Here is a 55,184-nt window from a genome sequence, read left to right as displayed (position 1 = left end):
AACGAGTCGTACCAGCAGCCAGCCATGCCGGCCGGTGCCGAAGAAGGCATCAAGAAAGGCATGTACCTGCTTGAAGAAGACACCCGCGAAGCAGCCCACCACGTACAGCTGATGGGCTCCGGCACCATCCTGCGTGAAGTGCGTGAAGCGGCGAAGATCCTGCGTGAAGAGTTCAACATCGGCGCTGACGTATGGAGCGTCACCAGCTTCAACGAACTGCGTCGCGACGGCCTGGCCGTAGAGCGCAGCAACCGTCTGAAACCTGGCCAGAAGCCTAAGCAGAGCTACGTCGAAGAATGCCTGAGCGGCCGTAAAGGTCCGGTCATTGCATCCACCGACTACATGAAGCTGTTCGCCGAGCAGATCCGTCAGTGGGTACCGTCCAAGGAATTCAAAGTCCTGGGCACCGACGGTTTCGGCCGCAGCGACAGCCGCAAGAAACTGCGTCATTTCTTCGAAGTCGACCGTCATTTCGTGGTACTGGCAGCCCTGGAAGCACTGGCTGACCGTGGCGATATCGAACCTAAGGTCGTGGCTGAAGCCATCACCAAGTTCGGCATCGACCCGGAAAAACGCAACCCACTGGACTGCTGAGGAGAAACCCTGTGAGCGAACTCATTCGCGTACCTGACATCGGCAGCGGTGAAGGTGAAGTAATTGAACTGTTTGTGAAGGTCGGCGACCGCATCGAAGCCGACCAGAGCATCCTGACTCTGGAATCGGACAAGGCCAGCATGGAAGTGGCGGCCCCGAAGGCCGGCGTCATCAAAAGCCTGAAAGTGAAGCTGGGCGACCGCCTGAAAGAAGGCGACGAACTGCTTGAGCTGGAAGTCGAGGGCGCTGCGCAAGCGGCCCCTGCGCCTGCCGCCGCGCCGGCCGCCAAAGCCGAAGAAAAACCGGCCGCCGCATCTGCTGCTGCCGCGCCAGCCGCGGCCCCGGCTGCCGCTTCGGTTCAGCAAGTGCACGTGCCGGACATCGGCTCGTCGGGCAAGGCCCAGATCATCGAGATTCAGGTCAAGGTCGGCGACACCGTCGAGGCTGATCAATCGCTGATCACTCTGGAGTCCGACAAGGCGAGCATGGAAATCCCGTCGCCTGCTGCGGGCGTGGTCAAGGCCATCAGCGTCAAGCTCAACGACGAAGTCGGCACGGGCGACCTGATTCTGGACCTGGAAGTGGCAGGTGCTGCGGCGCCGGCTGCAGCCGCTCCGGCTCAGGCTGCTGCGCCAGCCGCTGCTGCACCTGCTCCTGCGGCAGCCCCGGCAGCCCCAGTGGCCGACAGCGTTCAGGACATCCATGTCCCGGACATCGGTTCGGCCGGCAAGGCCAAGATCATCGAAGTGTTGGTCAAGGCTGGTGACACCGTCGAGGCTGACCAATCGCTGATCACCCTGGAATCCGACAAGGCGAGCATGGAAATTCCATCGCCTGCCGCTGGCGTGGTGGAAAGCGTTTCCATCAAGCTGGACGACGAAGTCGGCACCGGCGACCTGATCCTCAAGCTGAAAGTCAAAGGCGCGGCCCCTGCGGCTGCGGCTGCCCCGGCTCCAGCCGCTGCTGCGCCAAGTGCTCCAGCGCCTGCCGCTGCTGCTCCGGCAGTCGCTGCACCTGCTGCCGCCGCGCCGGTTGCGGCGCCGGCCAAACCGGGCGCCAAAGTGCACGCCGGCCCTGCCGTGCGTCAACTGGCCCGTGAGTTCGGTGTTGAACTTAATGCGGTCGGCGCCAGCGGCCCACACGGTCGCATCCTCAAGGAAGACGTTCAGGTTTACGTCAAAGCGATGATGCAGAAGGCCAAGGAAGCACCGGCCGCTGCTGCTGGCGCAACCGGTGGCGCGGGCATCCCGCCGATTCCGGTCGTCGACTTCAGCCGTTTCGGCGAAATCGAAGAAGTGCCGATGACTCGCCTGATGCAGATCGGCGCGTCGAGCCTGCACCGCAGTTGGCTGAACATCCCGCACGTGACTCAGTTCGACTCGGCTGATATCACCGAGCTGGAAGCGTTCCGCGTTGCCCAGAAAGCCGTTGCAGAGAAGGCTGGCGTCAAGCTGACCATCCTGCCGCTGCTGCTCAAGTCGTGCGCGCACATGCTCAAGGAACTGCCGGATTTCAACAGTTCGCTGGCGCCAAGCGGCAAAGCGATCATCCGCAAGAAATACGTGAACATCGGCTTCGCCGTCGACACCCCGGATGGCCTGCTGGTACCGGTCATCAAGAACGTCGACCAGAAGAGCCTGTTGCAACTGGCAGCCGAAGCCGCTGCGCTGGCCGCCAAAGCCCGCGACAAGAAGCTCACCGCTGACGACATGCAAGGCGCCTGCTTCACCATTTCCAGCCTCGGCCACATTGGCGGCACCGGCTTCACGCCGATCGTCAACGCGCCGGAAGTGGCGATTCTCGGTGTTTCCAAGGCAACCATCCAGCCAGTCTGGGACGGCAAAGCCTTCCAGCCGAAACTGATGCTGCCACTGTCGCTGTCCTACGATCACCGAGTGATCAACGGCGCCGCCGCTGCACGCTTCACCCAGCGTCTGGGCAGCCTGCTGGCGGACATCCGCACCATCCTGCTGTAATCCCAAGCGGCCCTCCGGCAATGGAGGGCCGCTTGCGTTTCACGTTTTCGAGCGCCACACGCTCGTACCTCAACCCCGTCAGTTTGACGGGGCTTTTTTTTGTCTCGCGAAAACCAATCTGCGGTTTTTTCCCACAGGTTGTACTGACATCAGCTACGACCACCGTCCACTTCGCGACGATATTTTTATTCCCTACATAACTAGTCTTGACACAGCAAAGTTAACTAAAAATTCTTGCCTTAGTTATTCCCAATCAAACGTTAATTCGAATGGATTCGAACATGTTCAAACCGACTATTGGCCCACTCATAGGTCACATCACAACTAACCATGCGCGAATTCTTATTCGCGGCGATTATCAAAGCAATGCAGCAGTATTTGCTGCAATCCGTTACCGCAGTTCCGGATCACAACACTGGTCAAAAGGTACGTTCGCCAAGTTAAGCGCGCTACGCGACATGACGGAAGTACTGACACTCAACAACTTGAGCACTGATACCGAGTATGAGTACCAGGCAGTATGGTTCAGCCCGATGAATCCCGTGCATACCGTTCACAGTGTGGCGGAGTTGCCGCTGCAGTGGCCGAGGGAGATTTACCGGTTTCGCACCCGCTCCAGCAAAGCCTTGCAACCTCGTGCATACATCGTCGGCTCATGCCGCTACCTGCGCATGACGGCAGGTATCGCGTCGCTGCCCCATTTAGGCGACCGGATCTTTGCATCTATCAACCAGTTGATCGAAGGCGCACAGCCGCCGATCAGTGCAACACTCATGACCGGAGATCAAATCTATGTCGATGACCTGAACCTGATTGCACCGGATCGGGAATATAAAGATATTCTTGCAAAGTACCGCGCAGCGTTTTCACAACCCAACATACAACGACTGATGTCAACGACGTCGACCTACATGATTCTTGATGATCATGAAATCGAAGACAACTGGCCGGCAAACGCCGGTAAATCCGATCATGAGTTGTATCGCAATGCCATGGCCGCGTATGAGTTGTATCAAGTCAGTCACAGCCCGGCACACGCACTGACAACGAGCGGTCAAGTTGATCGTTCAACGCTTAAGCACTATTGGTATCAATTCAGTGACGGCGATATCGAGTGGTTTGTGACCGACAGTCGCACTCGCCGCAACTTGTCAGCCAGTGACCGACGCATTCTCGATGAGGCGCAAGAGCAAGCATTGCTTAAATGGCTGATCAACAGCCCGGCACGGGTCAAGTTCGTGGTCACCAGCGTCATGTTTTACCCGGATCGCAAGTTTCACGGCGATGACGCCTGGAAAGCCTTTCCGGAACAGCGTCTGCGCCTGCTCGAAACCATCCGCACCCGACAGATCAAAAATGTCGTGTTCGTTTCTGGCGACGTACACGGCTCGCTGACGTCGCGCCTGACACACAGCCAGGATCCGGACTTTGAAGTCCACACCATCGTTTCCTCGCCGCTGTGCAACAGCAAACTCTTGCCGTACGCCAAGGCGTCCACCTTCATCCTTGATCAGCCGTTGGTGCGCACGGCGGCGGGCGACTATGTGCATGAATTGACCAGCGAGGTGGTCGGCGAGGACAACTTCGCCCACCTTGTGGTCGAGACTGATCAAATCTTGGTCAATTACCACGATCAGAACGGGAAAAAGCTGCAAACCATCAGCCTGAAATTGCGCTGAAACGCAAAAAATCGCAGTCTTCGGCGGCGCCTGCATAGGTTGCAACCCCCCGCAGGCACTGCCGCAAGCTGCGATCTTTGGCTCTTTTATCGCCCCCACTGCAGAAATGCTCCGAGCAGCCGACACATTCTTATAGCACTTGGCCTTCATCACTCTTGTCAGTCAGTGCCGCAATGATGCAACCTTGCCGCAGGCAACAGTAAAGAGGGCGAGAGCCCGGCGCGTTCAGCATATTTCCAAGCGAGTTTCCTTCATGAAGAGCCAACCCGATGCCGCCAGCCGTACGGCGGCCGAGGTAGTGACGCAGTTGCCTGTGCCCTCGCGGCTCGGCATGCTGCGTTTCGAGCGCTTGAATGAAGCCAGCTGGGCGATGCTGTTTCTTGATCCCAACTGCGAACGCCAGTTCGGTCAACCGGCCGTCGAGCTCTGCGCGCTGGTCGGCTCGCCTTACGCCAGCCTGATGGAACCCGAAGCGCGTTATCAACTGCACGACGCGATCCAGCAGCAGCTCAGCGTGGGCCCGTACTATCTGGTGCGCTATACGTTGCACACCATGGCAGGCATGTTGAGTATCCTCGAACTCGGCGAGGCGTATAAACAGCACAACCGCCATCTGCTGCGCGGCTATCTGCTGGCGGTTGACAAGGTCTTTGACGATGCGCAAGCACTGCCCTCCGTTGACCTCGAAACCCAGAATTCCCGACTGCAAATCGCCCTTGAACTGAACCAGCGCGCCCAGCAGGAACAACTGCAACACCTCGAACGCGTGCGTGCCCAGCAAGATTTGATTCTGCTGCTCGCCCGTCAGCGCTACAGCACGCACAACTCGCTGCAAGAAGCCGCCGAACTGATCACCCGCAGTGCCTGCGACATCTACGAAATCGACTGCGCCAGCCTGTGGAACCTCGACGGCCAGCAACTGGTGCCGATCTCGGCTTACCACCGCGCAACGCAGGAGTACATCCTGCCCGACGTGATCGACGTGAGCAGCTTCCCCGACTATATGGAGGCGCTGCACAGTAGCCGCGCCATTGACGCCCACAACGCGATGCGTGACCCGCGTACCCGCGAAATGGCCGAGGCCCTGCGCCCACGTGACGTCAATGCCATGCTCGACGCCAGCATCCGCGTCGACGGCCACGTAGTCGGCGTGTTGTGCCTGGAACAGACCGGCGTCACCCGCGCCTGGCAGTCCGATGAAATCGCCTTTGCCGGCGAACTGGCCGACCAGTTCGCACAAGTGATCAACAACCACAATCGCCGCACCGCCACCAGCGCCCTGCATCTGTTCCAGCGTGCGGTCGAGCAAAGTGCCAACGCGTTTTTGCTGGTCAACTGCGACGGCGTGGTCGAGTACGTCAACCCCAGCTTCACCGCCATCACCCAGTACACCACCGAGGAAGTCCACGGCCAGCGCCTGTCGGAACTGCCGGCCCTGGAAAACCTCAGCGAACTGCTGTTCGACGCGCCCTCGGCGCTGGCCAAGAGCAACAGTTGGCAGGGCGAATTCAAGAGCCGCCGCAAAAACCTCGAACCGTACTGGGGCCAGTTGTCGATCTCCAAGGTGTACGGCGACAACCGTGAGCTGACGCATTACATCGGCATCTACGAAGACATCACCCAGACCAAACTGGCGCAACAACGCATCGAGCGTTTGGCGTACACCGACAACCTGACCAACCTCGGCAACCGGCCTGCATTTATCCGCAATCTGGACGAACGCTTCGCCCGGGATAGCGATACCCCGATCAGCCTGCTGCTGGTGGACATCGACAATTTCAAACGGATCAACGACAGCCTCGGCCATCAGACCGGCGACAAACTGTTGATCAGCCTCGCCCGCCGTCTGCGCAACAGCCTGAGCCCGAGCGGCAGCCTCGCCCGTTTCGCCAGTAACGAATTCGCTGTGTTGCTCGACAACACCGACCTTGAGGCCGGCCAACAGATCGCCAGCCAGTTGCTGATGACCCTCGACAAACCGATGTTCGTCGACAACCAACTGATCAGCGTCACCGGCTCCGTAGGCCTGGCCTGCGCGCCGCTGCACGGCCGTGATCCACAAACCCTGATGCGTAACGCCGGTTTGGCCCTGCACAAGGCCAAGGCCAACGGCAAACATCAGGTGCAAGTCTTTACCGAAGCGCTGAATGCCGAGGCCAGTTACAAACTGTTCGTTGAGAACAACCTGCGCCGCGCCCTGACCCAGAATGAACTGGACGTGTTCTACCAGCCAAAACTATGCCTGCGCAGCGGTCGCCTGCTGGGCATGGAAGCACTTTTGCGCTGGAATCATCCGGAACGCGGGATGATTCGCCCGGACCAGTTCATCAGCGTCGCCGAAGAAACCGGTCTGATCATTCCGATCGGTAAGTGGATCGCCCGTCAGGCCTGCCGCATGAGCAAAGCCCTGACCGCCGCCGGGATGGGCAATCTGCAAGTAGCGATCAACCTGTCGCCCAAGCAATTCTCCGATCCGGACCTGGTCTCCTCCATCGCCAACATCCTCAAGGAAGAAGCGTTGCCGGCCAATCTGCTCGAACTGGAACTGACCGAAGGCCTGCTGCTCGAAGCCACCGAAGACACGCACCTGCAGCTCGATCAGCTCAAGCGCCTGGGCCTGACCCTGGCCATGGACGACTTCGGCACCGGTTATTCATCGCTCAGCTACCTGAAAAAATTCCCGATCGACGTCATCAAGATCGATCGCAGTTTCATCCACGAAATCCCCGACAACCAGGACGACATGGAAATCACCTCCGCGGTGATCGCCATGGCCCACAACCTGAAACTCAAAGTCGTGGCCGAAGGTATCGAGACTGCCGAGCAACTGGCGTTCCTGCGTCGTCATCGCTGCGATGTCGGCCAAGGCTACCTGTTCGATCGGCCAATCCCGGGCGCCGAGCTGATCCAGGCCCTCAAACGCTACCCACGCGGCCCGCTCTGCCTCTGAGCACCACAGATCTCCCCTGTCGATGAATTTCCCCTGTGGAATCGTCGCACCGTCGCTCCCACATTTGAATAGTGCGAAATCGGGCATCATTGGGCACACTGGCGGTCTGATTTTTTACATCCCATCCTGACTGAGAGGAACGATCATGGTTCTGCGCTCGGAAATTCTGGTGAACAAAAACGTGCTCCCCACTAAAGATCAAGCTCTGCCCGGCCGCGAAACTGCGATGACCCTGCCGGAAAAACACTTCGTCTTCGAAGAAACCCCGCTGCTTGGCCCGTTTTTCCAGGACGTCGATTTTGCGATTTTCGGTCTGGGCTGTTTTTGGGGCGCCGAACGCCGCTTCTGGCAGCGTGAAGGCGTGGTCAGCACCGTGGTCGGTTACGCCGGCGGTTTCACACCGAACCCGACTTACGAAGAAGTCTGCTCAGGCCTGACCGGCCACGCTGAAGTGGTGCTGGTGGTGTATGACAAAGCGCAAGTCAGCTACGAAGCACTGCTCGCGATGTTCTGGGAACTGCATAACCCGACACAAGGCATGCGCCAGGGTAACGATATCGGCACCCAGTACCGCTCGGTGATCTACGCGACCACACCTGAACAACTGGACGCGGCGCTGAAGAGCAAAGCGACCTACCAGGCCGAGTTGTCGAAGGCGGGCCTGGGTGAGATCAGCACCGAGATCGAGCAGGCACCAACCGTGTACTTCGCCGAGGCGTATCACCAGCAGTATCTGGCGAAGAACCCTGAGGGTTATTGCGGGATTGGCGGCACCGGCGTGTGCATGCCACCGAGCCTGGCGGGTAACTGACCCTTTAAAGCAAAAGATCGCAGCCTTCGGCAGCCCCTACAGGAGATCAAAGGTCGTACGCACATTGCGTGGACGACGCCGAACTGGGTAGGAGTTGCCGAAGGCTGCGATCTTTTAATCTTGCCGTTGATCAACTCTCGGCAATCAACCAGTCCATCTGCCACCCGCCCCGGGTCTGCCCCAGCTTCTTCGACAACCACGGCAGCAGCTCACGTAATTCTTCCTCCAGCCCCCACGGCGGATTGGCGATCGCCATGCCCGAACCGTTCAGGCTGTTCGGCGTGTCCAGCGGATGCACCAGCAGTTCTACGCGCAACAACTTCGGCGCACCGGTGCCAGCCAAGTCCTGATAGAAACGCCGCAATGCACGCTGATCCTTCACCGGATACCAGATCGCCGCCACGGTTTGGCGCATCCGGCCAATCGCCTCTTTCAACGACGCTGCGCAACGCTGCATCTCGTCGAGCTGTTCGAACGGCGGGTCAATCAACATCACCGCACGCTTCTCCTGCACAGGCAACATCGCCCGCGCAACGTGCCAGCCCTCGCCCAGATGCACTTTTACCCGGCGATCACCGGCCATGTTGTCCTTGAGCAGCACGCCGTCTTCCGGGTGTTTCTCGTTGAGCATCACCCGGTCCTGCGGCCGGGTCAGGCGCCGCGCCAGCTCCGGCGAACCCGGGTAGTAGCGCAGTTGGCCATCCGGGTTCATCTCGTGCAGCACCTTCATATAGTCGGCGGTCAGCGCCGGCAGATCCGGCTGATCCCATAAGCGCGCGATGCCTTCCAGGTACTCACCGGTACGGTTGGCCTGATCGCCCTGCAAGTCATACAGACCGATGCCGGCGTGCGTGTCGAGATAGGCAAACGGCTGCTCCTTGCGCGACATCAAGGCGATGAGGCGGGTCAAGGTCAGGTGTTTGAACACATCGGCGTGATTGCCGGCATGGAAGGCGTGACGATAATTCATGGCTGCTCCTGCGAAGGGCGCAAAGTTTACCTTTTACCGGGCGGCAAGTCAGGGGTTGGCAGCCGAGAGGGCCTCAACGTCAAAAGATCGCAGCCTTCGACACTACAGATGATCCCGAGCAGTCTGTATCAAGGCTGCGATTTTTCGTGGAGAGTACGACCGACTCAGACAAACGGTCATTATTCCGTCAACTACCTGTCAGGTCTGACAGTAGCGCCGCCAGCAATGCTGACTGATAGTTACCAAGGCACGAATGAATCGATTGCCGAGTATTTTTTATTGATGGAAGGAGGCTGGAAATGGCAAAGGATATTGTAGTTACACCGGGCAAGGGCACCGTCAGCGGAACCTATACCGTAGATCCGAACGGAGTTTATCCAACGTATTCTGTGTCTGTTCAGCCCGATGACAACAGCGGAGAGCTTAGCGTAACAACTCCAGCCAACCCGAATCTGAAAAAGGGCGATAAGGTCAGCTTTACCGTATCTGACGGCCCGGCGGGAAGACTCCTGGGGAATGTGGAAAAGATCTAACAGCAAAAATAACCATGCCAACAAACATGCTTGCAAATGTGACGCCCAAAAGATCGCAGCCTTCGGCAGCTCCTACAGATGATCCCGTGTAGGAGCCGCCGAAGGCTGCGATCTTTTGATCTCGCGGTATCAGGAAGGCGTGGCGCCCAAGCGTCGACCGATGACGCCGAGCAAATCACAGCCGTCGCGCAAGGGAATGGCGCAGAGTTTGGCGAAGTCGCTAAGGATGAGGGAATCGCATTCGATCGAGCCGCGCATGCACAGGTTTTCCAGCACCTGGACGACCGTGCGTATGCGGTAGTTGGCGGCGACCGTCCACGCCACATCGCGACAAAAGCAACATAAAGAAACATCTTCCTACTGAATTCACGTCGTTCCAATCGCAGAGGGAATGCGAAGATCCGTCTCACTTAAAACCTGTAAAGAGGGAAATTTACATGGGTAGAAAGGTGATCGGAATCGGTGCTCCAACTTCAACAGGAGGCTCGGTACTGGAAGGAAACGTCGGAATTAACATTGATTACGCCGTGAGCACTTCGTCCATCGGCCACATAGCCAGTTGCCCTGTATGCCCTCCTGGCAAAGGCCCCATCGTCGCTGTCGGACCAAGACAGTCACTCTACCTGCAGGGCCGGTTGCGCTAGAGGGCGATTATGTAGCGTGTGGTTGTCCACCGAAATCCAACACTGTTCTCTCTGGTCAATCATCCGTCTTTGGCGGCGGCGAACACAGCGCTGCGAGCTTCTCAGCCATCATCCCTTTGATACCCAAACCAAAGAGTATTCAACGCATTACGCTTTCATATGGGGAGAGCCAGATTCCGGTCGACTCGGTTTCTCGCTTCTACACCGACCTGAATATTCATGTAAAAACTTCGGGTTACTCACCCGGCGAGATCGTTAGTGTGACGATCACGGGTGCAGCAGAAAAAACTCTGTCCGGCACCGTGGGGGCGAAAGGTATAGCGATTATTCCAAACGCTTTTCAAGGTGAAGTCTTCGACATGGAAGGTGAGGTCTAATGGCTCAGCTCAATATCAGCTCAGGTGGCGTAAACACTAACATCGTCGTAAAGCGTCCAAAATTCAGCACTCTGTGGACTGCTTACGCAGAAGTTGGCCTGAAAAGCTCGATTGATGTTTATGCGCTTGTTGGGGGTAACGTTGAGGCAGCCCGAGCAGAAAAGCCTGACGCTTACGCGAACGCTTGCGCACTGAGGATAAGCAGGGGATTTAATTATGGTGGATACAAAATTCCGAAAGGAACGATCATTCCGAGCAAGTCCATTTATCGTCTGGCCGGCGCAGACCAACTCCCCTACATCATGAAAGTCGCAGATTTTTTGACGTTCCTGAAACACAACTGGGGCGCTCCGGATCGCGAGCTAAAAATGAGTGAGGCGGATTTCATCAATGGCAAGAAAGGCGTGATTATCATGGAGATCACCGGATGGCTCGATGCTACAGGTCATGCGACTTTGTGGAATGGCAGCACAACCGGAGACAACAGTGACTACCATCGTCCAGATAGCCACACTTACGACCGGGCAGGCGTAACGCTGGAAAAGATCAACTTTTGGGAGTTAAAGGGATGAAGTTCCAGCTAATCATCGCATTCAGCATTTTGGGTGCATCTGGCAATGCCCTGGCAAGCGAAGTAGACGTGAACAGTGCGAGGACATCACTGAAAAATTACGGTCTCGCCAACTGCATATCGAATCAGTTCAAAAATCAGTCCGACATCAAGTCGGATATCGGACTAGCTATTGGCGCCTACTCCGCAATGGGTAAAGGGCAACACGCAATATCGCAGAATGAAGATACGCTTGAAGTCATCCATGACCCTTATGCGGAAACCGAAAAATTCATGACTGACGCATATGCGAAGGCTTCTTCTACCAGCAAGCAATCGGGCAAAAATGTTGTGTTTTATTCTTGCCTCGAAATTTACAACTCACCTGCCTTCGAAGCATTTATCAAGTCGCAGGATGCGTATATCTCAGACTGATTACGCGCTCAGCGTTGCCTCAACGTCAAAAGATCGCAGCCTTCGCGCAACGGGATCACGCAGAGCTGGGCGAAGTCGCTGAGGATCATCGAGTCGCACTCGATCGAGCCGCGCATGCACAGGTTTTCCAGCACCTGGACGACGGTTCGGATGCGGTGGTTGGCAGCGTCCATCAGGATGTCGGAGGGGACGTGGGTGTCGATGAACAGGGTGGGCATGTCGCTGCAGTTGCCGGTGAGGGCCATGAAGCGGTTGTCGGGATGGGGGATGATTTTTTCGTAGGGTGGATCGGGGTGCATGTTCGTCATTTTGTTATCTCCATGATTGATAAACGTTAGCCGCCAACGCACCTTCCTACAGGTTTGGGTGGCAGCTGTGCGCAAGAGTAGGAACCGAGCAATCATGGACCTCGGTCACGCCGAAGCGTGTCCCACGCACAGCCGCCGTGAACGATCTTACGGACTTGAATCAAGTGCCGCAAAAATCCAACGAGCTGTAACGTCATGAAAGCGAGGGTTCCTACACCCTGTCACCACTCTCGCAGTGACAACGAAAAGACTATCCCTGCAACCCGCCGCCCACCAGTTCATGAAAACCGCCGCAACTCGAAGGAAACGTCCGAAGCCTTCGCCCGGAAATGTCACTCCAGCTCTGCCAGCAAATACGCCAACAACGCCGATTGCGACGATTCTTCCGACATTGAAACCTGAAAAAACCGCCTGACCTTGCAACGCAAAACCGCCTCGGGAAACGCCTCGAACAATGCGGGATGCTCCTCGCTCAGCCATTGCACCGCGTTGCCTACGCGGACTTCATCCCCCGCCGAAGCCAACACCGAGTCAGGCACCGTCCACCAAGGAAACACACGCCCCGAAACCTGCGCCCGCCCCCCGATTTCCACGGTCTGACCATTGATCAGTCCGCATGAAATCATCGGCAAAAGCTGCGCCGCATCCACTGCATCGGACTTCAAGATCGGCAACAAAAACCGCCCATCCCAAAACCGAAAAAACACCGTTTTACCGCTCGGCATCAGCACCTGAGTCAGGCTGCGAAAATGCTCGACCACCACTTCCAGGCTCGCCGAAGACACCGCCAACCAGCCCCAGTCACGGGACTCGGTAGTCGCCACCCAATCCAGAAACTCACTGTCCGCCGCGACAATTCCCACATAGGGCATCACCGCGTCCCACTCGGCGTAAATCGTGTCCGCCCAGACCGGATTCGACCTCACCAGGGGCGGTTTGGCATCGCTGGCGTTACTGAAGATCGCGAACAACTGCTCCGACGGCTTCAGCAACTGATGCGCCAGCCATGCGCGGGGCTCAAGAAAGTCAAGCTGCACAGGCACCGTCCTTGCAGCGCTCGCACTCTTCGCAGAACGGCGCATCGCCTTTAAAACTCATGATTTGCGCGGCCGTCAGCATTGCCGCCGGCGCCGCCGCCAATGTATCCGGCAACCCCGGCACACTCGGCGCCGCGCTCATCGCCGCCATTGGCGCCCCACCCACAACAATCGGCACGCTGCTGAAGATCCCGCCGGGGCCGATGTTGATCCACTGCCCGCCCGCCTGAATCGTCGCGCTCGCGCCGCCGTCGATCACCACTTGCTGGCCGGCGCTGACGTGGAATTGCGCGCTGGCGCTGGTCGCCTGATTGCTCACGCGGATATGCCGATCGCCGACAACCGTCAGATGATCGTCCTGCTTCACTTCGGCCTTGCGCTGGCCGTGGGTGATGCGTTGTTCGTCGGCCTTCAATTCATGTTTGGCGGTGCCGGTGACGACGATGCTGCGCTGGTTGTCGACCTGCACCTGTTGATCGTGCAGCACATGCTGCGTCCAGTTGCGCTGGGCGCGCAGGTAGATCTCCTCGGCGCCTTTTTTATCCTCGATGCGCAGTTCGTTGTAGCCCCCGCCACCGGGGCTGCTCTGGCTGCGGAAGAGGCTGCGGGTTTTCTCGGCCGGCAGTTCCAGCGGCACTGGGGTTGCAGCGTTGGGCAGGCAGCCCATGACCAACGGTTTATCGGCATCGGCGTCGATGAAACCGACCAGCACTTCCATGCCGACTCTTGGGATCAGCACGCTGCCGTAGCCGTCATGCGCCCACCCCGTGGCGACCCGCAGCCAGCAACTGGAATGTTCGTTGAACTCGCCGTCACGGTCCCAGGCCAGTTGCACCTTGACCCGACCGTATTCGTCGCAATGTATTTCGCTGTCCTGAGGCCCGGTGACGACGGCGGGTTGATACCCGCGCACCTGCGGCTTCGCCCCCAAGGCTGGGCGAAAGAACGCGTCCCACGGTGTGGCGAGAAAGGTATTACGGTACCCCTGGAACTCTTCCCCATCACCGGTCACCGATTCCTCCAGCACTTGCGGCTGTCGGCCACGGTGTTCAATGGCTGTCAGCAACCAGAGATCGTTCCAGTCCTGACGCGGATGCTCGGTGAGTTGCAGGAAATGTCCGCTAACCAGTGCCGACTCATCGCTGATGCCTTCGGCCTGACGGTAATCGGCGGCATGGCGCTCAAGTGCCCGCTGAACCAGGTGTTTACCGGTTTCACGATTATCGAATTGTCCGGGAAAGTGATAGTCCTCCAGCACCGGGCGCTGCTCACCGTCGATGCGGCTTTCCAGTTGCAGGCGCGGCTTTTCAAAGTTGTAGTCGCGCCGAGTGACTACGCTGGTGCGGGTTTGCACGCGAACGTTGAAACGCTTGATCGCTGGCGCTCCGCCCGCCATGCCACTGCCCGGCAAATACAGATTCGGTCGGGCCAATCGCGGGAACACGGTTTGATCATCGCCGAACACCAGCAAGTGGCCTTCGGGACTGTGCTGAAAGTGGTAATGAATACCGACTTCAGCACACAGACGCTGGATGAACGCCAGATCGCTCTCGGCGTATTGCACGCAATATTCACGCTGCGGGTAGTCGCTGCCGAGGTGAAACTCAAAGGCATCGCGCAGGATCGCGTGATCCTTGAGGATCTGCGCCACGATCTGCGGCACGCTCTGATGCTGGAATATCCGCTGATTGATCCGCTGCCCAAGGTATGTCAGACGCGGGACAAGGCTTACGTGATAGCGCGTCAGACGTTTCCCGGAGTCGCCCTGCCCGACCTGATAAATCTGACCATGGACGCCGGAACCGTCTGCATCAAAGCTCAGAAACGCCTGACAGTGCAGCAGGCTTTCCAGGTCCAGATCCGGCCGCTCGCTGACCAGTTCCAGCTCAAAACGAAAGGGTTGGCTGATGGCCTCCTTGCCCGTGAACTCAAGAACCTTGAGGTCATGCTGGGCGCCTTCGAGGGTCAACGTGAAACGCGGTTGATTGGCAGGCGCGAACATCCAATGTCTCTCTGCAGAATGAGGGCGGGCGATTCTGCATGAGGGGCTAGGGGTGTGGACTGGGTGACGGAAAAATCAGATTTACCCTACCTTTTTTGTCGAAAAAGCCTTCGAATATCGGCGCATCCGACTACAGACTCATCCCTCAAACACTGGGTTATCCAATGGTCTTGAGAAATTGCAGGCACAAAAAAACGGCCCGCCTCTTGTAGGAGTCGGGCCGTTTTCTGTGAGCCTCAGCTCAGTGCAATCACTTGTTCAGGTGGAAATCTTTTTCCGCCGCTTCGAAGCGCTGCACCATGCCTTTGGTTGGCTCGCCCAGTTTGCTGACGATGTAGATCGCCAGGCTGGCGAAGATGAAGCCCGGGATGATTTCGTACAGACCCATCAGCTCGAAATGCTTCCAGACCACCACGGTGATCGCGCCGACCAGGATACCGGCCAGTGCGCCGTCACGGGTCATGCCTTTCCAGATCACCGAGATCAGTACAACCGGACCAAACGCGGCACCGAAACCAGCCCAGGCGTAGGACACCAGACCCAGTACACGGTTATCCGGATTGGACGCCAGACCGATAGCGATCAGTGCGACCAGCAGCACCATGGTGCGACCGACCCAGACCAGTTCCTTCTGCGAAGCGGATTTGCGCAAGAAGGTTTTGTAGAAGTCTTCAGTCAAAGAACTGGAGCACACCAGCAACTGGCAGCTCAGGGTACTCATCACTGCCGCCAGGATCGCCGACAACAGGACACCGGCAACCCATGGGTTGAACAGGATTTTGGTCAGTTCGATGAACACACGCTCAGGGTTCTCGGTGACGGCGCCCGCCACTTCCGGGTGCGCCGAGAAGTAAGCGATACCGAAGAAGCCAACCGCCACGGTGCCGGCCAGGCACAGGATCATCCAGGTCATGGAGATGCGGCGAGCCTTGGCAATCGATTTCACCGAATCAGCGGCCATGAAACGCGCGAGGATGTGAGGCTGACCGAAGTAGCCCAGACCCCAGCCCATCAACGAGATGATGCCGATGAAAGTGGTGCCCTTGAGCATGTCGAAGTTGCTTGGGTCCTTGGCTTCGATGGCCAGGAACGTGGTGTCGACGCCACCGGTCGCCAGCAGCACGATGATCGGCGTGAGGATCAGAGCGAAGATCATCAGCGTGGCTTGCACGGTGTCAGTCCAGCTCACCGCGAGGAAACCGCCAATAAAGGTGTAGGCAATCGTCGCCGCAGCACCGGCCCACAGCGCCGTCTCGTAGGACATGCCGAAGGTGCTTTCAAACAGACGGGCGCCGGCCACGATGCCGGAAGCGCAGTAGATGGTGAAGAACACCAGAATCACGATCGCCGAGATGATCCGCAGCAGGCCGCTTTTGTCTTCGAAACGGCTGGCGAAGTAGTCCGGCAGGGTCAAGGCATCGCCGTTGTGCTCGGTCTGCACACGCAGACGGCCGGCGACGAACAGCCAGTTCAGGTAGGCACCGATCACCAGACCGATGGCGATCCAGCCTTCAGACAGACCGGACATGTAGATGGCGCCCGGCAGGCCCATCAGCAACCAGCCACTCATGTCGGAAGCACCGGCAGACAGAGCCGTTACGACACTGCCCAGGCTGCGGCCGCCAAGAATATAGTCAGAAAGGTTGTTGGTGGAGCGATAGGCCATCAAGCCGATCAGCACCATTGCTGCGATGTAGATCACGAACGTGATCAGGGTTGGATTGCTTACGCTCATTGAGTTACGCCCTGGCTTTGTTTTTATGTAGCAGCGGTGGTGAATCGTGCGCAAACGACTAAGTTTGGCAGACGATTCCGTATCCCGCGCATTTAGGACTGATGTTTCCCCAGGAAAGCCACCAGCCGGTACACCGGGTATCCCGGTTGCACCTTGGGCGCGAATGCTATGCAACAAATCAAATAAGGTGCAACCAGTTTCGACCGAATAAGTTGCACCTAGTCGGATTTATCGACAATCGCCCCGTTTTTGCTCCCTTTTGTGGCAGTCATGGCGCTTGGCTAGAAGCAAAAGCACCAAGCAGGGGCAGCCCTTTCGTGCCAGAAACCAATTCCTGACGAACTGCCTGTTTTTCCGACAAAAAAGGGTTGCACCCGGTTGCACCTCTTTCAACGCGCGGCTAATCTTGCCGCCAGCTGATGCCACGCAACTGTGGCAACCATGAGGATAAAAATATGGCTACCACCACCCTTGGGGTCAAACTCGATGACCCAACCCGCGAGCGCCTGAAGGCGGCCGCAACCTCGATTGATCGCACGCCGCACTGGCTGATCAAGCAGGCAATTTTCAATTACCTGGAAAAACTCGAGGGTGGTGCAACCCTGACCGAGCTGAACGGCCTGAGCGCCAAGGACGCCGATGACGCGGGCGAAGTCCACACCGATCACGCCCACCAGTGCTTCCTCGAATTCGCTGAAAGCATCCTGCCGCAATCGGTACTGCGTGCTTCGATCACCGCCGCTTACCGTCGCCCTGAGCCGGAAGTGGTGCCGATGCTGATCGAGCAGGCACGCCTGCCGGCAACGATGGCCGAGGCCACCAATAAGCTCGCCGCGACCATCGCGGAAAAACTGCGTAACCAGAAGAGTGCCGGCGGTCGTGCAGGCATTGTTCAGGGCCTGCTGCAGGAATTCTCCCTGTCCTCCCAGGAAGGCGTGGCGCTGATGTGCCTGGCCGAAGCGCTGCTGCGCATCCCGGACAAAGGCACTCGCGACGCGTTGATCCGCGACAAGATCAGCACCGGCAACTGGCATCCGCATCTGGGCAACAGCCCTTCGCTGTTCGTCAACGCGGCCACTTGGGGCCTGCTGCTGACCGGCAAGCTGGTGTCCACGCACAACGAAGCCGGCCTGACGTCGTCCCTGAGCCGCATCATCGGCAAGAGCGGCGAGCCGATGATCCGCAAGGGCGTCGACATGGCCATGCGCCTGATGGGTGAGCAGTTCGTGACCGGCGAAACCATCGCCGAAGCCTTGGCCAACGCGAGCAAGTTCGAAGCCAAGGGCTTCCGTTATTCCTACGACATGCTCGGTGAAGCCGCACTCACTGAACACGACGCGCAGAAGTACCTTGCGTCGTACGAACAAGCCATTCACTCGATCGGCAAAGCCTCCCACGGTCGTGGGATTTATGAAGGCCCGGGCATTTCCATCAAGCTGTCGGCACTGCACCCGCGTTACAGCCGTGCGCAGTACGAGCGCGTGATGGAAGAGTTGTACCCACGCCTGCTGTCGCTGACCCTGCTGGCCAAGCAATACGACATCGGCCTGAACATCGACGCCGAAGAAGCCGACCGTCTGGAACTGTCGCTGGATCTGCTCGAGCGCCTGTGCTTCGAACCGCAACTGACGGGCTGGAACGGTATCGGTTTCGTCATCCAGGCGTATCAGAAGCGTTGCCCGTACGTGATTGATTACGTGATCGACCTGGCGCGCCGCAGCCGTCACCGCCTGATGATCCGCCTGGTGAAAGGCGCGTACTGGGACAGCGAAATCAAGCGTGCCCAGGTCGAAGGCCTGGAAGGCTATCCGGTCTACACCCGCAAGGTGTACACCGACGTTTCCTACATCGCCTGCGCACGCAAACTGCTGTCGGTGCCGGAAGTCATCTACCCGCAGTTCGCCACGCACAACGCCCACACCCTGTCGGCCATTTACCACATTGCCGGTCAGAACTATTACCCGGGGCAGTACGAGTTCCAGTGCCTGCACGGCATGGGCGAACCGCTCTACGAGCAGGTTGTCGGCAAAGTTTCCGACGGCAAGCTGAACCGTCCGTGCCGCGTGTACGCGCCGGTCGGTACCCACGAAACGCTGCTGGCTTATCTGGTCCGTCGTCTGCTGGAAAACGGCGCGAACACTTCGTTCGTCAACCGCATCGCCGACCAGTCGATCTCGATTCAGGAGCTGGTGGCCGATCCAGTGGCTCAGATCGAGCAAATGGCAACCGTGGAAGGTGGTTTCGGCCTGCCGCATCCGCGCATTCCACTGCCGCGTGACTTGTATGGCGCCGAGCGCGCCAACTCCAGCGGCATCGACATGGCCAACGAACATCGTCTGGCGTCGCTGTCCTGCGCCCTGCTCGCGACCGCGCACAACGACTGGAAAGCGGCGCCGATGCTCGGCTGCGCTTCCAGCAACGAAACGCCGGCAGCGGTGCTGAACCCGTCGGATCACCGCGATGTGGTCGGTCATGTGCAGGAAGCCACCGTCGAAGACGTCGACAACGCGATTCAATGCGCCCTGAACGCTGCGCCGATCTGGCAGGCTACCCCGCCCGCCGAACGCGCCGCGATTCTGGAACGTGCCGCTGACCTGATGGAAGGCGAGATTCAGCCGCTGATGGGCCTGCTGGCCCGTGAAGCCGGCAAGACCTTCGCCAACGCCATCGCCGAAGTCCGTGAAGCGGTCGACTTCCTGCGTTATTACGCGGTGCAGGCGCGCAACGATTTCAGCAACGACGCCCACCGTCCACTGGGCCCGGTGGTGTGCATCAGCCCTTGGAACTTCCCGCTGGCGATCTTCAGCGGTCAGGTCGCTGCGGCACTGGCTGCGGGTAACCCGGTCTTGGCCAAACCTGCGGAGCAAACCCCGCTGGTCGCCGCGCAAGCCGTGCGTTTGCTGCTCGAAGCCGGTATTCCGGAAGGCGTGCTGCAACTGCTGCCGGGCCGCGGTGAAACCGTCGGTGCCGGTCTGGTCGGTGACGAGCGCGTCAAAGGCGTGATGTTCACTGGCTCCACCGAAGTGGCGCGTCTGCTGCAACGCAACATCGCTGGCCGTCTCGACAGCCAGGGCCGCCCGATTCCGCTGATCGCTGAAACCGGCGGCCAGAACGCGATGATCGTCGACTCCTCGGCACTCACCGAACAAGTCGTCATTGATGTGGTGTCCTCGGCCTTCGACAGCGCCGGTCAGCGTTGCTCGGCACTGCGCGTGCTGTGCTTGCAGGAAGATTCCGCCGATCGCGTCATCGAAATGCTCAAAGGCGCGATGGCCGAGGCTCGACTCGGCAACCCTGAGCGCCTGTCCGTGGACATCGGCCCGGTGATCGACGCCGAAGCCAAGGCTGGCATCGACAAGCACATCCAGGGCATGCGCGACAAAGGTCGTAACGTTTACCAGGTGGCGATCGCCGACACCGAAGAAGTCAAACGCGGCACCTTCGTCATGCCGACCTTGATCGAACTGGAAAGCTTCGACGAACTGCAGCGCGAGATCTTCGGTCCGGTGCTACACGTGGTTCGCTACAAGCGTAAAGAGATCGACCAGTTGATCGGTCAGATCAACGCTTCCGGCTACGGCCTGACCCTCGGCGTGCACACCCGCATCGACGAGACCATCGCCAAGGTGATCGACAACGTCAACGCCGGTAACGTCTACGTCAACCGCAACATTGTCGGTGCCGTGGTCGGCGTGCAGCCGTTCGGCGGCGAAGGCTTGTCGGGTACCGGTCCGAAGGCTGGTGGCCCGCTGTATCTGTACCGCTTGCTGTCGACGCGTCCTACCGACGCCATCGAGCAATCCTTCGCTCGCGGTGATGCAGTCGTCGCGCCGGACGTTCGTTTGCGCGACGCCATGAGCAAGCCGCTGGCCGCCCTTAAAACCTGGGCTGAAAGCAACAAGTACGCGCAACTGAGCACGCTGTGCGCGCAGTACGCCGCACAATCGCAGAGCGGCATCACCCGCGCTCTCGCGGGCCCGACCGGCGAGAAGAACAGCTACGCGATCCTGCCACGCGAGCACGTGCTGTGCCTGGCGGACGTCGAAGGCGATCTGCTGACGCAACTGGCGGCGGTATTGGCGGTGGGCGGTTCGGCGGTTTGGCCGGAATCCGACATCAGCAAGGCGGTGTACGCACGTCTGCCCAAGGAGATTCAGGCGCGAATCAACCGGGTTGCTGACTGGAACAAGGACGAGGTGGTGTTTGATGCGGTTCTGCATCACGGCCATTCCGATCAGTTGCGCGGCGTTTGCCAGCAAATCGCCAAGCGCGCCGGCGCGATTGTCGGGGTTCAGGGCTTGTCCCAGGGCGAGACCAACATTGCGCTGGAGCGTCTGGTGATTGAACGGGCGTTGAGCGTCAACACGGCGGCGGCGGGTGGTAACGCCAGCCTGATGACGATCGGTTAACACGCTGTCACTCCAGGCAACCGCAATGCTTGCCTGGAATGTCATTCCCCTGTGGGAGCGGGCTTGCTCGCGGATGCGGAGGATCAGTCGACATCAATGTTGCCTGACCCACCGCATTCGTGAGTAAGCCCGCTCCCACATTTGATTAGTGTTGCCCTCATTCCTGCATCACTGCCATCAATCATCCTGTTCAGCCTTTATTCCCCAGCCTAGACTCGGCCCAACCCCAATTTCAGGTAGGCCGCCATGTCCGAGTCGCTGCTCAGTTCCCGCAATCTGGCTTTCGAGCTGTACGAAGTCCTCGATGCCGAGGGCCTGACCCGGCGCGAGCGTTTTGCCGAGCACAACCGCGAGACCTTCGATGCCGCCATCGGTACGGCGCGCAACATCGCCGAGAAATACTTTGCGCCGCACAACCGCAAGGGCGACGAGAACGAACCGCGCTACGAGAACGGCCAGGCGATTCTGATTCCCGAGGTGAAACCGGCGGTGGATGCCTTCCTTGAAGCGGGTTTCCTCAACGCCGCGCGCAGTTTCGATGCCGGTGGCATGCAACTGCCGACCCTGCTTTCCCAAGCCTGCTTTGCGCACTTCCAGTCGGCCAACGCGGCTTCGACTTCGTACCCGTTCCTGACCATGGGCGCGGCGAATCTGATCGAGAGCTTCGGCACCGAAGAACAGAAACAGCGCTTCCTGCAGCCAATGATCGACGGCCGTTTCTTCGGCACCATGGCCCTCACCGAGCCGCATGCGGGCTCATCGCTGTCGGATATTCGTACCCGTGCCGAACCTTCGTCCGACGGCACTTATCGCCTCAAGGGCAACAAGATCTTCATTTCTGGCGGCGACCACCCGCTGTCGGAAAACATCGTGCACATGGTGCTGGCCAAACTGCCGGACGCACCGGCGGGCGTGAAAGGCATCTCGCTGTTTATCGTGCCCAAGTTTCTGGTCAACGATGATGGCAGCCTGGGTAAACGCAACGACGTATTGCTGGCCGGGCTGTTTCACAAGATGGGCTGGCGCGGCACGACGTCCACCGCGCTGAACTTCGGCGATAACGGGGAGTGTGTCGGCTATCTGGTGGGCAAACCGCATCACGGTTTGAGTTACATGTTCCAGATGATGAACGAAGCGCGGATCGGCGTCGGCATGGGCGCAGTGATGCTCGGATACGCCGGCTATCTCTACTCGCTGGAGTACGCCCGCGAACGCCCGCAAGGTCGCGTCCCGGACAGCAAAGACCCGACCACGGCGCCGGTGGCGATCATTCAGCACGCCGATGTCAGACGCATGCTGTTGACGCAAAAATCCTACGTTGAGGGGGCTTTTGACCTCGGCCTGTACGCCGCGCGGTTGTTCGATGACACCACAACACTGGAAACCGAAACCGAGCGCAAACAGGCCCATGAGCTACTGGATTTGCTGACGCCGATCGTCAAATCCTGGCCGTCGGAGTTCTGCCTGAAGGCCAATGAACTGGCGATCCAGATCCTCGGCGGTCACGGTTACACCCGCGAATATCCGGTGGAGCAGTACTACCGCGACAACCGTTTGAACCCGATCCACGAAGGCACCCACGGCATTCAGTCGCTGGACTTGCTCGGGCGCAAACTGGCGCAGAACGGTGGCGCAGGGCTCAAGCAATTGATCCGGTTGATCGCCGACACCGCCGAACGCGCCACCGCGTACGAATCGTTAACCGCATTGCGTGAGCCGCTGGAGAAACTGGTCGCGCGCCTGCAAGTGGTGACCATTGGCTTGCTGACCGATCTGGCGCAAGGCAAGGTCAACAGCAGCCTGGCGAATTCGGCGCTGTACCTGAAAGTGTTCGGGCACACGGTGATTGGCTGGCGCTGGCTGGAGCAGGCGATTCGCGCCGAGGAAGGCCTGGCCAAAGGTCAGGCGGCGGATGCTGATTTTTATAAGGGCAAGTTACAGGCGGCGCGGTATTTCCTGACGTGGGAAGTGCCGGGCTGTCACCATGAGCTGACGTTGCTCGAGGCGCGGGATGAAACGTGTCTGGGCATGCAGGACGCATGGTTCTGAATCATCGCCCATGCGATGTCCCAAACACACTTCAACGCTCTTCACACCTGTCAGGTTTTACAGGTGTGAAGAGCGGGAACTGGAGATAGGCTGTTTTCGCCCGACATGTAGTTTGCAGTTGCCCGGCAGGTACGGACACCAACGTCCGCTTCCCTTACCTCATCCGAGTAAACACCATGAGCGAACATGTTCTCGTAGACCAAACCGTCAAACTCTCAGGTCTTGTGACACTGGACTATTGCGTCCTTGCCGCTATCTCCCAAGCGCCTGCGCGCAGCGGTACGGTGTGGACGAACAAGGATTCTAGCGAGTCCATTGTCATCAGCAAAAACCATCACCGCCTCTCGGATGAAAAGTCGCAGATCAGTCTCACGACCTCGCCCGACAATGGCGCGCCGAGCGTTGAAACGACGGCGGCAGGAATGTTTGAGATCATTTGTGCTGAAGACCGGTACGAAACCACCAACCGGGTTTCTTACAAAGACTACACCCGGCTCAGTGCCAACCAATGGCGGTCGGTGGTCTATGGCGGTGCGGGGCTGAACGATGAAACGGCCGTCACCGAAATCGATCCTTATGTGAATCTCACTGAAGACCAGTTTCTACTTTCCGCCAGAATCAATGATGTTGTGAAAGATCCCCAGGCAGTGCGAATCACCGGAAAACGTTACACCCTCAGAGGCGAGCGGTATCAAGTTACCGTCATCGCTCCGAACAACAGCTATGTCAGCGTGACGGACTTCAGCAAGGACGACATGTTCAGGACCCTGGCGGTGGGTGATAGCTATGTCGTCAATCAAGCCATGCGGACAGTCAAAGAGAAACGCGTTTTCTACATGGAGACTATTGGTGGCATCGACTTTTACGGACGGGAAATTCTTCTGGCGTGAAACAACTGATCCAAGGTCACGCCGACGCGCCATACCAGGCGCGCCGGTCCTTTTGAAAAAAGGCTGAACTCAGCTCAACTTGAACCCACCCATCTGCCGCGCCAGATCATCCGCCAGCTTCTGCAGCATCTGACAATCCTCACGACACGCCCGAACCTCCCCCGCCGTGGCTCGGGCCAGATCGGAAATGCCCTGTACGTTTCGGTTGATCTCTTCGGTCACCGCCGATTGCTCTTCCGTCGCTGTCGCCACCTGATGGTTCATGTCGCTGATGCGCTCGACCTGACCGGTAATCGCAGTCAGCGAAGCCCCGGTACGCTGGCTCGACTCAACCCCGGTGCCGGTCGCGGCCTGCCCGGTGCGCATCGATGACACGGCGTTTTCTGCGCCCTGCTTGAGGTTGCCGATCATCTGCTGAATCTCGTCGGTGGATGCCTGCGTGCGGCGCGCCAAGGTACGCACTTCGTCCGCCACCACCGCAAAGCCACGGCCCATGTCCCCTGCACGCGCCGCTTCAATGGCGGCGTTGAGGGCCAGCAGGTTGGTCTGTTCGGAGACCCCGCGAATCACCGCCAGCACCGAGTCGATCGACGCCACTTGATGCGCCAGTTCTCCCACAGCGCCCGCTGCCACGCCGATCTCGTCAGACATGCTTTCTATATGCCGGATGGAGCCGCCGACCACTTCTCGCGCTTGCATGGCTTCATCGCGCGCCGTTTGCGAGGCGAGCGCTGCGTTGCCAGCGTTTTGCGCGATTTCCTGTACGGTCAGGCCCATTTCATGGACGGCGGTGGCGACCATGTCGGTCATCTCCTGCTGACGACCAGAGCGCTCGGCGGTGTTATCCACAACCTTGGCTACTTGGCCGACGGCGGTGCGCAAACGCTCACTGGTGGCCAGCACTTCGCCAATCATCCCGCGCTGACTGTCGAGGAAGCGGTTGAAACCGCGAGCAAGATCGCCCAGCTCATCGGCGCGACTGGAATCTAACCGGTGGGTCAAATCTCCACCACCGCTACCGATGGCTACCAGCGCGGCTGTTACCTGACGAATCGGTCGCACCAAGCCCTGGGCCAGCCACACCACCAGCGCCAGACACACCAGCGCTACCGCCAACCCGATGCCGCCACTGAGCCACATCGCCCGCCGGGCTTCAGCGTAGATCTGCGACTGCGGCACTTCGGCCACCAACGTCCAGCCCAGATCGCGCAAAGGCAGGCTGAACGCCAGGAAGTCCTCGCCATCGCGCTGGAAGCTGCTGCTGACCGCATTTTTTTGACCGAGAACTGACTGCGCCGCCGCCGCACCGATCTGCTCCGTGAGGGTGCGTTTGCCACTGAACTGCGCCTCGGGATGGACCTGGATCAAACCGTCGGAACGCACGAGATAGACCTTGCCGCGCTCACCAAAGCTGAAGTTGTGGATCAGCTGCGACAGTTCTTTCATGCTCAGTCCAAGTCCGGCGACGCCGACCACTTTGCCGGCCTGCTCGACCTTCAAATCGATGAACAGTGCCAGCTCTCCGGTGGCGCCGTCGTTGTCGATATTCAGGGTTCGCGGCTGAGTGCTGTCGAGGAAGGAATAGAACCAGGCATCGGCCGGTTTGGCGCGACTGAGGGTGCGATCCAGGCCTTTTTCGGTGATGTAATGATTGGAGTCGGTGCCGATGATCAAAGCGGTAAATGCCTTGTGTTCGGCGCGGATGCCCTCCAGATACTGCGCGAAGGCCGCTGTTTTGCTGCTGTCTTCGCCATTGGCCAGCCAGTCGCGGACCATGGAATTGCTGGCGATGTCTTTAGCGGCGGTGAGGGGCTGAACGAGGATACGTTCGATGTCGTTGCGCGTCGCTTCGATGCTCGACGGCAACGCTTGTTCGACCAGATAGCTCTGGGCGAGGCGGTTGACCACCAGGGTATAAATGCCAACCACGATCAGGATACTGACCAGCAGGGCGGTGCCCATGCTGAGAATCAGCTGCCATTGAATACTGCGTCGCCACAACTGCATGGAGCACCCCCAAAGAATAAGTGGCCGAAACAATGCAACAGCCATGCCGATTGTATACAACTAAACCGACAATCTATTCTTTGGTTGTGCGCAACGCCATCAGCCCTGATTGATGGTCTTGGCGATGGTGTCGACCGTGGCGCTGACTTGCTCTTGGTAACGGTCGAGCTCTTCCTGGTGCTGCTTCTTCATTTCAATCTGCTGCGAGCACAGATTCATCGCCGCCAGCACCAGCAAACGATCACCGATCAGGGTCGGGTATTTGCGTTTGGTGTCTTCCAGCGCAGCCTTGAGCATCATGGCCGCGTCCAGCAGGGTCTGTTCTTCCCCGGCCGGTGCCTTGATCGAATAGTCCTCCCCAAGAATGGAGATGACTTTTACCCCTGCTGTCTGGTGGTTCATGCGCTGACGGGACCTGCGTTGACGCGATCAACCAGTGCCTGGATGCGCGCTGCGGTGGCGCCGTGCTTCTCTTCCTGCTCCATCAGGTTCAGTTGCAGGCTCTCGTTTTCATCCTTGGCCTGGGCCAGTTCCGTAGCCAGGGTCTGGTTGGTTTGCGCAAGGGTCTGGTTCTGTTGCACCAGTTCGCTGACGAGCTGTTCCAATTGGCTGAGGGATGCTTCCAACATTTTGATCTTCCAAGCGTTTTTCAAAGGGCGCGTACGATAAAGAAAAGTCACCACAGATGCCAGGGTTAAACCGGCGCAAAGCCTTGATTTTCCTGGTGGGCGACCGTTCCTGCGAGTTTAAAAGACTGTGATCTGCCGATCTGGTTCCTGCACTTCGTCGCCAGAGGGGCTGTGCGACAAATACGCACACCGGTTCAAGACTTTAGTCGCATGACCGATAAGTCATCCATACAGCAGTTTCAGCCCGCATGGATGCGGCCCTTTTCGGTATCCGCACATGTCCCTTCGCAATATGAATATCGCCCCTCGGGCCTTCACCGGTTTTGCCTTGATCGGCGGCCTGATGCTGATCCTGGGCGTGTTCGCCCTGAACCAGATGAGCAAAATCCGCGGCGCCGCCGAGGACATCACCTCCAACAGCGTGCCAAGCATCAAGAACCTCGATGAGTTCACGCAACTGACGCTGCGTCTGCGCGTGCTCTCGTACCGTTTGCTGGTGAACCGCGAACCGGACGTTCAGCAGAAAACCATGGAGTTGCTGGACACGCGCAACGCGCAGATCCGCAAGGCCCAGGCAGCTTACGAGCCGTTGATCGGCAGCGCTCAGGAGCGTGCGACCTATGATCAATACGTGCAGTTGCAGGGGCAATACCGCCAGATCGAAGAGCGGATGAAAAACCTGTCGCGCAACAATCAGGTGGATGAGTTGCGCAACTTGCTCAACACCGAGTTGCTGAACAACTCCGAAGCGATGAACACCGCCCTTAACACGTTGATGCAGATCAACGACAAACAGGTGCGCGACACCAACGAGCAAGCGGCCGAGCAGTACGCTACGGCGTTCGACCTGGTGGTCGCCCTGCTGGTAATCGCTACCGGTCTGACCTTGCTGTTCGCCTGGTTGCTGACCACCAGCATCACCAAGCCCATTGCCAAGGTTCTGGAAGCGGCGCAAACCATCGCCGAAGGCAACCTGACCCAGCCGATCCACGTTGACGGCTCCGACGAAGCCGGGCGCCTGCTGGCGGCCATGGCCAAGATGCAGTCCAAGCTGCGCGACACCCTGCAGCGGATTTCCGGTTCGGCCACGCAGTTGGCCTCCGCCGCTGAAGAGCTCAACAGTGTCACCGACGAAAGCGCCCGTGGCCTGACTCAGCAGAACAATGAAATCGAACAGGCCGCCACCGCGGTCAACGAGATGACCAGCGCGGTTGAAGAAGTTGCCCGCAACGCGGTCAGCACCTCGGAAGCCTCGAAGAACGCCACTACCTCGGCCGGCGACGGTCGTGACCTGGTGCAGGAAACCGTCAGCGCCATCGAACGCATGAGCGCCGACGTGCAGAGCACCGCGACGTTGATCGGCGACCTGGCCAACGAATCCCGCGACATCGGCAAAGTGCTGGACGTGATCCGTGGTCTGGCTGACCAGACCAACCTGCTGGCCCTGAACGCGGCGATTGAAGCGGCGCGTGCCGGTGAGGCGGGGCGTGGTTTTGCGGTAGTGGCTGATGAAGTTCGCGCCCTGGCCCATCGCACTCAGCAGTCGACCAGCGAAATCGAACGCATGATCGCCAGCATTCAAAGCGGTACCGAACACGCCGTGGACTCGATGCGTAACAGCACTGAACGCGCCGAATCGACCCTGAACATTGCCCGTGGTGCCGGAATGTCGCTGGACACCATCAACACCGCCATCGTCGAGATCAACGAGCGCAACCTGGTGATCGCCAGCGCCGCCGAAGAACAGGCGCAAGTGGCACGGGAAGTGGATCGCAACCTGGTGAACATCCGCGATCTGTCGGTGCAATCGGCCACCGGGGCGAATCAGACCAGTGCGGCGAGCAACGAGCTGTCGCGATTGGCGCTGGATCTGAACAACATGGTTGGGCGCTTCAGCCTCTAACGGCAAGATCGGCGCCAATGGCCGTCACTGCACTGATCGTTCCCACGCTCTGCGCGGGAACGCAGCCCGGGACGCTCCGCGCCCCAACGCGCACGCAGAGCGGCCATTGAGGCATCCCCACGCGGAGCGTGGGAACGATCTGGCATCCTCGGTGTAAAAACCTTTTTGACAGCATCACATTTCAACAGGTTAGAATCGCTGGCACGCAGACTGCATGGTCAGTTTGTGCCCGTCTTCACGCTTCTGGAGTACTGCCTTTGAATGCGACGACCATCAACAGCCTGTTCTTGATCGGCGCGTTGCTGGTAGGTGCGAGCATTCTCGTCAGCTCACTTTCATCCCGTCTCGGCATCCCGATTCTGGTCATTATTCTCGCGGTCGGCATGACCGCCGGGGTGGATGGCGCCGGGATCATTTTCGATAACTACCCGACGGCCTATCTGGTCGGCAACCTCGCACTGGCCGTGATCCTGCTCGACGGTGGCTTGCGCACGCGGGTTTCAAGTTTCCGCGTGGCGTTATGGCCGGCGCTGTCACTGGCCACGGTCGGGGTGCTGATCACCACCGGGCTGACCGGCATGGCGGCTGCATGGCTGTTCGATCTGAACCTGATCCAGGGCTTGCTGATCGGCGCCATCGTCGGCTCAACCGACGCCGCCGCCGTGTTCTCGCTGCTCGGCGGCAAAGGCCTGAACGAACGGGTGTCGGCCAGCCTGGAAATCGAATCCGGCAGCAACGACCCGATGGCGGTGTTTCTCACCGTGACCCTGATCGACATGCTCGCCAGCGGCCAGACGGGCTTGCACTGGAGCCTGCTGACCCACCTGATCCGCGAATTCGGCATCGGTGGCGTGATCGGTCTGGGCGGTGGCTGGCTGATGCTGCAACTGGTCAACCGGATCAACCTCGCCGCCGGCTTGTATCCGATTCTGGTGATCGCCGGTGGTCTGGCGGTGTTCGCCCTGACCAACGCGCTGCACGGCAGTGGCTTCCTCGCGGTTTACCTGTGCGGCCTGGTGCTCGGTAACCGTCCGGTGCGCAGTCGCCACGGCATCCTGCACATGCTCGACGGCATGGCGTGGCTGGCACAGATCGGTATGTTCCTGGTGCTGGGTTTGCTGGTGACGCCGCACGATTTGCTGCCGATTGCCCTGCCCGCGCTGGGCCTGGCGCTGTGGATGATTCTGTTCGCGCGGCCGCTGTCAGTGATCGTGGGTCTGCTGCCGTTCAAGGCGTTCCATGGCCGCGAAAAAGCGTTCATTTCCTGGGTTGGTCTGCGCGGTGCGGTGCCGATCATTCTGGCGGTGTTCCCGCTGATGGCCGGGCTGCCCCATGCGCAGTTGTACTTCAACCTCGCGTTTTTCATCGTGCTGGTGTCGCTGCTGGTGCAGGGCACGAGCCTGCCGTGGGTCGCCAAATGGCTCAAGGTCACGGTGCCGCCCGAGCCCGCGCCGATCTCTCGGTCCGCGCTGGAAGTGCATATCACCAGTGAGTGGGAGCTGTTCGTTTATAAGCTCGGTGCGGAGAAATGGTGCATCGGTTCGCCCCTGCGTGAACTGAAAATGCCCGAAGGCACGCGTATTGCCGCCCTTTTCCGTGGTCAGCAACTGCTCCATCCGTCGGGTAGTACGGTGCTGGAGGTCGATGATTTGCTCTGTGTTATCGGCCATGAACACAACTTGCCGGCCCTCGGAAAACTCTTCAGTCAGGCACCGCAACGCGGCCTCGACCTGCGTTTCTTCGGCGACTTCGTGCTCGAAGGAGACGCCCAGCTTAAAGCGGTTGCAGCCCTCTACGGCTTGCCGGCCGAGGGCATCGATCCCGACATGACCCTGGGTGCCTTCATTGCCCACAAGGTCGGCGGCGCGCCCATCGTGGGCGACCAGGTGGAGTGGAACAACACTCACTGGACCGTCGCGGTCATGGACGGGAACAAGATTGGCAAAGTGGGCGTCAGATTCCCCGAAGGAAGTCGCCCGGGCCCCGGACTCTTCCTCTAAACTGCGCCCACTATCACTTGCTTGACCGGTCTCTATGCCTACCCTGCGCTCCTTGTTTATCGCGGCCCTGCTGGGCCTGAGTCTTACTGTCGGCCCGCTTTACGCCGCCGAACCGCCGTCCAGCGACGCCGTGCAGGCCAGCCTGGATAAACTCGCCGACAGCAAACTGCCGGATGCCGATAAAAAGACCCTGCAAACCGTTCTGCAGAACACGCTCAACCAGCTCAACAACAAAAGTGATTACGAACAGAAACTGATCGACCTCAAGCAACAACTCGCGACCGCGCCAAAACAGACCATCGAAAACGCCCGTGAACTGACGCGCCTCAAGGCCAGTAGCGTGGTGCCGGTGGCGCAGCGTTTCCCCAAGGAGTCGATTCAGCAACTGGAACAGATCCTCACCGATCGCTCCACCCAGCAGAGCGATCTGCAAAAAGCCCTGGCCGACGCCAACAGCCTGATCATCACTGCGCAGACTCGTCCCGAGCGCGCCCAGGCGGAAATCTCCGCCAGCCAGACGCGCATTCAGCAGATCAACAACATCCTCAAGTCCGGCAAGGACAGCGGTAAAACCATCAGCGGCGAGCAACGCGACCAATTGAACGCTGAGTTGGCGGCGCTGAACGCGCTTATCCCGCTGCGCCGTCAGGAACTGGCCGGCAACAGCCAGTTGCAGGATCTGGGCAATTCCCGGCACGACCTGCTCTCGGAGAAATCCGACCGCCTCGACCACGAGATTCAGGAACTGCAAACCCTGATCAACCAGAAACGTCTGGCGCAGTCTCAGGAAACCGTCACCCAGCAGTCGATCGAAGCGCAGAAGGCCGGTGGCAGCAGCCTGCTCGCCAGCGAAAGCACGGCCAACCTGAAGCTCTCGGACTACTTGCTCAAAAGCACCGACCGCCTCAACGAAGTCACCCAGCAGAATCTGCAAACCAAACAGCAACTCGACACCCTTACCCAAAGCGATTCGGCTCTGGACGAGCAGATCAACGTGCTCAAGGGCAGCCTGTTGCTGTCGAAGATTCTCTACAAGCAGAAACAGGCGCTGCCGCGTTTGAAGGTCGACCGCGATCTGGCGGACCAGATTGCCGACATTCGCCTGTATCAGTTCGAAGTCAGCCAACAGCGTGAGCTGCTGAGCAATCCGTCGACCTACGTCGATAATCTGCTGTCCACCCAGCCGCCGGAACAAGTCACCCCGCAACTGCGCAAAAGCCTGCTGGATCTGGCCAACACCCGCGCCGACTTGCTGGAGCGCCTGAACCGTGAACTGAGCGCGGTGCTCAACGAATCGATCACCCTGCAACTCAATCAGAAGCAACTGCTGAGCACCGCGCAAAGCCTGCGCGCGACCCTCGACGAGCAGATGTTCTGGATCCCGAGCAACAAACCGCTGGATCTGGAATGGATGCGCGGCGTGCCGGAGCGCCTCAAGCGTCAGGTCGACACCCTGCCGTGGGCTTCCAGCCTGAGCGAACTGGCCGACGGCCTGACCCAGCGACCGTTGCTGTTCCTGCCGCTGGCGCTGCTGATCGGCGCGCTGCTGTTGCGCCGCAAAAACCTGTATGCGCGCCTGAACAAGGTTCACCAGGACATCGGTCACTTCAAACGCGACAGCCAATGGCATACCCCGCAGGCGATTCTGATCAATATTCTGCTGGCGATGCCGGTGGCGCTCGGTCTGGCACTGTGCGGTCTGGCCTTGCAGATCGATGCACGCGGACAGAACACCAACATGGGCGCGGCGTTGATACAAATGGGGCAGGCGTGGCTGGTGTTCTACACCGCTTACCGGATTCTTGCGCCGGGCGGCGTGGCGGAGCTGCACTTTCGCTGGGAAAAACCGCAGGTCGAATTCCTTCAAGGCTGGGTACGGCGACTGGGGCTGGTGGTCCTGGCGCTGGTGGCGGTGGTCGCCGTGGCCGAATTGCAACCGGCAGCATTGGCCGACGACGTACTCGGCATGCCGGTGGTGTTGATTTGCTACGCCCTGATGGCATGGCTGCTCAGTCGTCTGCTGATCAGCAGCCCGGCCCACGAAAACACCTCGCTGTTTCGCAAAGCCCTCGGCGTGATGTTCACCCTGCTGCCGATCGCCCTGTTCACCGCCGTGTGCTTCGGCTACTACTACACCGCCCTGAAACTCAGCGATCGCTTGATCAACACCCTCTATCTGCTGATGTTCTGGCTGGTGATCGAAGCCACCTTCGTCCGTGGCCTGGCGGTTGCAGCAAGGCGTCTGGCTTACCAGCGCGCCTTGGCCAAACGCCAGGCCGCAAAAGAAGCCGGCGAAGGCGAAGCGGTGATCGAAGAGCCGACCCTGGACATCGAAAAGGTCAACGAACAGTCGCTGCGCCTGATCCGTCTGGCGCTGCTGGGCGGTTTCATCGCCGCGCTGTACTGGGTCTGGTCGGACCTGATCTCGGTGTTCTCGTACCTGGACAACATCACCCTCTACGAATACACCAGCGGCACCGGCTCGAACATGAGCATGGTGCCGATCAGCATCGGCGACATGCTCGGCGCACTGATCATCATCGGCATCACTTTCGCGCTGGCGCGCAACCTGCCGGGCCTGCTTGAAGTGTTCGTGCTGTCGAAACTCAATCTGGCCCAGGGCAGCGCCTACGCGACGACGACGCTGCTGTCGTATGTGATCGCGGGTGTCGGCTTCGTCTCGACCCTGTCGACCCTCGGCGTGAGCTGGGACAAGTTGCAGTGGCTGGTGGCGGCGCTGTCGGTCGGCCTCGGTTTCGGCATGCAGGAGATCTTCGCCAACTTCATCTCCGGCATCATGATCCTGTTCGAACGACCGGTCCGGATCGGCGACACCATCACCATCGGCAACCTGTCGGGCACGGTGAGCAAAATCCGCATCCGCGCCACGACCATCACCGACTTCGACCGCAAGGACATCATTGTCCCGAACAAGACGTTCATCACCGGGCAACTGATCAACTGGTCGCTGACCGACACCATTACCCGGGTCACACTCAAGCTGGGGGTGGATTACGGTTCGGACCTGGACCTGGTCAAGGAACTGCTCCTCAAGGCCGCCCGGGAAAACCCGCGCGTGCTCAAAGAACCCGAGCCGCACGTGTACTTCCTCAACTTCGGTGAAAGCACCCTCGACCATGAACTGCGCATGCATGTGCGCGATCTCGGTGACCGCAACCCGGTGATCGATGAGGTCAACCGCTTCATCAACCGCGAGTTCAAGACGCATCACATCAACATCTCGTTCCGCCAGATGGAGATTTACCTGAAGAATCTCCAGGGCCAGGAATACAAGCTGGTACCGGCCGAGCCGGAAACCAAAACCGCCTTGCCGGGTGTCGGCGGGGAAAAACCACTGCAAGAGCCGCCGCCGGCCAAACTCGACTAACCGGTCTAATCCCAGCAGAATGCTCGGACATTCTGCTGGAGCCGGCCCTTGAAAGCCCTCGACGAACTGACCTTCGACAATCGCTTCGCCCGCCTGGGCGATGCGTTCTCAGCCCACGTGCTGCCTGAGCCGATCGACAATCCGCGTCTGGTCGTCGCCAGTGCCGCGGCCATGGCATTGCTGGACCTCGACCCGGCAACGGCTGAAACCGAGGAATTCGCCCAATTGTTTGGCGGCCACAAACTGTGGGCCGACGCTGAACCTCGGGCGATGATCTATTCCGGGCATCAGTTCGGCGGCTATACGCCGCAACTGGGCGATGGGCGCGGTTTGCTGTTGGGCGAGGTCTGCAACGCGGCGGGCGAACACTGGGACCTGCACCTCAAGGGCGCCGGGCAGACGCCGTTTTCGCGCATGGGCGATGGCCGTGCGGTACTGCGTTCGTCGATCCGTGAGTTCCTCGCTTCCGAAGCGCTGTACGCATTGAACATTCCTTCGTCGCGGGCAGCCTGCGTGATCGGTTCCGACACGCCGGTCTGGCGCGAAAAGCAGGAGCGCGCGGCGATGGTGCTGCGTCTGGCGCCGAGCCACATCCGCTTTGGCCACTTCGAATATTTCTACTACACCAAGCGCCCCGAGCAGCAGAAGCAACTCGGCGAGCACGTACTGGCGATGCATTTCCCCGAATGCCTGGAACAACCGGAACCGTATCTGGCGATGTTCCGCGAAATCGTCGAGCGCAACGCCGAACTGATCGCCCAATGGCAGGCCTACGGCTTCTGCCACGGCGTGATGAACACCGACAACATGTCGATCCTTGGCATCACCTTCGACTTCGGCCCGTTCGCCTTCCTTGATGATTTCGACGCCAACTTCATCTGCAACCACTCCGACGATCAGGGCCGCTACTCGTTCAGCAATCAAGTGCCCGTCGGCCAGTGGAACCTCAGCGCACTGGCTCAGGCGCTGACGCCGTTCATCAGCGTCGAAGCCCTGCGCGAAACCCTGGGCCTGTACCTGCCGCTGTTTCAAGCGCATTACCTGGACCTGATGCGCCGTCGACTCGGTTTCACCACCGCTGAAGATGACGATCAATTGCTGCTGGAAAACCTGCTGCAACTGATGCAGAACAGCGGCGTCGATTACACGCTGTTCTTCCGCCATTTGGGTGAAACCTCACCGGAACAGGCCCTCGCCCGCTTGCGTGACGACTTCGTCGATATCAAGGGTTTCGATGCCTGGGGCGAGCGTTACGTGGCGCGGGTTGCCCGCGAAGGCACGCGTGATCAGGAACAGCGCCGGGCGCGGATGCACGCGGTGAATCCGCTGTACATCCTGCGCAATTATCTGGCGCAGAAAGCCATCGATGCGGCTGAGCAAGGGGATTACTCAGAGGTGCGCCGTTTGCATGCGGTGCTGAGCAAGCCGTTCGAGGAGCAGCCGGGGATGGAGAGTTATGCAGAGCGGCCGCCGGAGTGGGGCAAGCATTTGGAGATCAGTTGTTCTTCTTAAAGGGCTGGACTCCATCTTGATAAGCGATTCGTGCGTCTCCAGATAAGGCGTACGCATCGTAAACCTTCTCCGAGCCGAACATGACCAACCCACTCCTGATCCCCTGCCCCTCCTGCAACGGCCTTAACCGCATCCCCGCCGAGCGCCTCGCCGACCAGCCGAAGTGCGGCCGCTGCAAATCCGCGGTGCTGTTGAGCAAACCGTTCGAACTCAAGCAAGGCGACTACGCCAGCCAGATCAAGGGCGATCTGCCGTTGTTGGTGGATGTGTGGGCCGACTGGTGCGGGCCGTGCAAGTCGTTTGCGCCGGTGTTCGAGCAGGCGGCGGCGCAGTTGGCGGGCAAGTGCCGGCTGGCCAAGCTTGATAGCGAGGCGAATCAGCAGTTGTCGGCGCAGTTGGGGATTCGCTCGATTCCGAGTCTGATTCTGTTCAGGAACGGCCGGGAAGTGGCGCGTCAGAGTGGCGCGTTTGCGCTGCCGCAGTTGATGAGCTGGCTGCGCAGCCAAGGGATCTGACACACCCCAACACCCCATGTGGGAGCGGGTTTGCTCGCGAAGGCGTCGGATCCGTCAACTAAAGTATTGAATGTGACGGCCCTTTCGCGAGCAAGCTCGCCCGCACCAGGGACTAAGTGTGTCTCAGAACCTCAGGCGTCTTCGAGCAGGTTGTGCAGTTCAACAAATTGCTGGGTCAGCTTGTGTCGCGGATCGAGGTGGATCAGCGGTGTGCTGGCCTGATGCGACTCGCGCATGCGCACCGAACTGCTCAGATACACCGGCAGCACCGGCAATCCTTCTGCGATCAGTTCATCAAGCATCTGCTGCGGCAGACTCGCCCGGGCCTGGAACTGATTGACCACGATGCCCTCGACTTCCAGCCCTTCGTTGTGGTCTTCCTTCAACTCCTGGATTTCGGCGAGCAAGCCGTACAGGGCCTGACGCGAGAAGCTGTCGCAATCGAAGGGAATCAGTACGCGATCTGCGGCAATCAGCGCCGATACCGCATAAAAATTCAGCGCCGGCGGCGTATCGAGGTAGATCCGGTCGTAATCTTCCGACAGCTCATCGAGCAACTTACGCAGTTTGTTGATCTTGTGTTTGGCTTCGAGCTTGGGCTGCAAGTCCGCGAGTTCGGCGGTCGCGGTGATGATGTGCAGGTTGTCGAACGGCGTTTCGTAGATATCCGCCTGATTCTTTTTCGAGAAGGGCCCCGAGGACAGGGTCTGCTTGAAGAAATCGGCAATACCCATCGGGATGTCGTTGCCAGTGAGCCCCGTCAGATACTGAGTGGAGTTGGCCTGGGCATCGAGATCCACCAACAGCGTGCGATAACCCTCGCTGGCGCTGACCGCCGCCAGATTGCAGGCAATGCTGGATTTGCCTACACCACCTTTCTGATTGAACACCACGCGCCGCATGACAAAACCTCCGTGTATCAAAGAATGACCGAGTGTAGATGCGGGCGACCGTGCTTCGCTACCTTCACCGACACGGACTACAAGGTCATACATCAATATCCGGCGACAGGCAGCGTAAAAACCGCCATCAAACACCAACATGTCCGACAGACAGACTGCATTCAATGTGAATAATGGCCAAGTGACAGTTTTGTCGCGAACCACTCGGTACATTTCATTGCACAAAATGTAACCAACATTTGCTACACACTCCTTGCACCGGGATAATGCGCGCCACCCGGCGCCAAGCGCCACGCCACCTCCAGCGCAGTCGGTTCATCTGCGCCGCGGCTTTGGCGACTCAAAATGCGTCAACAGAAGCCCGCAGGGGCGGGATGAGCGTCCGTGATCAACTTCAACATCGCCCAATGGCGCGCATGGGCCCCGGGGCTCGACAGCGTGGACGCCTGGCAGGCCTGGAGCCGACAACCGGTCGAGCTCCAGAGCAGTGATGCCGCGCCCGATGTATCGTTCTTGCCGGCCATGCAGCGGCGCCGACTCAGTCGCCTCGCCCGAATGGCCTTCAGTGTTGGCTGGCCGCTGGCCGACGGACGGGAACACCTGCCACTGGTGTTCGTCTCCCGCCACGGCGAAACCCCGCGCACCTACGAAATTCTCAGTGATCTTGCCAAAGACGAACCGCTGTCACCGACCCAGTTCAGCCTGTCGGTGCACAACGCGATCATCGGCCTGTGGTCGATCATGCGCGGCGAAACCAGCGAAATGACGGCCCTCGCCGCTGCGGGCGACGGCCTCGAACACGGCATGCTTGAAGCCGCCGCTCTGCTGAACGAAGGCGCCCCGGCGGTGTTGCTGGTGATCACCGAAGAACAGCCGCCCGAAGCCTATTGGCAGTGGATCGACGATGTGCCGTTTCCGTACGCACTCGGTCTGTTGCTGACCCCCGGTACCGACTGGCGGCTGAGCCTGAACAGCACCTCGCAAGCACTGTCCAAAGCACAATGGCCCCACGCACTGAGTCTGTTGCGCACCCTGCTCGGCCAACAACCCCATTGCCAACATGCCTGGAAAAATCGTGTATGGACCTGGCAACGCAACCCATGACCGAGAAAAAACGTGACGCCTATTACTGGCGCCTGCTCGCCACCGCCGCCAGTTTCGCGCTGTTCGGGCTCGGTGGACTGTGCCTTCGCGTACTGGTGTTTCCGCTGCTCGCCTGCCTGCCCGGCGATGCCTTGGCCCACCGCCAGCGTGCGAGGCAGACCGTCAGTCGGCTGTTCTGGTTTTTCGTACGGTTCATGGCCCGCTCCGGCGTGCTGACCTACGACATTCAAGGCACCGAACGTTTGGGCCGACCCGGGCAAATGATCATCGCCAACCACCCGTCGCTGATCGACGTGGTATTTCTCATCGGCCTCGTGCGTCAAGCCAATTGCGTGGTGAAGAAAAGCCTGTGGGAAAACCCCTTCACCCGGGGTCCGCTGCGCAGCACCGAATACATCAGCAACGACGGCAGCATGGACATGCTCGATGCCGCCGCCGAGTCTCTGCAAAACGGCCAGACCCTGATCATTTTCCCCGAAGGCACGCGCACTCAACCGGGACAGGCACCCGCCTTTCATCGGGGCGCCGCAGCCATTGCCCTGCGGGGTGCGAAGATCCTAACGCCGGTGATCATCACCGTCAGCCCGACCACTTTGACCAAAGCCGAACCCTGGTATCGGATCCCCAGTCGCCGTGTGCACTTCAGTTTTCGTGTCGGCGCCGATATAGACCCACAGACATTCGCAGCGCAAGGGCCTGCACCGCAGGCCTCGCGCAAGCTCAACGATTATTTGCACTCTTACTTTATTAAGGAGCTCGCCCAAGATGAGCGATCTGCATCGGGACATTAAAGAGCTGATCATCGACGCCCTCGGCCTCGAAGACATCAGCGTTGAAGACATTGACGACGATCAGACACTGTTCGGCGAAGGCCTGGGCCTGGACTCCGTCGACGCACTGGAACTGGGTCTGGCGATCCAGAAAAAATACGGCATCAAGATCGATGCTGATGCCAAAGACACCCGTAACCATTTCTCCAACGTGGCGAGCCTTGCGGCATTCGTCACGGCAAAACAGGCAGCTTGAGACCGGACCATGCAAACTCGTGATGACATTTTCAACACCCTGCGCGATGCCCTGGTCGAGCTGTTCGAACTGGACCCGGCCCGTGTGAGCCTGGACTCCAACCTGTATCAGGATCTGGAAATCGACAGCATCGATGCGGTCGATCTGATCGATCACATCAAACGCCAGACCGGCAAGAAAATCGCCGCTGAAGAGTTCAAATCGGTGCGTACCGTGGGTGACGTGGTCGAGGCGGTCTACCGTCTGGTTCAACCGGCCGCATGAGCCGATTGATCGGCCTCGGCCTGTTACTGGCCGGCCTGCTGTACCCCTTTGCGGTGTATTTCGGCATGGAGCACTTCGCCCCGTGGCAGTTCGGACTGCTGCTGGGCAGCCTGTGGCTGGCGCGGGCACTGACCGGCGAGCGCAAGCCAGGCAGCCTGTGGATGGCCAGCGTGGCCATCGTGTTCTGCCTGCTGCTGGCGGTGTTCGACAGCCCAATGCTGCTGCGCTGGTACCCCGTGCTGATCAGCGGTTTCATGCTGGTGCTGTTCAGCCTGAGCCTGAAATTCGGCCCACCGATGGTCGAACGGCTGGCGCGGCTGCGTGAACCGCAGTTGCCCGCCAACGCGATTCGCTACACCCGCAAGGTCACCGTAGCGTGGAGCATCTTTTTCTTCTGCAACGGTTTGTGCGCCGCCCTCCTCACCCTGTGGGCGCCGCTGAATTGGTGGATGTTGTACACCGGCCTGATTTCCTACGGATTGATCGGCCTGATGTTTGCCATTGAATGGCTGATACGACAACGGGTAAGAGGCCGTACATGAACTGGATAAAACTTGAGCAGTTATTGCTCAAGGCGCTGCCGACGCGGGCGATCAGCCACGCACCTGCACTCGATCACGCGCAACTGTGCGAGCAAGCGCTACGCGTTGCCGCCGGCCTGCAGGCTCAGGGTGTGCGGCGCTTGGCCGTGCATCTGGAAGACGCCGCCGATCTGGCCATCGCCCTGTTAGGCGCCTGGCGCGCAGGTGTCCAAGTGTTGCTGCCCTCGGATCTGCAAGCGCAGACCCGTCAGCGCTGGTCAGATGAAGTCGACCTGTGGCTGACCGATCAAAGCGGTGACAGCCATTTAGGGGACTTCGATCAGCCGCCATTGCCCGGCGCGGAACTGGATCTGGATGAGTGCCGCTTGAGCCTGTGTACTTCCGGTTCCAGCGGCGAGCCCAAGCGCATCGACAAATCCCTGCGCCAACTGGCCAATGAAGTCCAGGCGCTGGAGCAGCTCTGGGGGGCAGATCTCGGTGAAGCCTGCATCATCGGCAGTGTCGCGACTCAGCACATCTACGGTTTGCTGTTCCGTGTGCTCTGGCCGCTGTGCGCCGGTCGAACGTTCGTGCGCAAGCAACTGGCCTTCTCCGAAGATTTGCAACGCGCCAGCCGCGAGCACTCGACCTTTGCCTGGGTCGCCAGCCCGGCGCTGCTCAAGCGCATGGGTGACAACCTCGACTGGCCGGCCCTGAGCGCAGTGCGCCGGGTATTTTCCTCCGGTGGCGCGCTGCCGGCAGAAGCTGCACAGAGCCTGCATCAACGCCTGCAACAGTGGCCGACGGAAATCCTCGGCAGCTCCGAAACCGGTGGCATCGCCTGGCGTCAGGGCGCAACGCTGTGGCAACCCTTCGCCGACGTCGAACTGACTCAGGACAACGACGGCGCACTGCTGATTGCCTCACCCTATCTGCCCGCCGGGCATGTCGAACACACCGCCGACGCTGCGCGCATCGGCGCCGATGGTCGTTTCGAACTGCTCGGGCGACTGGACCGGATCGTCAAACTGGAAGAAAAACGCATCTCGCTGCCAATGCTCGAGCACGCCCTGATCGCCCATGATTGGGTCGCGGAAGCGCGTCTGGGTGTGGTGCAGGAAAACCGTGCGTCGTTGGGCGCCTTGCTGGTGCTCAGCGAGTCGGGCCTGTTTGCCCTGCGTGAACATGGCCGCCGCAGCCTCACCGAAGCCCTGCGCAAGCACCTCAGCGAGCATTGCGAAGCCCTCGCGCTGCCGCGTCGCTGGCGTCTGCTGCGTCAATTACCGCTGAACAGCCAAGGCAAGCTGCCGCAGGCCGATGTCGAAGCGCTACTGCTGGCGCCCCGGCCGAAAGCCCCCGATGTGCTGGATCAACTCGAAACCGACGGTGAATGGAGCCTGCAACTCAGTGTTCCACCGGACCTGGCCTATTTCAGCGGCCACTTCCCCAAAGCCCCGGTGTTGCCGGGCGTGGTGCAAGTGGAATGGGCGCTGAACCTCGGCCGCCAACGGCTGAACCTGCCCGGTACGTTTGCCGGCATGGAAGTGTTGAAGTTTCAGCAACTGGTGCGCCCTGGCGATGAAATTCAACTGCACCTGCGCTTCGATCCCGAACGCAACAAGCTGTATTTCGCCTATCGCAACGACACCGCCACCTGTTCCAGCGGCCGGATCTTGCTGGAGACCGCTCATGCATAACCCTTGCGCTGTGATCCCGGTCTACAACCACGAAACCGCGATCACCACCGTGGTCGACGCCCTGCTCGCCCAAGGCCTGCCGTGCATTCTGGTGGACGACGCCAGCACGCAATCCTGCGCGCGCGTACTTGAGGGGCTGGCCGAACGCGACAACGTTTTTCTGGTGCGCCTGACCGCCAATCAGGGCAAGGGCGGCGCGGTGATGACCGGCCTGCGCGAAGCCGCAAGACTGGGTTTCAGCCATGCACTGCAGGTCGATGCCGACGGTCAGCATGACTTGCACGACGTCGCTCGTTTCGTCGAAGAATCCCGAGCGCATCCACACGCGATGATCTGCGGTTATCCGCTGTTCGATGAGAGCGTGCCCAAGGGCCGTTTGTATGCCCGCTACCTGACCCACGTGATGGTGTGGATCAACACGCTGTCGCTGCAGATCCGCGATTCGATGTGCGGTTTTCGGGTGTACCCGCTGGCCTCGACGCTGGCGTTGATCAACTCGGCGAAAGTCGGCAAACGCATGGATTTCGACTCGGACATTCTGGTACGCCTGTCGTGGCGCAATCAGCCGATGCGCTGGCTGCAAACCAGCGTGCATTACCCGTTGGATGGCGTCTCGCACTTCCGTCTGTTCCACGACAACGCACTGATTTCCAGCATGCACACCCGGTTGTTCTTCGGCATGTTGCTGCGCTTTCCACTGATCCTCTGGCGGCGGTGGCGCGCATGAATACCGAGACCGACAAAAAACACTGGGCCGACCGCGAGGAACGCGGCAGTTTCCTGTTGATGAAATTCACCGCGCTCGCCGCCAAAGTCCTTGGACGTCGGCTGCTGAGCCCATTGCTGTACGGCATCGTCCTGTACTTTTTCCTGTTTGGGCGAGTCGCGCGGCGCAGTTCCTGGCAATACCAGCAACGCCTGGCCGACTGGAGCCAGCGCGAAGACTTGCAGCCGAACCATTGGCGGGTGTTCGGCCAGTTCATGGCCTTCGCCGATTCGATGCTCGACAAGCTCGACGTGTGGAACGGCAAACTCAAAATCGAGCAGATCGAAATCATCGACCCGGCGCTGCTGCGCAATCAGTTGCGCGGCAGTCGCGGGCAACTGCTGGTCGGCGCGCACCTGGGCAATCTCGAAGTGTGCCGCGCACTGGCGGAGATCGGCGAAAAAGTCACCATGAATGTGCTGGTACACACCAAGCACGCCGAGCAGTTCAACCGTTTGCTCGGCGAGGCCGGGGCGACCAATCTGCGCCTGATTCAGGTCAGCGAACTCGACCCGGTGATCATGCTGCAACTGCACGAACGCCTGGAGCGCGGTGAGTGGCTGGCGATTGCCGGCGACCGCGTGCCTTTGCACGGTGGGCGCAGCGTGACCGTCGATTTCCTTGGCCACCCGGCGCCGTTCCCGCAAGGGCCATGGCTGCTGGCCGGTCTGCTCAAATGCCCGGTCAACCTGCTGATGTGCCTCAAACAACCCGACGGCCACTACCGCCTGACCCTCGAACCGTTCGCCGACGCCGTAGTGTGGAAGCGCAGCGAGCGCGAGCAGGTCATTCATCAGTGGGCGACCCGCTATGCGCAGCGCCTGAGTCACTATTGCCTCGAAGCGCCGCAACAATGGTTCAACTTTTACCCTTTCTGGAAGACCGATGACGACGCCAACCCATGAGCCGGTAACCTTCGGCGAACGCCCTTTGCGCATCGAAGACGTGCTGGCCCTGGCCAACCGTCAGGCGCCCGTGCAGTTGCAGAGCGACGCGGTTTACCGTGAACGCATCGCCAAAGGCGCACGGTTCCTCGATTCGCTGCTGGACAAGGAAGGCGTGATCTACGGCGTAACCACCGGTTACGGCGATTCCTGCGTGGTCGCGGTGCCGCTGCATCACGTCGAAGCGTTGCCGCGTCATCTCTACACCTTCCACGGTTGCGGCCTCGGCAAACTGCTCGACGCCCAGGCCACCCGCGCAGTGCTGGCGGCGCGTTTGCAGTCGCTGTGCCACGGTGTTTCCGGGGTGCGGATTGAACTGCTGGAGCGTCTGCACGCCTTCCTCGAATACGACATCCTGCCGCTGATCCCCGAAGAGGGTTCCGTCGGCGCCAGCGGCGACCTGACGCCGCTGTCCTACGTCGCGGCAACGCTGTCCGGCGAGCGCGAAGTGATGTTTCGTGGCGAGCGCCGTCAGGCTGCCGATGTGCATCGCGAACTCGGCTGGACGCCGCTGGTGTTGCGCCCCAAAGAAGCGCTGGCATTGATGAACGGCACCGCTGTGATGACAGGCCTCGCCTGCCTGGCCTACGCCCGCGCCGACTATCTGCTGCAACTGGCCACGCGCATCACCGCGCTCAACGTGGTGGCGCTGCAAGGCAATCCGGAACACTTCGACGAGCGTCTGTTCGCCGCCAAGCCGCATCCGGGGCAAATGCAGGTCGCCGCGTGGCTGCGCAAGGATCTGGCCATCGACGCGCCGACTGCGCCGCTGCATCGCTTGCAGGATCGCTATTCGCTGCGCTGCGCCCCGCACGTGCTCGGCGTACTGGCCGACAGCCTGAACTGGCTGCGTTCGTTCATCGAGACCGAACTCAACAGCGCCAACGACAACCCGATCATCGACGCCGAAGCCGAACGTGTCTTGCACGGTGGGCACTTCTACGGCGGGCACATTGCGTTCGCCATGGACAGCCTGAAAAACCTCGTGGCCAACGTGGCCGACCTGCTCGACCGTCAACTGGCGTTGCTGGTGGACGAGCGTTACAACCACGGTTTGCCGAGCAACCTGTCCGGCGCTCCGGCTGATCGGGCGATGCTCAACCATGGCTTCAAGGCTGTGCAGATCGGCACCAGCGCCTGGACCGCCGAAGCGTTGAAAAACACCATGCCGGCCAGCGTCTTCTCGCGCTCCACCGAGTGCCACAACCAGGACAAGGTGAGCATGGGCACCATCGCTGCCCGCGACGCGATCCGCGTGCTGGAACTGACCGAACAGGTTGCCGCCGCCACGCTGCTGGCCGCGAACCAAGGCGTGTGGCTGCGAGGTCAGGCCGCAGACGCTCGGCCACTGCCACCCGCACTGGCCGCGATGCACGAGGAACTTGCCCATGACTTCCCGCCGGTCATCGAAGACCGTGCACTGGAAGGCGAACTGCGCCTGTGCCTGCAACGCATCGCCGCGCAACACTGGAGGTTGCATGCGTAGTGCCGGAGTGCTTCACGCCGATACGGAAATCCTCGTACCGTTCTTTGACGTCGATACCCTGCACGTGGTCTGGCACGGCCATTACGTCAAATACCTCGAAGTGGCGCGTTGCGCGCTGCTGGACAAGATCGGCCACAACTACACACACATGGTCGAGTCCGGTTACGCCTGGCCGATCATCGACCTGCAACTGCGCTATGTGCGTGGCGCGGTGTTCGGCCAGAAGCTGAACGTGCGCGCCAGTCTGGTCGAGTGGGAAAACCGTCTGAAGATCAACTACCTGATCACCGACCTGCAAACCGGCGAACGCCTGACCCGCGCCAGCTCGGTGCAGGTCGCGGTCGAGGTCTGCAGTCGCGAGATGCAACTGGCCTCGCCGAAAGTCTTCACCGATGCCGTGGAAAGGATGCTGCGATGAACCTGTTTCTTAGAAGTCTCGGCGCGCTGGCGCTGCTGGCCGTGTCGACGTTGGCCAACGCCTTCGACCTGCAACAGCTCAGCGAACAACTGGCCAAACCGGACGTAATCCACGGCCAGTTCATTCAGGAAAAACACCTGCGCGCCCTGCCTCAGCCGCTGGTCAGCAAGGGCCGTTTCGTCCTCGCCAAAAACCTTGGCCTGCTCTGGCGACTGAAGACCCCGCTGCAGCAGGACTACCGCATCAGCGCCAAAGGCATTGCCCGGCGTGACGCCAGTGGCTGGCAATGGCTGCCGAACAAAAGCGCCGGGGCCGAACAGAACCGTTTGTTCCTCGCTGTATTGCAAGGTGATAGCAGCGGTCTGCAACGGGATTTCGAACTGGCCCTGAGCGGCGATGCGCAGAAGTGGACACTGACCCTGACCCCGCGCTCGTTATTGCTCAAGCAAGTGTTCAACCAGATCAACATCAACGGCGGCGCACTGGTGCAAACCATCGAACTGCTGGAAACCCAGGGCGACAGCACCGTACTGCGCATGCAGGACAGCACCGCCGACCAACCGCTGAGCGACGCGGAGCAACATGACTTTGCCGAGTGAACGCAAGCTGCCGTGGCTGTTTCTGATCCTGCTGCTGGCGGTGATTGCACTGGCCGGTTGGCAGTGGCGCGACGGTGCGCCGTTGTCGGCCAACCTGATGGAACTGGTGCCGGGCACAAACCCGGACGCCCTCCAATTGCGCGCCGAACAACGCATGCAGGAACCGCTCAACCGCGAAATGCTGGTGCTGGTCGGCCACACTGATCGTCAGAAGGCATTGGCCATGGCCCAGACCCTGGGCGAGCAGTGGCAAGCCAGCGGACTGTTTGAAACCGTGCAGTGGAACCTGCAAGCAGACCTGCCGGCCCTGCGCAAACAACTGCTGGACGGTCGGCTGGCGATGCTCTCGGCGGATGATCGGCAATTGCTGAGTGAACATCCCGACGCCTTCATCCAGCAACGGGTGCAGGCGCTGTACGACCCCTTTACCGGCTTCAGTCTGGTCCCCAGTCAGGATGACTGGCTGGGCCTGACCGGGCGCATCCAGAACAGCCAGCCCAAGCACGGCGCAGTGCAACTGGACATCGGCAGCGGTGCATTGGTCGCTGATGCCGACGGCAAGAACTGGGTCATGCTGCGCGCGCGCACCACCGGCAACGCCTTCGACATGAACCTGCCGCTGCAAGTCGCCGCCCTGCTGCAAAACAGCCGCGAGCAAGCGGCTGAATCAGGTGTGCAACTGCTGGCCGCCAGCGGTCTGCTGTACGCGGCCAATGGTCAACAGCAAGCCACTCGCGAGATGACCTGGGTCGGCGGCGGTGCCACCCTCGGTATTCTGTTGCTGCTATTGCTCGCCTTCCGCCGATGGCAGGTGTTGCTGGCATTTATGCCGGTGCTGGTCGGCATGTTGTTTGGTGCGGTGACGAGTGTGGCGCTGTTCGGCCACATGCATGTGATGACCCTGGTATTGGGCTCCAGCCTGATTGGCGTTGCGGTGGATTACCCGCTGCACTACCTGTCCAAGAGCTGGAGTTTCAAGCCCTGGCGCAGTTGGCCGGCCTTGCGTCTGACCCTGCCCGGGCTGACATTGAGCCTGATCACCAGCGTCATCGGTTATCTGGCACTGGCGTGGACGCCCTTCCCGGCGCTGACGCAAATTGCCGTGTTCTCCGCCGCCGGGTTACTCGGTGCCTACCTCTCGGCGGTGTGCCTGCTGCCGGCGCTGTTGCGCAATGTCGAACTGCGCCCGGCACAATGGCCACTGCATCTGGCCGAGCGTCTGGTAAATCTGCGAGAACGACTGCTTGAACACATCTGCACACCGGTGCTGTTGGCACTGCTGATCGCCTTCTGCATCGGCGGCCTGGTGCAACTGCAAAGCAAAAACGACATCCGCCAATGGGTCGGCACGCCACAACGCCTGACCGATGAAGCGCAGACCATTGCACGCATCACCGGCTATCAACCGACCAGCCAGTTCTTCCTGATTCGCGCCGCCAATCAGCAGCAATTGCTCGAACGTCAGGCCGCACTGAGCGGGCGCCTGCAACAACTGGTCAACCTCGACAAGCTGCAAGGGTATCTGGCGCTCGATCAACTGGTCAGCCCGCCAGGTCATCAGCAGACAGTGCGTGATGCGTTGAGCAAACTGTCGCAGCACTGGCAACCACTGCTCGACCTCGGCGTGCCCCTCGCCGCGCTGCAAAACGAGCTGCAACAGCTACAAAATCTACCCGCCAAGGACATCGACGCCGCGCTGGCCGGCCCGCTTGGCGAACCCTATCGCACGCTGTGGCTGGGCCCAACCGAGCACGGCGTTGCGGCAATGACCAGCCTGCAAGGCCTGAACAACCCGGCGCTGTTGCGGGTGCAGACGCAGGACCTGCCGGGCGTTGTTCTGGTGGATCGTCTCGGCAAGCTCAATGATGTTTTCGCCGCGACCCAGGTCAGCGCCGCCGAACTGAAACTCGCCTCCTGCGTGTTGATCGTGCTGGTGCTGATCGTGCCGTTCGGTTTAGGCGGCGCATTGCGCATCGTGGCCCTGCCATTGCTCGCGGCGCTGTGCAGCCTGGCCAGCCTTGGCTGGCTCGGCCAGCCGCTGACCCTGTTCAGTCTGTTCGGCTTGTTGCTGGTCACGGCCATCAGCGTCGATTACGCGATCCTCATGCGTGAGCAGGTTGGCGGCGCGGCGGTCAGCCTGCTCGGCACGTTGCTGGCCGCCGTGACGACGTGGCTGTCGTTCGGTCTGCTGGCGGTGTCGAGTACACCGGCGGTGAGCAACTTCGGTCTGTCAGTGAGCCTCGGACTGGCCTTCAGCTTCATTCTTGCCCCTTGGGCCGGGCGTCATGTCCACACGCCCCTGAATACCACCGCCATCGCGCCCGAGAGTTCACATGCCCATCATTGAAACGCAGCGTCGCCAGGTCGTCATTATCGGCGCTGGCCCCTCCGGCGCCATCGCCGCCGCGCTGCTCAAGCGCAAGGGCCACGATGTGCTGGTGATCGAGCGCCAGCACTTCCCACGCTTTTCCATCGGTGAAAGCCTGCTCAGTCATTGCCTGGATTTCGTCGAAGAGGCTGGCATGCTCGACGCCGTCAACGCCGCTGGCTTCCAGCGCAAGACCGGCGCGGCGTTTGCCTGGGGCGAGCGCTACAGCGCGTTCGATTTCAGCGACACCTTCACCGACGGCCAACCGACGACGTTCCAGGTGCAACGCGCCGATTTCGACAAACTGCTGGCCGACCAAGCGGCGCTGCAAGGTGCTGAAATCCGCTATGGCGATGCCATCGTCGGCGTCGATTTCGACCGGGCGAAACCGCAGCTCGATGTGCGCCGCGAAGACGGCAGTGAGTACCGCCTCGAGGCGGATTTCGTGCTCGACGCCAGTGGTTACGGGCGCGTGCTGTCACGTTTGCTCGATCTCGAAGCGCCGTCGAATTTCCCGGTGCGCCAAGCGGTGTTCACCCACGTCGAAGACCACATCGACCACCCGGCCTTCGACCGCGAAAAAATTCTCGTCACCACCCACCCGCAACATCGCGATATCTGGTTCTGGACGATCCCGTTCAGCCACGGCCGCTGCTCGGTGGGCGTGGTCGCCGCCGCAGAACATTTCGCCGGTCGCGATGCAGATCTCGATGCCTGCCTGCGCGGTTTCATCGCCGAAACGCCCAGCCTCGCCCGTGTGCTGAACAACGCGGTGTGGGACACCCCGGCGCGAACCCTCGGTGGTTATGCGGCCAACGTCAAAACCCTGCACGGGCCGGGCTTCGCGTTGCTCGGTAATGCCGCTGAGTTTCTCGACCCGGTGTTCTCTTCCGGCGTGACCATCGCCATGCGTTCGGCGAGCATGGCCGCCGCCGTGCTGCACCGTCAGTTGCAAGGCGAAACCGTCGATTGGCAGCGCGAGTTCGCCGAGCCGCTCAAACGCGGCGTCGACACCTTCCGCTGCTACGTCGAGGGCTGGTACGCCGGCACCTTTCAGGACGTGATTTTCTATGAAGACAGTCAGGCGGAGATTCGCCGGATGATCTGCTCGATCCTCGCCGGCTACGCCTGGGATGAGCGCAACCCGTTCGTCAGCGAAGCGCGCCGCCGGTTGAAGATGATTTCCGAACTTTGTGCAAAGGACGCCCCATGAGTTACCTGAGCGACAACTATGTCGAAGAAACCCGCTTCGGTTTCTGGTTCCTGCGCAGCCACACCTGGCAGCACCATGTGTTACGTGTAGCGATCAACGATCTACGCAGCCTGTTCAGCGAAACGCTGCCCGCGAACCCGGTGCTGCTGGACGCTGGCTGCGGCCAGGGCAAGTCGTTCCGCCACCTGAGCCAGACCTTCGCCCCGCAACGTTTGATCGGTATCGATGCCGATCCGCACAGCCTTCAATTGAGCGGTGAAGAAGCGGCGCGGCAGGGTTTGGACGTCGAGTTGATCGGCAGTGATTGCGCAACCCTCAACGTGCCGGATGCCAGCGTTGATCTGCTGTTCTGTCACCAGACGTTCCATCACCTGGTCGAACAGGAAAAAGCCCTGGCCGAGTTCTATCGCGTGCTCAAACCGGGTGGCTATCTGCTGTTCGCCGAGTCAACCGAGGCCTACATTGATACGTGGGTGATTCGTTGGCTGTTCCGCCATCCGATGCATGTGCAGAAGAGTGCAGCGCAGTATCTGCAGATGATTCGTGAACAAGGTTTCGAGTTTGGCGAGCGCAATGTTTCGTACCCGTATTTGTGGTGGAGCCGCTCGAAAGATTTTGGCTTGCTGGAACGGTTTGGATTGCGCAAGCCCAAGCCGTTTGGCCAGCGGGAGGAAACGTTGGTGAACGTTGTCGCCCGAAAACCATTAGCAGGGGCTTACTGATGCAACACCTGACCTGTGGGAGCGGGCTTGCTCGCGAAAGCGGTGGATCAGCTTGCATTGATGCCGGATGTGCCGACGCCTTCGCGAGCAAGCCCGCTCCCACAGGGGTTATGGTGTGGCTGGTATTGTTGGTAACGGCCCTGTTGAGTGGTTGCGCCAGCCAGGCGCCACTGCCGGCGGGCAACCCTGCTTTGCCACTGCCGCTGCAATTGCACATCGAGCAACTCCAGGGCGATCAGCGTCAGGACTGGCTCTTGGTGATCCAGCGCGAGGGCCCCGGCATTCGCTGGTCGATGATGGACCCGCTGGGCATTCCTCAGGCGCGCCAGCAATTGATCGACGGTCATTGGCAGCCCGATGGTCTGCTGCCGCCCAACCCGCAGGCCCGGGAGCTGTTCGCCGCGCTGTTGTTTGCCCTGACCCCGTCCGGCGAACTGCTACGCAATTACCCCGCCGCGCTGCAGCACGACGGGCAACGTTCCCTGGCGCCGCGCTGGAACATTCGTTATTCACAACCGTTGAGCTTCGATGTGAACCTGCCTCAAGGCCCGCACTATCGCGTGTCTCCACTCGGTGAACCGACGCCATGACTGCCTACCTGAATGCCCTCGGCGTGATCTGCGCCCTGGGTCGCGACAAGCAAGAAGTGGCCCGCAAGCTGTTTGCCGGCGATTGCTCGGGCATGTGCAGTGAATCCGGCTGGGTGCCCGAGCGTGTGTTGCCGGTAGCGGCGGTACACGGTGAACTGGCGCCGATTCCCGCAGCGCTTCATGACCAGAGCAGCCGCAACAATCAACTGTTGCTGGAAGCCGCGCTGCAGATCCGCGAAGACATCGATCAGGCGATCCAGACCTTTGGCCGCGAGCGCATCGGCGTGGTGCTCGGCACCAGCACCTCGGGCATCGACGAGGCCAGTCGTGGCCTGGCGCACTTCATTCGCGAGCAGCAGTTCCCGGTCGAGTATGACTATCGGCAACAGGAACTCGGCGCCCCGGCCAACTTCCTCGCCGACTGGCTGCAATTGAGCGGCCCGGCTTATGTGATTTCGACCGCCTGCACCTCCAGCGCCCGCGCCTTGATGAGCGCACAGCGCCTGCTTGATCTGGGCCTGTGCGACGCGGTGCTGTGCGGCGGTGTCGACAGCCTGTGCAAACTGACCCTCAACGGTTTCTCGTCGCTGGAAGCCATGTCCGACGAGCGCTGCAATCCGTTCTCGGCCAACCGCAACGGCATCAACATCGGTGAAGCAGCGGTGCTGTTCGTCATGAGCAAGCAACGGGGCGACGGCCCGGCCATCGCCTTGCTCGGGGCGGGTGCCAGCTCTGACGCGCATCACATTTCCGCCCCGGAACCGAGCGGCCGCGGTGCACTGCAAGCGATGCACAAAGCCTTGAGTCGCGCCCACCTGCAAGCCGCGCAGATCAACTATCTGAACCTGCACGGCACCGCGACCCAACACAACGACGCCATGGAAAGCCTGGCCGTCGCCACGCTGTTTCCCGACGGCGTGGCGTGCTCATCGACCAAACCGATGACCGGTCACACCCTTGGTGCGGCCGGTGCGCTGGAAGCTGCTTTCTGCTGGCTGAGCCTGAGCGCCGACAATCACCAGCACGCACTACCACCGCACGTCTGGGATGGCCAGGCCGATCCCGCGCTGCCGCCGCTCAAATGGGTGACTGCGAACGCACGCCTGACGTCCATTGCACCGCGCTACCTGATGAGCAACTCGTTTGCCTTCGGGGGCAACAACGTCAGCCTGATTATCGGAGACGCCCCATGACCGACTGGCCGCTCGCCGAATTACTGCCGCACGCCGGCGACATGATCCTGATCGACCAAATCATCAGCTTCGATGAAGAGCAGATTTACACCCGGCTCACGGTCAAACCTGACAGCCTGTTCAGCCTGCCCGACGGTAGCCTGCCCGCGTGGGTGGGCATCGAACTGATGGCGCAAAGCGTCGCTGCCTTCGCCGGTTGCCATGCACGATTGAAAGGCAATCCGGTGGAACTGGGCTTCCTGCTCGGCACGCGCAAGTTCGAGTGCAACGTCGCCGCGTTCGCCGCTGGCAGCGAGTTGACCGTTCACGGCATCCGCTCGCTGGAAGACGACAACGGCATGGGCGTGTTCGAATGCCATATCAACGCTGACGGCATCCACGCCAGCGCCCGGCTGAATGTATTCCGCCCACCTGCGGCGGCTGATTATCTTGAACAGAAAAAGGCGTCGAACGATGACTGAATCCGTACTGGTCACCGGCTCCAGCCGTGGCATCGGCCGCGCCATTGCGTTGCGCCTGGCGCAAGCCGGGCACGACATCGTCCTGCATTGCCGCAGCGGCGTTGCCGAGGCGCAAGCGGTACAGGCTGAAATCGAAGCGCTGGGCCGCCACGCGCGCATCCTGCAATTCGATGTAGCCGATCGCGAAGCCTGCAAAAGCATTCTTGAAGCCGACGTCGAAACCCATGGCGCGTATTACGGCGTCGTGCTCAACGCCGGCCTGACTCGCGACGGCGCTTTCCCCGCGCTGAGCGACGACGATTGGGACGTGGTACTGCGCACCAACCTCGACGGTTTCTATAACGTCCTGCACCCGGTGATGATGCCGATGATCCGCCGCCGAGCCGCTGGTCGCATTGTTTGCATCACTTCGGTGTCGGGATTGATCGGCAACCGTGGCCAGGTCAACTACAGCGCCTCCAAGGCTGGCGTGATCGGTGCGGCGAAAGCGTTGGCGATTGAACTGGGCAAGCGCAAAATCACCGTTAACTGCGTCGCGCCGGGCCTGATCGACACGGCGATGCTCGACGAAAACGTGCCGGTGGAAGAACTGATGAAAATGATCCCCGCGCAACGCATGGGCACCCCTGAAGAGGTGGCCGGTGCGGTGAATTTCCTGATGTCGGCGGAAGCCTCGTACATCACCCGCCAGGTCCTGGCGGTCAACGGAGGCTTGTGCTGATGAAGCGCGTTGTCGTCACCGGCATGGCCGGCATCACCTCGCTGGGCAGCGACTGGGAAACCATCTCGGGCAACTTCGCGGCCAACCGCAGCGGTATTCGGCGGATGGACGAGTGGGATCGCTTCAGCGAACTCAACACGCGTCTGGCCGGGCCTATCGATGATTTTGTCGTCCCTGCACATTGGACGCGCAAACAACTGCGCAGCATGGGCCGGGTGTCGCGACTCGCCGTCGGCGCGGCGGAACAAGCCCTGGCCGACGCCGGCCTGCTCGGTGACGCATCGATCAAGGACGGGCGTATGGGCGTGGCCTGCGGGTCGTCCACCGGCAGCACCGACGAGATCAAGGCGTTCGGCAACATGCTCCTCAACTCGGTGGCCGAGGGCCTCAACGCCAACTCCTACGTGCGCATGATGCCGCACACCACCGCCGCCAATATCAGCATCTTCTTCGGCCTCACCGGGCGCCTGATCCCGACATCCAGCGCCTGCACCAGCGGCAGTCAGGGCATCGGTTATGCCTACGAGGCGATCAAGTTCGGCCGCTTGCCGTTGATGCTCGCCGGCGGTGCCGAAGAACTCTGCCCGACCGAAGCCATGGTCTTCGACGCGCTCTACGCCACCAGCCTGAAAAACGATGCGCCACAAACCAGCCCTCGCCCCTACGACAAGGGCCGCGACGGTCTGGTGATCGGCGAAGGCGGCGGCATGCTGGTGCTCGAAGAGCTGGAACACGCCCTCGCTCGCGGCGCGCATATCCATGCCGAAATCGTCGGTTTCGGCAGCAACGCCGACGGCCAGCACACCACACGCCCGGAACAAACCACCATGCGCCGTGCCATGGAATTGGCGCTGGAAGACGCCGGCCTGACGCCGCAGGCCATCGGTTATGTAAATGGCCACGGCACCGCTACAGAACAGGGCGACATTGCCGAAACACTGGCGACCAGCAGTTTGTTCGGTGAACGCATGCCGATCAGCTCGCAGAAGAGTTTCCTCGGCCACACGCTCGGGGCCTGCGGGGCCCTGGAGTCGTGGTTCAGCATCGAGATGATGAATCGCGATCTGTACGTGCACACGTTCAACCTCGACGAGGTCGATCCGCACTGCGGCAAACTCGATTACCTGCGCGGCGAATTCCGCCCGATGCATCACGACTACGTGATGAACAACAATTTCGCTTTTGGTGGCGTCAACACCTCGTTGATTTTCCGCCGCTGGCACTGACCGCAACACGTTTGGAGTGAAGGGAATGACTCAGTTTCACCGCATCGCCGCTCTGTTGGCACTGGCTTTTGTGCTCGGCGGTTGCACCAGCAAACCGGTTTACAACGCCAAGGAAGAGTTCTCGCCCAACCTCGGTTTCACCCAGCAACAGATGAGCCGCGCCATCGTCACTGCGCTGAACGACCGCCAGTGGGTCGTGCAATCGGTGCGTCCGGGCATGATCAAAGCGGCGATCACCGTACGCGGTCGTCATCACGCCGAAGTCGACATTCCGTTCACCCCGACTTCGTTCGAAATCGACTACCGCAGCAGCTACGGCCTCGATGCCAAGGACGGCAAGATCCACGGCAACTACAACCGCTGGGTCAACCGCCTGCGCGACAACGTGCTCAAAGAGCTGTCGATCAACCCGGACATCGAAGCCGTCAACAACCTCGGCATCATCAAACAAGGCGCTGACGAGCCGACTTACCTGAGCTTCCGTGAAGGCGTCAAACGCGCCACCGACGCCGGCCTGCTCGACGGCAGCGTGAAGTTCTACCTGGCTGGCGAAACGCTGCCCAAGCAAGTGCGCAAACTCGACACCGTGAGCAGCAGCCGCAAGACCAACGGCTCGAACAAGTCCGACGAAGACGCCTGCTTCTGGGCCCTGCAATCGGCGCTGGCGACCCTGCAGAACGCCGCGAAAAAAGCTGACGCCAACGCCGTGATCAACATCGCCAGCGTCGACCAGCGCGACCTGTACAAAGACACCGAAAAATTCCAGTGCCGTGCCGGGCTGGTGGTGTCGAGCGTGGCGTTGCGCGGAGATTTGGCGCACGTGGATTGATGGGATTGCAGAAACGACAAAGGGCGCCAATTCAGACTGTGTGAAAACCTAGCAATCTGTGCGGCACTCAAAGAAAATGCTCCGTATCGAAAGATACGGAGCATTTTTCGTTATGGCCTACATCCAAGGAGAGTCCCGCAGCCAGACCAGCGTGTTCCCGGCCTCGCTGGAGGAACTGATCCCCGAGGATCACCTCGTTCGTGTGATCGACCTCTACGTCGCCAAGCTGGA

46 protein-coding genes and 2 pseudogenes are annotated in these 55,184 nt (G+C 60.3%); 38 read left to right on the top strand and 10 right to left on the bottom strand.

All coding sequences use genetic code 11. From position 1 onward, the window contains the following. The 5 genes from ACIOWA_RS15585 to msrA all read left to right on the top strand — a co-directional run. On the top strand, positions 1-594 hold a 594-nt coding region (locus tag ACIOWA_RS15585; RefSeq protein ID WP_401160579.1), incomplete at its 5' end, for a transketolase-like TK C-terminal-containing protein. 11 nt (positions 595-605) lie between these two features. Then, entirely contained in the window at positions 606-2,570 is a 1,965-nt protein-coding gene (gene aceF / locus ACIOWA_RS15580; protein ID WP_401160577.1) for a dihydrolipoyllysine-residue acetyltransferase, read from the top strand. 281 nt (positions 2,571-2,851) lie between these two features. Beyond that, entirely contained in the window at positions 2,852-4,249 is a 1,398-nt protein-coding gene (locus ACIOWA_RS15575) for an alkaline phosphatase D family protein (RefSeq protein ID WP_339432265.1), read from the top strand. A gap of 253 nt (positions 4,250-4,502) precedes the next feature. After that, on the top strand, positions 4,503-7,199 hold the full coding sequence (locus ACIOWA_RS15570; protein ID WP_339432264.1) for an EAL domain-containing protein: 2,697 nt from the start codon (positions 4,503-4,505) through the stop codon (positions 7,197-7,199). Positions 7,200-7,344: 145 nt separating this feature from the next. Next, on the top strand, positions 7,345-8,010 hold the full coding sequence (msrA, locus tag ACIOWA_RS15565) for a peptide-methionine (S)-S-oxide reductase MsrA (RefSeq protein WP_339432263.1): 666 nt from the start codon (positions 7,345-7,347) through the stop codon (positions 8,008-8,010). 130 nt (positions 8,011-8,140) lie between these two features. Here msrA and ACIOWA_RS15560 read toward each other — a convergent pair whose 3' ends face one another. Beyond that, positions 8,141-8,980, bottom strand: coding sequence for a 23S rRNA (adenine(2030)-N(6))-methyltransferase RlmJ (locus ACIOWA_RS15560; RefSeq protein WP_339432262.1), 840 nt, complete (start codon positions 8,978-8,980; stop codon positions 8,141-8,143). 299 nt (positions 8,981-9,279) lie between these two features. Here ACIOWA_RS15560 and ACIOWA_RS15555 point away from each other — a divergent pair, with 299 nt between their 5' ends. After that, on the top strand, positions 9,280-9,513 hold the full coding sequence (locus tag ACIOWA_RS15555; RefSeq protein WP_339432261.1) for a hypothetical protein: 234 nt from the start codon (positions 9,280-9,282) through the stop codon (positions 9,511-9,513). 129 nt (positions 9,514-9,642) lie between these two features. Here the strand turns inward: ACIOWA_RS15555 and ACIOWA_RS15550 are convergent. Continuing rightward, a pseudogene (locus tag ACIOWA_RS15550) lies at positions 9,643-9,822 on the bottom strand (hypothetical protein); the annotation flags it as partial. A 259-nt stretch (positions 9,823-10,081) separates the two neighbouring features. On the opposite strand from ACIOWA_RS15550, the gene ACIOWA_RS15545 reads away from it, so the two are divergent. Genes ACIOWA_RS15545 through ACIOWA_RS15535 form a run of 3 tightly spaced genes read left to right on the top strand, consistent with a single transcriptional unit; the run spans position 10,082 to position 11,519 of the window. Beyond that, positions 10,082-10,534, top strand: a complete 453-nt coding sequence (locus ACIOWA_RS15545; protein ID WP_401160574.1) for a PAAR domain-containing protein — start codon at positions 10,082-10,084, stop codon at positions 10,532-10,534. Next, on the top strand, positions 10,534-11,106 hold the full coding sequence (locus tag ACIOWA_RS15540; protein WP_339432259.1) for a type VI secretion system amidase effector protein Tae4: 573 nt from the start codon (positions 10,534-10,536) through the stop codon (positions 11,104-11,106). Before ACIOWA_RS15545 ends, ACIOWA_RS15540 begins: the two co-directional genes overlap by 1 nt. Beyond that, a complete protein-coding gene (locus tag ACIOWA_RS15535; RefSeq protein WP_267798225.1) occupies positions 11,103-11,519 on the top strand; it encodes a hypothetical protein in 417 nt (138 codons plus the stop codon). The genes ACIOWA_RS15540 and ACIOWA_RS15535 overlap by 4 nt, the downstream gene beginning before the upstream one ends. An 8-nt stretch (positions 11,520-11,527) precedes the next feature. Here the strand turns inward: ACIOWA_RS15535 and ACIOWA_RS15530 are convergent, their stop codons facing one another. The 4 genes from ACIOWA_RS15530 to putP form a co-directional block, all read right to left on the bottom strand. Continuing rightward, a complete protein-coding gene (locus tag ACIOWA_RS15530; protein WP_339465370.1) occupies positions 11,528-11,827 on the bottom strand; it encodes a hypothetical protein in 300 nt (99 codons plus the stop codon). Positions 11,828-12,159: 332 nt separating this feature from the next. Then, complete coding sequence (locus ACIOWA_RS15525) at positions 12,160-12,864, bottom strand: DUF4123 domain-containing protein (protein ID WP_401160571.1); 705 nt, start codon at positions 12,862-12,864, stop codon at positions 12,160-12,162. Then, the gene (locus ACIOWA_RS15520; protein ID WP_339495046.1) at positions 12,854-14,866 is read right to left on the bottom strand and encodes a type VI secretion system tip protein VgrG; all 2,013 of its coding nucleotides are present in this window, start codon (positions 14,864-14,866) and stop codon (positions 12,854-12,856) included. The genes ACIOWA_RS15525 and ACIOWA_RS15520 overlap by 11 nt, the downstream gene beginning before the upstream one ends. A 250-nt stretch (positions 14,867-15,116) precedes the next feature. Then, positions 15,117-16,601: a sodium/proline symporter PutP gene (putP, locus tag ACIOWA_RS15515; protein WP_339432255.1), complete on the bottom strand. Its 1,485-nt coding sequence runs from the start codon at positions 16,599-16,601 to the stop codon at positions 15,117-15,119. 455 nt (positions 16,602-17,056) lie between these two features. On the opposite strand from putP, the gene putA reads away from it, so the two are divergent. The 3 genes from putA (at position 17,057) to ACIOWA_RS15500 (ending at position 23,949) form a co-directional block, all read left to right on the top strand. Then, a complete protein-coding gene (gene putA, locus ACIOWA_RS15510) occupies positions 17,057-21,010 on the top strand; it encodes a trifunctional transcriptional regulator/proline dehydrogenase/L-glutamate gamma-semialdehyde dehydrogenase (protein WP_401160569.1) in 3,954 nt (1,317 codons plus the stop codon). Between the two features lie 246 nt (positions 21,011-21,256). Continuing rightward, the gene (locus tag ACIOWA_RS15505) at positions 21,257-23,059 is read left to right on the top strand and encodes an acyl-CoA dehydrogenase (protein WP_339432253.1); all 1,803 of its coding nucleotides are present in this window, start codon (positions 21,257-21,259) and stop codon (positions 23,057-23,059) included. A 176-nt stretch (positions 23,060-23,235) separates the two neighbouring features. Further along, the gene (locus ACIOWA_RS15500; protein ID WP_339432252.1) at positions 23,236-23,949 is read left to right on the top strand and encodes a hypothetical protein; all 714 of its coding nucleotides are present in this window, start codon (positions 23,236-23,238) and stop codon (positions 23,947-23,949) included. Between the two features lie 69 nt (positions 23,950-24,018). Here ACIOWA_RS15500 and ACIOWA_RS15495 read toward each other — a convergent pair whose 3' ends face one another. The 3 genes from ACIOWA_RS15495 to ACIOWA_RS15485 all read right to left on the bottom strand — a co-directional run bounded on the left by ACIOWA_RS15495 (position 24,019) and on the right by ACIOWA_RS15485 (position 26,585). Further along, complete coding sequence (locus ACIOWA_RS15495; protein WP_339432251.1) at positions 24,019-25,956, bottom strand: methyl-accepting chemotaxis protein; 1,938 nt, start codon at positions 25,954-25,956, stop codon at positions 24,019-24,021. A gap of 99 nt (positions 25,957-26,055) precedes the next feature. Then, positions 26,056-26,358 carry a cell division protein ZapA gene (locus ACIOWA_RS15490; protein ID WP_339432250.1) on the bottom strand — a complete coding sequence of 101 codons (303 nt, stop codon included), beginning with the start codon at positions 26,356-26,358 and terminating at the stop codon, positions 26,056-26,058. After that, complete coding sequence (locus tag ACIOWA_RS15485) at positions 26,355-26,585, bottom strand: hypothetical protein (RefSeq protein ID WP_339432249.1); 231 nt, start codon at positions 26,583-26,585, stop codon at positions 26,355-26,357. Before ACIOWA_RS15485 ends, ACIOWA_RS15490 begins: the two co-directional genes overlap by 4 nt. Before the next feature lie 277 nt (positions 26,586-26,862). Here ACIOWA_RS15485 and ACIOWA_RS15480 point away from each other — a divergent pair. The 6 genes and pseudogenes from ACIOWA_RS15480 to trxC form a co-directional block, all read left to right on the top strand. Then, positions 26,863-27,585 (top strand): annotated as a pseudogene (locus ACIOWA_RS15480) (MCP four helix bundle domain-containing protein); the annotation flags it as partial. Positions 27,586-27,615: 30 nt separating this feature from the next. Beyond that, the gene (locus tag ACIOWA_RS15475; RefSeq protein ID WP_401160581.1) at positions 27,616-28,488 is read left to right on the top strand and encodes a methyl-accepting chemotaxis protein; all 873 of its coding nucleotides are present in this window, start codon (positions 27,616-27,618) and stop codon (positions 28,486-28,488) included. Between the two features lie 257 nt (positions 28,489-28,745). After that, a complete protein-coding gene (locus ACIOWA_RS15470; protein WP_339432247.1) occupies positions 28,746-30,488 on the top strand; it encodes a potassium/proton antiporter in 1,743 nt (580 codons plus the stop codon). A 34-nt stretch (positions 30,489-30,522) separates the two neighbouring features. Next, positions 30,523-33,876 carry a mechanosensitive channel MscK gene (gene mscK / locus ACIOWA_RS15465; protein ID WP_339432246.1) on the top strand — a complete coding sequence of 1,118 codons (3,354 nt, stop codon included), beginning with the start codon at positions 30,523-30,525 and terminating at the stop codon, positions 33,874-33,876. Positions 33,877-33,924: 48 nt separating this feature from the next. Further along, positions 33,925-35,388, top strand: coding sequence for a protein adenylyltransferase SelO (gene selO / locus ACIOWA_RS15460; protein ID WP_339465376.1), 1,464 nt, complete (start codon positions 33,925-33,927; stop codon positions 35,386-35,388). Between the two features lie 80 nt (positions 35,389-35,468). Further along, positions 35,469-35,903 (top strand): thioredoxin TrxC, encoded by a 435-nt coding sequence (gene trxC / locus ACIOWA_RS15455; protein WP_339465377.1) that lies wholly within the window; start codon positions 35,469-35,471, stop codon positions 35,901-35,903. Positions 35,904-36,034: 131 nt separating this feature from the next. Here trxC and ACIOWA_RS15450 read toward each other — a convergent pair whose 3' ends face one another. After that, positions 36,035-36,805 carry a ParA family protein gene (locus ACIOWA_RS15450; protein ID WP_339432243.1) on the bottom strand — a complete coding sequence of 257 codons (771 nt, stop codon included), beginning with the start codon at positions 36,803-36,805 and terminating at the stop codon, positions 36,035-36,037. A 384-nt stretch (positions 36,806-37,189) separates the two neighbouring features. Between ACIOWA_RS15450 and ACIOWA_RS15445 the strand changes: the two genes are divergently transcribed. From ACIOWA_RS15445 to ACIOWA_RS15350, 20 genes are read left to right on the top strand one after another with little or no spacing between them, the layout of a single operon-like run. Beyond that, positions 37,190-37,909, top strand: a complete 720-nt coding sequence (locus ACIOWA_RS15445) for a beta-ketoacyl synthase chain length factor (RefSeq protein ID WP_401160564.1) — start codon at positions 37,190-37,192, stop codon at positions 37,907-37,909. After that, complete coding sequence (locus ACIOWA_RS15440) at positions 37,885-38,700, top strand: lysophospholipid acyltransferase family protein (RefSeq protein WP_401160562.1); 816 nt, start codon at positions 37,885-37,887, stop codon at positions 38,698-38,700. The genes ACIOWA_RS15445 and ACIOWA_RS15440 overlap by 25 nt, the downstream gene beginning before the upstream one ends. After that, positions 38,675-38,935, top strand: coding sequence for a phosphopantetheine-binding protein (locus ACIOWA_RS15435; protein ID WP_339432240.1), 261 nt, complete (start codon positions 38,675-38,677; stop codon positions 38,933-38,935). The genes ACIOWA_RS15440 and ACIOWA_RS15435 overlap by 26 nt, the downstream gene beginning before the upstream one ends. Before the next feature lie 9 nt (positions 38,936-38,944). Further along, positions 38,945-39,199 (top strand): acyl carrier protein, encoded by a 255-nt coding sequence (locus ACIOWA_RS15430; RefSeq protein WP_064388843.1) that lies wholly within the window; start codon positions 38,945-38,947, stop codon positions 39,197-39,199. Further along, entirely contained in the window at positions 39,196-39,741 is a 546-nt protein-coding gene (locus ACIOWA_RS15425; RefSeq protein WP_339432239.1) for a hypothetical protein, read from the top strand. Before ACIOWA_RS15430 ends, ACIOWA_RS15425 begins: the two co-directional genes overlap by 4 nt. Next, on the top strand, positions 39,738-41,417 hold the full coding sequence (locus ACIOWA_RS15420; RefSeq protein WP_401160559.1) for an AMP-binding protein: 1,680 nt from the start codon (positions 39,738-39,740) through the stop codon (positions 41,415-41,417). The genes ACIOWA_RS15425 and ACIOWA_RS15420 overlap by 4 nt, the downstream gene beginning before the upstream one ends. Continuing rightward, positions 41,410-42,144: a glycosyltransferase family 2 protein gene (locus tag ACIOWA_RS15415; RefSeq protein WP_339432237.1), complete on the top strand. Its 735-nt coding sequence runs from the start codon at positions 41,410-41,412 to the stop codon at positions 42,142-42,144. Before ACIOWA_RS15420 ends, ACIOWA_RS15415 begins: the two co-directional genes overlap by 8 nt. Continuing rightward, positions 42,141-43,088, top strand: coding sequence for a glycosyl transferase (locus ACIOWA_RS15410; RefSeq protein WP_401160557.1), 948 nt, complete (start codon positions 42,141-42,143; stop codon positions 43,086-43,088). The genes ACIOWA_RS15415 and ACIOWA_RS15410 overlap by 4 nt, the downstream gene beginning before the upstream one ends. Continuing rightward, on the top strand, positions 43,069-44,613 hold the full coding sequence (locus ACIOWA_RS15405) for an aromatic amino acid ammonia-lyase (protein ID WP_339432235.1): 1,545 nt from the start codon (positions 43,069-43,071) through the stop codon (positions 44,611-44,613). The genes ACIOWA_RS15410 and ACIOWA_RS15405 overlap by 20 nt, the downstream gene beginning before the upstream one ends. Further along, positions 44,606-45,031 carry an acyl-CoA thioesterase gene (locus ACIOWA_RS15400; protein ID WP_339432234.1) on the top strand — a complete coding sequence of 142 codons (426 nt, stop codon included), beginning with the start codon at positions 44,606-44,608 and terminating at the stop codon, positions 45,029-45,031. The genes ACIOWA_RS15405 and ACIOWA_RS15400 overlap by 8 nt, the downstream gene beginning before the upstream one ends. After that, the gene (locus tag ACIOWA_RS15395) at positions 45,028-45,630 is read left to right on the top strand and encodes an outer membrane lipoprotein carrier protein LolA (protein ID WP_221731285.1); all 603 of its coding nucleotides are present in this window, start codon (positions 45,028-45,030) and stop codon (positions 45,628-45,630) included. Before ACIOWA_RS15400 ends, ACIOWA_RS15395 begins: the two co-directional genes overlap by 4 nt. Further along, a complete protein-coding gene (locus tag ACIOWA_RS15390; protein WP_401160555.1) occupies positions 45,614-47,977 on the top strand; it encodes an MMPL family transporter in 2,364 nt (787 codons plus the stop codon). The genes ACIOWA_RS15395 and ACIOWA_RS15390 overlap by 17 nt, the downstream gene beginning before the upstream one ends. After that, positions 47,964-49,211, top strand: a complete 1,248-nt coding sequence (locus tag ACIOWA_RS15385) for an NAD(P)/FAD-dependent oxidoreductase (RefSeq protein WP_401160553.1) — start codon at positions 47,964-47,966, stop codon at positions 49,209-49,211. The genes ACIOWA_RS15390 and ACIOWA_RS15385 overlap by 14 nt, the downstream gene beginning before the upstream one ends. Then, the gene (locus ACIOWA_RS15380; RefSeq protein ID WP_401160551.1) at positions 49,208-49,933 is read left to right on the top strand and encodes a class I SAM-dependent methyltransferase; all 726 of its coding nucleotides are present in this window, start codon (positions 49,208-49,210) and stop codon (positions 49,931-49,933) included. Before ACIOWA_RS15385 ends, ACIOWA_RS15380 begins: the two co-directional genes overlap by 4 nt. Next, positions 49,933-50,523, top strand: coding sequence for a hypothetical protein (locus ACIOWA_RS15375; protein WP_339432229.1), 591 nt, complete (start codon positions 49,933-49,935; stop codon positions 50,521-50,523). Before ACIOWA_RS15380 ends, ACIOWA_RS15375 begins: the two co-directional genes overlap by 1 nt. After that, the gene (locus ACIOWA_RS15370; protein ID WP_339538307.1) at positions 50,520-51,716 is read left to right on the top strand and encodes a beta-ketoacyl-[acyl-carrier-protein] synthase family protein; all 1,197 of its coding nucleotides are present in this window, start codon (positions 50,520-50,522) and stop codon (positions 51,714-51,716) included. The genes ACIOWA_RS15375 and ACIOWA_RS15370 overlap by 4 nt, the downstream gene beginning before the upstream one ends. After that, the gene (locus tag ACIOWA_RS15365) at positions 51,713-52,177 is read left to right on the top strand and encodes a hotdog family protein (protein ID WP_339432227.1); all 465 of its coding nucleotides are present in this window, start codon (positions 51,713-51,715) and stop codon (positions 52,175-52,177) included. The genes ACIOWA_RS15370 and ACIOWA_RS15365 overlap by 4 nt, the downstream gene beginning before the upstream one ends. Beyond that, a complete protein-coding gene (gene fabG / locus ACIOWA_RS15360) occupies positions 52,170-52,898 on the top strand; it encodes a 3-oxoacyl-ACP reductase FabG (protein WP_221731292.1) in 729 nt (242 codons plus the stop codon). The genes ACIOWA_RS15365 and fabG overlap by 8 nt, the downstream gene beginning before the upstream one ends. Next, on the top strand, positions 52,898-54,124 hold the full coding sequence (locus ACIOWA_RS15355) for a beta-ketoacyl-ACP synthase (protein ID WP_401160548.1): 1,227 nt from the start codon (positions 52,898-52,900) through the stop codon (positions 54,122-54,124). Before fabG ends, ACIOWA_RS15355 begins: the two co-directional genes overlap by 1 nt. A 25-nt stretch (positions 54,125-54,149) precedes the next feature. Then, entirely contained in the window at positions 54,150-54,953 is an 804-nt protein-coding gene (locus ACIOWA_RS15350) for a hypothetical protein (protein ID WP_038360091.1), read from the top strand. Positions 54,954-55,184: the final 231 nt, after the last annotated feature.

The sequence above is a fragment of the Pseudomonas sp. NPDC087614 genome, from assembly GCF_044743485.1.
Taxonomy (GTDB): Bacteria; Pseudomonadota; Gammaproteobacteria; order Pseudomonadales; family Pseudomonadaceae; genus Aquipseudomonas; species Aquipseudomonas baetica_A.
This window is presented reverse-complemented; position numbering and strand designations above follow the sequence as displayed.

Bases quoted from the DNA above. Each gene is read 5' to 3' on its own strand.
- ACIOWA_RS15575 (WP_339432265.1), top strand. From the start codon at position 2,852: ATGTTCAAACCGACTATTGGCCCACTCATAGGTCACATCACAACTAAC.
- ACIOWA_RS15570 (WP_339432264.1), top strand. From the start codon at position 4,503: ATGAAGAGCCAACCCGATGCCGCCAGCCGTACGGCGGCCGAGGTAGTG.
- msrA (WP_339432263.1), top strand. From the start codon at position 7,345: ATGGTTCTGCGCTCGGAAATTCTGGTGAACAAAAACGTGCTCCCCACT.
- ACIOWA_RS15560 (WP_339432262.1), bottom strand. From the start codon at position 8,980: ATGAATTATCGTCACGCCTTCCATGCCGGCAATCACGCCGATGTGTTC.
- ACIOWA_RS15555 (WP_339432261.1), top strand. From the start codon at position 9,280: ATGGCAAAGGATATTGTAGTTACACCGGGCAAGGGCACCGTCAGCGGA.
- ACIOWA_RS15545 (WP_401160574.1), top strand. From the start codon at position 10,082: ATGCCCTCCTGGCAAAGGCCCCATCGTCGCTGTCGGACCAAGACAGTC.
- ACIOWA_RS15540 (WP_339432259.1), top strand. From the start codon at position 10,534: ATGGCTCAGCTCAATATCAGCTCAGGTGGCGTAAACACTAACATCGTC.
- ACIOWA_RS15535 (WP_267798225.1), top strand. From the start codon at position 11,103: ATGAAGTTCCAGCTAATCATCGCATTCAGCATTTTGGGTGCATCTGGC.
- ACIOWA_RS15530 (WP_339465370.1), bottom strand. From the start codon at position 11,827: ATGACGAACATGCACCCCGATCCACCCTACGAAAAAATCATCCCCCAT.
- ACIOWA_RS15520 (WP_339495046.1), bottom strand. From the start codon at position 14,866: ATGTTCGCGCCTGCCAATCAACCGCGTTTCACGTTGACCCTCGAAGGC.
- putP (WP_339432255.1), bottom strand. From the start codon at position 16,601: ATGAGCGTAAGCAATCCAACCCTGATCACGTTCGTGATCTACATCGCA.
- putA (WP_401160569.1), top strand. From the start codon at position 17,057: ATGGCTACCACCACCCTTGGGGTCAAACTCGATGACCCAACCCGCGAG.
- ACIOWA_RS15505 (WP_339432253.1), top strand. From the start codon at position 21,257: ATGTCCGAGTCGCTGCTCAGTTCCCGCAATCTGGCTTTCGAGCTGTAC.
- ACIOWA_RS15500 (WP_339432252.1), top strand. From the start codon at position 23,236: ATGAGCGAACATGTTCTCGTAGACCAAACCGTCAAACTCTCAGGTCTT.
- ACIOWA_RS15495 (WP_339432251.1), bottom strand. From the start codon at position 25,956: ATGCAGTTGTGGCGACGCAGTATTCAATGGCAGCTGATTCTCAGCATG.
- ACIOWA_RS15490 (WP_339432250.1), bottom strand. From the start codon at position 26,358: ATGAACCACCAGACAGCAGGGGTAAAAGTCATCTCCATTCTTGGGGAG.
- ACIOWA_RS15485 (WP_339432249.1), bottom strand. From the start codon at position 26,585: ATGTTGGAAGCATCCCTCAGCCAATTGGAACAGCTCGTCAGCGAACTG.
- ACIOWA_RS15475 (WP_401160581.1), top strand. From the start codon at position 27,616: ATGGCCAAGATGCAGTCCAAGCTGCGCGACACCCTGCAGCGGATTTCC.
- mscK (WP_339432246.1), top strand. From the start codon at position 30,523: ATGCCTACCCTGCGCTCCTTGTTTATCGCGGCCCTGCTGGGCCTGAGT.
- trxC (WP_339465377.1), top strand. From the start codon at position 35,469: ATGACCAACCCACTCCTGATCCCCTGCCCCTCCTGCAACGGCCTTAAC.
- ACIOWA_RS15450 (WP_339432243.1), bottom strand. From the start codon at position 36,805: ATGCGGCGCGTGGTGTTCAATCAGAAAGGTGGTGTAGGCAAATCCAGC.
- ACIOWA_RS15440 (WP_401160562.1), top strand. From the start codon at position 37,885: ATGGACCTGGCAACGCAACCCATGACCGAGAAAAAACGTGACGCCTAT.
- ACIOWA_RS15435 (WP_339432240.1), top strand. From the start codon at position 38,675: ATGAGCGATCTGCATCGGGACATTAAAGAGCTGATCATCGACGCCCTC.
- ACIOWA_RS15430 (WP_064388843.1), top strand. From the start codon at position 38,945: ATGCAAACTCGTGATGACATTTTCAACACCCTGCGCGATGCCCTGGTC.
- ACIOWA_RS15425 (WP_339432239.1), top strand. From the start codon at position 39,196: ATGAGCCGATTGATCGGCCTCGGCCTGTTACTGGCCGGCCTGCTGTAC.
- ACIOWA_RS15420 (WP_401160559.1), top strand. From the start codon at position 39,738: ATGAACTGGATAAAACTTGAGCAGTTATTGCTCAAGGCGCTGCCGACG.
- ACIOWA_RS15415 (WP_339432237.1), top strand. From the start codon at position 41,410: ATGCATAACCCTTGCGCTGTGATCCCGGTCTACAACCACGAAACCGCG.
- ACIOWA_RS15410 (WP_401160557.1), top strand. From the start codon at position 42,141: ATGAATACCGAGACCGACAAAAAACACTGGGCCGACCGCGAGGAACGC.
- ACIOWA_RS15405 (WP_339432235.1), top strand. From the start codon at position 43,069: ATGACGACGCCAACCCATGAGCCGGTAACCTTCGGCGAACGCCCTTTG.
- ACIOWA_RS15400 (WP_339432234.1), top strand. From the start codon at position 44,606: ATGCGTAGTGCCGGAGTGCTTCACGCCGATACGGAAATCCTCGTACCG.
- ACIOWA_RS15395 (WP_221731285.1), top strand. From the start codon at position 45,028: ATGAACCTGTTTCTTAGAAGTCTCGGCGCGCTGGCGCTGCTGGCCGTG.
- ACIOWA_RS15390 (WP_401160555.1), top strand. From the start codon at position 45,614: ATGACTTTGCCGAGTGAACGCAAGCTGCCGTGGCTGTTTCTGATCCTG.
- ACIOWA_RS15385 (WP_401160553.1), top strand. From the start codon at position 47,964: ATGCCCATCATTGAAACGCAGCGTCGCCAGGTCGTCATTATCGGCGCT.
- ACIOWA_RS15380 (WP_401160551.1), top strand. From the start codon at position 49,208: ATGAGTTACCTGAGCGACAACTATGTCGAAGAAACCCGCTTCGGTTTC.
- ACIOWA_RS15375 (WP_339432229.1), top strand. From the start codon at position 49,933: ATGCAACACCTGACCTGTGGGAGCGGGCTTGCTCGCGAAAGCGGTGGA.
- ACIOWA_RS15370 (WP_339538307.1), top strand. From the start codon at position 50,520: ATGACTGCCTACCTGAATGCCCTCGGCGTGATCTGCGCCCTGGGTCGC.
- ACIOWA_RS15365 (WP_339432227.1), top strand. From the start codon at position 51,713: ATGACCGACTGGCCGCTCGCCGAATTACTGCCGCACGCCGGCGACATG.
- fabG (WP_221731292.1), top strand. From the start codon at position 52,170: ATGACTGAATCCGTACTGGTCACCGGCTCCAGCCGTGGCATCGGCCGC.
- ACIOWA_RS15355 (WP_401160548.1), top strand. From the start codon at position 52,898: ATGAAGCGCGTTGTCGTCACCGGCATGGCCGGCATCACCTCGCTGGGC.
- ACIOWA_RS15350 (WP_038360091.1), top strand. From the start codon at position 54,150: ATGACTCAGTTTCACCGCATCGCCGCTCTGTTGGCACTGGCTTTTGTG.